The organism is Streptomyces sp. NPDC032822 (assembly GCF_055578825.1).
The window spans coordinates 338978-396648 of the sequence record NZ_JBVIOL010000007.1 but is presented as its reverse complement, the minus strand read 5'-3'; the positions used below and the strand labels follow the sequence as shown (position 1 = coordinate 396648).

Genomic DNA, 57671 nt, shown 5'->3' with positions numbered 1-57671 from the left:
TCCGGTGCGCCCCGACCGCGACCGTCCGGTGCCCGCGGCCCGCTCGACGGAGGGCTCCGCGGAAGGACAGCTCTCCGCTCTCCGGCGGGAGTTGCTCGCCCACGCCGACGGCCGCCGTACCGCCCGGGACCTCGCGTTCCGGACCGGGCGCGGGGTCTACACCGTCACCGTCGAGGTCGCCCGGATGCTCGCCGAGGGACTCCTGGAGCTGCCCGGGTCGCCGGGGCCGCTCCCGGTGCTGCGGCTGCCCCCGGACGGCCAGGGTGTCCGCCGGCGGCACCCGTCACCCGCCGAACCGGTCCCGGCCCCGCCGCAGGACCCGGCCGGTCTGCCCCGCCGCAAACCCGGCGGCTTCTTCCGGATGCGGAACGGAACCCCCAAATGACCGAACCCGAGAATCCGATCAGATGCGAACAGGAATAGGGGAGTTGGATACATGGATCACCAAGCCCTCGCGCTGGAAATGCGCGGCTTACGGGAACAGGTCACCGGAATCACCGACACGGCCGTCGCCGCCGCCGACGGGCTTCTGATAGCCGCCGACACCGCCGACACCATCGACCCGGAGGGCCTCGCCGCCCTCGCCGCGGCCGGCCTCGGCCTCGCCCGCCGGACCGCCGAGGCGACCGCCCGCGGCACCCTGCGCCGGACGGTGACCTACGGCAGCCACGGCTGCGCGGCCTTCTACGCGGTCGGCGACACCGCGCTGATGGTCGTCCTGGGCGACGAGGGGATCGACGTGGACCAGCTCCACCGGGCGACCCAGCCGACCCTGCGCCGTATCGACTCGATCCTCACCGGCACCGCACCTCACAAAGCGCATCGGAAAGCAGCTGAAGGAGTCTGAAGGGATGGCGACAAAGCGTATGACCTCCGGTTTCTCCGATCAGGTGATGGGCCTGGTCAAGTCCCTCCGCACCGATGCCCCCGACTGTGTCGCCTCCGGCGTGGTCGACATGGCCACCGGCATGCTGCTCTCCTACGAGACCGTCGAGAACCACCCGCCGGAGGTCCTCGACCTGCTGGCGGGCGCGACCCTCGACCTGTTCCAGGGCCGTACGGTCGTGATGATCGAGGACGTGTTCAAGGAACGCCGCGGGATCAGCAGCGACAACCACTTCTTCCAGGAGATCCTGGTCAACAGCGAGAACCTCACGCACCTGTTCGTGCGGATGACCGAGCAGCAGGACGTCGTGGCCGTGGTCGTCTGCCGCAAGTCCGTGAACGTCGGCATGCTGTTCGCGCAGGTCCGGCGGGTGATCCGGGAGTACAGCCTGTGAGACCGCAGCGGGCCCCTCCCACCGGAGGGGCCCGTCCTCGCTACTCGGTCCGCAGCCCGTCCGGCCGCATCAGCCGCAGCAGCGGCGGCAGGCTGAGCAGCGTCACCACCAGGACGACCGCGGCGCCGACGCCCGTCATGGACAGCACGCTCGGCCAGTCCACCCGTACGGTCGTGTCCGCCATCCGCAGCAGGACCGCGCCCAGCGTCAGCCCCACCGCCGAGGCCAGCAGCAGGCCCAGCGCGATCGGGATCGCCGTCTGCCACAGCACCGACAGACTCAGCGTGCGCCGCCGGGTACCGAAGGCGACCAGGGACGACAACAGCTTCTTGCGCTCGCGCAGTTGCTCCAGCTGCGACACCAGCAGACTCGCGCCGATCAGCGCCAGTACGGCCGCGGCGCCGGCGAACAGTCCGGTGCGGATGGCGGTGTACTTGTCCGCCCGCTGTTCCGACTGCCAGACCATGGGCTCGGTCAGCGGATCGATGGTCGCCGCCGTGTTGCGCACCCGGTCCCACACGTCCGGCACGGACTCGTCGAGCTTCAGGTAGATCTGGCCCTCCAGCGCCGGAGCGGCCGTGGCCGGGAGCGCCTGCGGGGTGATGAGGAAGCCGCCCCGCCGCGAACCGGTCGGGTCCAGGCGGCCCTTGGCCTGCTTCAGTCCCGCCGGCACCACCCAGGGGGTCTCCGCCTTCTTCGGTTCGCCCGCGAAGGACGGGTCGAAGAAGAGCGTCCGGCCGGCCTTCGCCATCCGCGGGGTCGCGTCGTCGGTGTCGTAGTCACCACCGGGCACGGCGAACACGTCCCCCGCCTCGCACGAGGGCAGTTCGGCCACCTCGCGCAGCGCCGCGCAGTCCCCGACGGTGACCTGGGCGCTGAGGAGCGGGTCGTTGTGCCGTTCGGCGACGTAGCCCTCGGAGTAGCCGTAGATCCGGCGCACGCCCTCGGTCCGCCGGAACTTCTCGGTGGCCTGTTCCAGCGGTGTCCCGTCGGGCACCGTCACCTGCATCTGGGCCAGGGCGACGTCGTAGCCGGTGTTCTTCGTGTAGTCGCTCTCCACCCCGGCGAACAGCATCTGCAGCGCGATGGCCCCGGCCACCGCCACCGCAATGCCGTTGACCATCCGGGCCGCCGTGCCGCTGCTCAACTGGAGCCTGCGCACGGCCAGTTGCCAGGCCACACCGCCTCCGCCGAGCCGTCCGACGACGGCCTCCACGATCCACGGGAGCAGCGCGGTCACCCCGACGAGCAGCAGGATGACACCGCCGATGACCAGGTACTGGTTGAAGTCGCCGCCGTCACGGCCCTGGCCGATCATCGGGGCGAGCATCCCGAGCCCGGCCAGCGGCAGCAGCAGCCGCCACCACAGCCGGCGCCGCGCGGGCTTCGCCGTACGCACCACGCCGAGCGGCTCGATCACCACCCCGCGCAGCGCGAACAGCGTGACCAGCACGGCGGCCGTCGGTACGGCGAGTCCCACCAACAGAGCCAGCGCGGGGGAGGGGTTGAGGTAGCTCGGGAACACGCTGACGTCGAACACCTCGACCGAGCCCGCCACCTGACGTCCGATCAGGAAGAAACCGGCGCCGAGGACCAGGCCGAGCACCGCGCCCGCGAGGGCCTCGCCGGCCGCGATCCGCCGGGCCGACCTGCTGTCGGCGCCGACCAGGCGGAGCGCCGCGAGCCGCCGGTCCCGCCGCTCGCCACCGAACCGTACGGCCGCGGCGATGAACACGGCGACCGGCATCAGCAGCACCACGAAGACGACCAGGATGAGCAGGAGCAGCACGGGGTCGGTCTGCTCCTCGGACGGGTCCGGATCCCCGAACGAGTCGATCCGGGTGATCCGGCCGGTGTCGATCGTCCGTTCCGCGAGCGTGTCGGAGCCCCGGTAGAAGGCGAGTTCGGCGGAGCCGATCAGTCCGCTCTCGCCGATCGTGCCGACGATCGGGTTCGGCAGCCGCTCCCGCAGCAGTTTCCCGCCGTCCGACTCCAGCAGCCTCTTCAGCGCGGGGGAGACGACCAGCTCGCCCGCCGCCGGGAACTTCGACACGCCGGGCGGCAGCGGTGCCTGTGCCCCCTCGGGCTGCAGATCCCGCCCCCGGACGTCCTTGTCGCGGAAGGTCGTACCCGTACTGGCGACCAGCAGTGTGTTGTCCGCCTTCGGCATGACCTTGCCGGTGTAGGTGAAGTCCGTGCGCGCGTTCTCCCGCTCGTGCCGGACCTCCAGCGCGTTCGGCAGCGCGGTCGTCAGCAGCAGCAACGCCACCCCGAGCCCGACCCCGACGGCCGTCAGCGAGGCCCGGATCCAGCCCTCACGCCCGCCCGCGAAGGCGAACCTGACCCCCATGGACAGGTCCCTGCCCCATTGCCGCAGGCTCATACGACCCGCTCCATGTCCCGGGACTTCCCGTCCCGGACGACGATCTCGCGGTCGGAGTAGGCGGCCACCCGCGCCTCGTGCGTGACCAGCACGACGGCCGCGTTGGTGGACCGGGCCGCCTCGGTGAGCAGCTCCATCACCCGCTCGCCGTTGAACGAGTCGAGCGCGCCGGTCGGTTCGTCGGCGAACAGCACACGCGGGTTGGTGACGAGGGACCGGGCGACGGCGACCCGCTGCCCCTGCCCGCCGGACACCTCACCGGGCCGCTTCCTGCGCAGGTCGTCGACCTCCAGCCGCTCCATCCACGTCAGGGCGGCCCGCTCGGCCTCCTTGCGGGAGGTGCCGTTCAGCCGCAGCGGCAGGGCGACGTTCTCCACGCAGGTCAACTCGGGCACCAACTGCCCGAACTGGAAGACGAACCCGAACTCGCTGCGCCGGAGCGCACTGCGCTGGGCGTCGTTCATGGTGGCCATCTCGTGCCCGTTGTAGAGGATCGACCCGGAGTCGGGCGTCACGATCCCGGCGAGACAGTGCAGCAGGGTCGACTTGCCGGACCCGGAGGGGCCCATCACGGCGACGACCTCACCGGGGTGGATGGAGAACTCGGCACCGTCGAGTGCGGCGGTCGGGCCGTAGACCTTGCGCAGGTCCTGGGCCGCGAGCAGGGAGCCGGCGGGGGCGTTCACTTGGCCACCACCTCGGCGAGTCGCCCCAGTCGCGCGGCCGTCAGCTCCAGCCAGCGCAGATCCGCCTCCAGATGGAACAGGGCGTGGTCGCAGATCAGCTGGTCGGCCAGATCGCCCTTGCGCTTGCGGTCGGTGAGGATCCGCATCATGCGCAGATGCTCGGCACGCTGGGTGTCGAGGATGTCGCCCGCGTCGCGCCCGGTGAGCAGCGCCAGGACGACCTTGGTGTACAGCGTCGACTGGAGGTACGGCTCCGGCTTCTCCGGCGTCGCGAGCCAGCGCTGCACGTCGGTGATGCCGGCCTCGGTGATGGCGTACCGCTTGCGCTCCGGGCCGCCGCCGGGTTCGATCCCGTCGACCTCGACGAGGCCGTGCTTGAGGAGGCGGGACATCGTCGAGTAGACCTGGCCGTAGTGCAGCGGCCGGTCGTGACCGAACTTCTCGTCGAAGGCCCGCTTCAGGTCGTAACCGTGTCGGGGGCCGGACTCCAGGAGTCCCAGGAGGGTGTGACCGATGGACATGCCAAGGAATGTACATGGGGTGTATACGCCGCATGTATACATGGAGTGTTTAGGTCATGGCGGGGCGTGTGAACGCGCAGGTCGGAGGCGATTGTCACGGTTCTGCGACGGGCCCGGAACCGCCGGGCGGACGCCCCCGCCGGGGCAGCGGCCCGGTCTCCTTGGGGAGCCGCCCGGCGTCGGCCAGGGCCTTGCGCAACAGGAACTCGATCTGCGCGTTGGCCGACCGCAGCTCGTCGCCCGCCCACCGGGCGAGCGCCTCGTACACCGACGGGTCCAGCCGCAGCAGCACCTGCTTGCGCTGCTGCGGCCGACGCTGAGGGGCCGGGCCCTCGGACGGGTCCGTCACTGGTAGAGCGTCCCCGTGTTGAGGACCGGCTGCGGTGCCCGGTCGCCGCACAGCACCACCATCAGGTTGGACACCATCGCCGCCTTGCGCTCCTCGTCCAGCTCCACGATGCCCTGCTCGGCGATCCGGGCGAGCGCCGCCTCGACCATGCCCACCGCTCCGTCGACGATCTCCCGCCGGGCCGCCACGACCGCCCCGGCCTGCTGCCGCTGGAGCATCGCCGAGGCGATCTCGGGCGCGTACGCGAGGTGCGTGAAGCGGGACTCGATGATGGAGACGCCGGCCGCCTCCACGCGCGCGTGCAGTTCGACGGCCAGCTTCTCGGTGATCTCCTCGGCGTTGCCGCGCAGCGAGAGACCGTCCTCCTCGTGGGCGTCGTAGGGGTACTCGATGGCGATGTGCCGTACGGCCGCCTCGGTCTGGGTGGAGACGAACTCCAGGAAGTCGTCCACCTCGAAGGTGGCCTGCGCGGTGTCCTCGACCCGCCACACCACGACCGCGGCGAGCTCGATCGGGTTGCCGTAGGCGTCGTTGACCTTGAGGACGGCGGTCTCGTGGTTGCGGACCCGGGTGGAGACCTTCTCGCGCGAGGTGAGCGGGTTCACCCAGCGCAGTCCGTCCTCGCGGATCGTCCCCCGGTAGCGCCCGAAGAGCTGGACCACCCGGGCCTCGCCCGGCGCGACCGTGTTCAGACCGCACATCGCGATGAAGGCGGCGAGGGCGATCACGATGCCGCCGATGATCAGGGCGGCCTTGGCGCCGGTCGCGGTGACCGTCGTGGCGGCGACGATCATCCCGATGCCGACCAGCAGGCCGATCAGCCCGAGAAGCAGCGCGAGGGCGCCGCCGATGCTGTGCGCGGGGAACTCCCGCACGCGTGGATCGGGCATGCGGGGCACGTCGGCGCCGGGGTCCTGGGTGGTGGGGTCGGGTGTGGAGTGTGCGGACATGGGGTCCCCCGGTTCTCGTACGGCCTGCTTCGTGCCTAGCGTCGTTCTAGCTAAGTGATATCACTTTACCCCGCTGTGGCAACCCTCAAGCCCTCTCGGCCGTCGTTCTTTGCGGCGGGTGCTGATTGTCACGTCCGCAAAAGACCGGATCGAAGGCCCTTTGTCACATAGAGCGGTGTTAGCTTTCTGAGCTGACCTGAGCCACGAACCTGTGTGACAGCCGAGAAGGAAGCGGAGCGAGCGGACTCATGGGACGAGCGGATGAGAGACGAGCGCGGCAGCGCGGTGGTCGCCGCGCGGCGCCCAAGAGCCGTCGTTCTTCGGCTGCGGGCGCGTCGGCCGCGGGTACGTCGGCCTCGAACGCGTCGGCCGCGGGCGGCAAGTCCGGGAAGGGCGTCATACGCAGGCTCTTCACCTGGAAGAAGGTCCTCGGCACGTTCTTCGGCCTCTGCCTCCTCGGCATCGGCGCGTTCATCGCGCTGTACATGATGGTGGACGTGCCCAAGGGCAACGCGGCCGCGCAGCAGCAGAGCAACGTCTACAAGTACAGCGACGGCAGCGTCCTGACCCGCGACGGCAAGACCAACCGCGAGATCGTGGGGCTCGACGAGGTCCCCAAGTCCGTCCAGTACACGTTCGTCGCCGCGGAGAACAAGAGCTTCTACACGGACGCCGGCGTCGACTTCAAGGGCACCGCCCGCGGTCTGCTCAACACGCTGGCCGGCAAGGGCAAGCAGGGTGGCTCGACGATCACCCAGCAGTACGTCAAGAACTACTACCTCAACCAGGACCAGACCGTCACGCGCAAGCTGAAGGAACTGGTCATCTCGTTGAAGGTGGACCGCACGACGTCCAAGGACGACATCCTCGCGGGTTACATCAACACCAGCTACTACGGCCGCAGCGCCTACGGCATCCAGGCCGCCGCCCAGGCCTACTACCACGTCGACGCTAAGAAGCTCACGGTCCAGCAGGGCGCCTACCTCGCCGCGCTGCTCCAGGCGCCGAGCCAGTACGACTGGGAGGTCGCCACCGAGACCGGCAAGAAGCTGGTGACGGCCCGCTGGAACTACGTCCTGGACAACATGGTCGAGGAGGGCTGGCTGAGCCAGGCCAAACGCGACGCCATGGAGTTCCCGAAGCCGAAGAAGCCCAAGGGCGCCCCCGGTCTGGACGGCCAGAAGGGCTACCTCGTCAACCTCGCCAACCAGCAGCTCGAACAGCAGCTGATGGACGAGCAGGGCATCTCGCAGTCCGAGGCCGAGGCCAAGGTCGTGGACCAGGGCTGGACCGTCACCCTGAACATCGACAAGAAGAAGCAGTCCCTGCTGGAGAAGTCCGTCAAGTCCCAGCTGACCAGCAAGCTGGACACCAAGAAGCGGTCGGTCGACAAGAACGTCCAGGCAGGTGCCGTCTCCGTCGACCCCGAGACGGGCAGGATCCTCGCCCTGTACGGCGGCGTCGACTACTACAAGCACTACCGCAGCAACGCGACCCGCACGGACTACCAGCCGGCGTCGACGTTCAAGCCGGTGATCCTCGCCGCCGCCCTGGAGGACAAGGCGGTGACGCAGAGCGACAAGGCGATCACCACCAACACGATCTACGACGGTACGAGCAAGCGCCCCGTCAAGGGCAGCGACATCGGCTTCGCGCCGGAGAACGAGGACGACCAGAACTACGGCGACGTCACCGTCCAGACCGCGATGAACAAGTCCATCAACTCCGTCTTCGCACAACTGGGCGTCGACGTCGGCATGGACAAGGTGCTGGAGACGGCGAACAAGCTCGGCATGGACACCGACGACATGAAGGCGCTGCCCGCCTACACCCTCGGCACGATGGGCGCGAGCCCGCTCCAGATGGCCGGGGTCTACGCCACCCTCGACAACCACGGCAAGAAGGTCACGCCGACCATCATCAAGACGGCCGAACACAACGGCACCGCGGTCGACATGCCCGACCCGATCGGCGAACAGGTCCTCACCCGCGAGGCCGCCGACACGGTGACCTCGGTGCTGACCGGCGTGGTCGACGACGGTACGGCCAAGACGTCCGTGCGGGACAACACCGCCCGCGACGGCCAGGCGGTCGCCGGCAAGACCGGTACCTCCGACGACAACAAGTCGGCCTGGTTCACCGGCTACACCCCGGACCTGGTCACCTCGGTCGGCCTGTTCGGCGAGGACGCCAAGACCTCCGCGCAGAGCAAGATGTACGGCACCGGCGGCCTCGACCGCGTCAACGGCGGCGGCTTCCCCGCGCAGATCTGGGCGGCGTACACCTTCGGCGTCTCGGCCTCGGACACCAAGTTCGACCTGGACACCGACCAGGGCGCCGCGGTCCGGCCGACGAAGACGGCGAGCCCGACCCCGACGCTGACCCGGAGCCCGACGCCGGACCCGACCACCGAGGCGCCGACGACGAAACCCCCGACGACGGAACCCGAGACGACGGAACCCGAGACGGACACCCCGACCACTCCGACCACGACGGCGCCCGAGACGACGGCGCCGACGACCACTCCACCGGCGGACGGCGACCCGGACGACCCGTTCGATCCGAGCGAGGACCAGTAGAGACAAGAAGAGGGGTGCCCGCAGCACACCGGGCACCCCACTCGACCGAGGGGCGCGGGGAACGGCGCGATCGGCCACGACGAACCCGCACCCGCCCCTTGCCTACATACGCGCGGCGATCCGGTCCCCGATTCCCTTGTCGATATTGCGCCAGTACTGCAACGCCCGTTCGAGCACCGCCGGCGAAACCCCCTGCTTCAAGTGCCCGCTGACGTTCTCGATCAGCCTCTGACGCGCCGCGTCGTCCAGCACCTGCCGCACCATCGTCCCGGCCTGCCCCCAGTCGTCGTCCTCACGATGCAGTGTGGCGGCCTCCCGGACCAGTTCCCCCGCGGTCTCCCACCCCGCGGGCTCCCCGAAGCGCCCGAAGTCCGCCGCGGGCCCTCCGTACGAGTTCGGCGCGTACGGCATCGCCGCGTTCGACGGCGTGTACCGCATCGGCCCGTCCTTGGCGTACGAGTTCACCGGTGCGTGCGGCCGGTTCGGCGGCAGCTGGGCGTAGTTGGGGCCGATCCGGTAGCGATGCGTGTCGGGGTACGAGAACAGCCGCCCCAGCAGCATCTTGTCCGGCGAGGGGCCGATCCCCGGCACCAGGTTGGACGGCTCGAACGCGGCCTGCTCGATATGGACGAAGTAGTCCTCGGGGTTCCGGTCCAGGACCATCCGGCCGACGTCGATCAGCGGATAGTCCCCGTGCGGCCAGACCTTCGTCAGGTCGAACGGGTTGAACCGGTAGTCCGCCGCGTCCTCGAACGGCATGATCTGGACCTTCAGGCTCCAGCTCGGCGCGTTCCCGGACTCGATCGACTCGTACAGGTCCCGGCGGTGCTTGTCCCCGTCCGAGCCGGCGAGCTCGTCGGCCTCCGCCTGGGTGAGGAAGTCGATGCCCTGGTCGGTCTTGAAGTGGTACTTCACCCAGAACCGCTCACCGGCGCCGTTGATCCACATATAGGTGTGGGAGCCGTAGCCGTTCATGTGGCGGTACGTCTTGGGGATACCGCGGTCGCCCATCAGCCAGGTCACCTGGTGGGCCGACTCGGGGGAGAGCGTCCAGAAGTCCCACTGCATGTCGTTGCTGCGCAGCCCGGTCCGGGGGTGCCGCTTCTGGGAGCGGATGAAGTCCTGGAACTTGATGGTGTCACGGACGAAGAAGACCGGGGTGTTGTTGCCCACCAGGTCGTAGTTGCCGTGCTCGGTGTAGAACTTGAGCGCGAAACCGCGCGGGTCGCGCCAGGTGTCCGGCGAGCCCTGTTCACCGGCGACGGTCGAGAAGCGCGCCAGCATCTCCGTGCGCTTCCCGGGCTGGAACAGATCCGCCTTGGTGAACTGGCTGACGTCGTTGGTGACTTCGAAGAATCCGTAGGCACCACTGCCCTTGGCGTGCACCACCCGCTCGGGGACCCGCTCCCGGTTGAACTGGGCCATCTTCTCGATGAGGTAGTGGTCCTGGAGCAGGATCGGGCCGTCGGCACCGACGGTGAGCGAGTGTTCGTCGCTCTCCACCGGAATTCCGACGTTGTTCGTGGTGTAAGGAGCCTTCTGGGGTGACTGCGTCACGAGCGTCCTCCCGTCGTGGAAGAGGGTCGTCAGGTCGCTTCGCTCACCCCAGCAGTCAACTCCGCCGACACCATGTCGGCAACATTTGGACGGGGTCCAAATCCAGTACGGTTCCGAACCGGCTGCTGAGGGGCGCGCCCCGCAGGGGTACCCCTCAGCTCCGGTTCAACTCGAACCAGACCACCTTTCCCGTGCTCAGACGGGTCGCGCCCCACCGCCGGGCCAGCCGGTTCACCAGGTAGAGCCCGCGCCCGCCCTCGTCGGTGGCCCGCGCCTGCCGCAGCCGGGGCAGCTGTGGCACGTCGTCCCCGACCTCGCAGCGCAGTACGTCGGTGCGCAGCAGCCGGAGCGTGATCGGCCGGGTGGCATACCGCACGGCGTTGGTCACGACCTCGCTGACCAGCAGTTCCACCGAGTCGGTGAGCTCCTCCATGTCCCAGCGGGCCAGCGCCCGGCGGGCCAGCCGACGGGCCCGGCCGGGGGCCGCGTCCTCCGGCTCCAGGAACCAGTACGCCACGTCACTCGGCGCGATCCCGTCGAAGCGGGCGGCGAGCAGGGCGATGTCGTCGTCCCGGTCGCCCGGGCCGAGCATGTCGAGCACCTCGTCGCACAGCGCCTCCAGGGGCGGCGGGTGATCGGGTCCGGTGAGCTGCGCGGTGGCGGCGAGCTTCTCGCGCAGCTGCTCTATCCCGGTCCACACATCCCGCAGACGCGACTCCACGAGCCCGTCCGTGTACAGCAGCAGGGTCGCCCCGGCCGGGGCGACCAGCTCCACGGCCTCGAAGTCGACACCGCCGACCCCGATGGGCGCGCCCGGCGGCACCCGCAGCACCTCGGCCCGGCCGCCCAGATGCAGCAGGACCGGCGGGGGATGGCCGGCGTTGGCGATGGTGATCCGGTGCGAGACCGGGTCGTAGACCGCGTACAGGCAGGTCGCCATGCGGTCGGTGCCCAGGCGCTGGGCCTGCTCGTCGAGGTGGTGCAGAACCTCCTGCGGAGGCAGGTCGAGCCCCGCGAGGGTCTGCGCGGTGGTCCGCAGCTGGCCCATGATCGCGGCCGACGTCATGGAGTGCCCCATGACGTCACCCACCACCAGCGCCACCCGGCTGCCCGGCAGCGGGATCGCGTCGTACCAGTCGCCGCCGACCCGGGCCGTCTCGGCGGCCGGCAGATAGCGGGACGCCAGCCGTACGCCCGTGGGCCGCGGCAGGGTCTCCGGCAGCATCGTGCGCTGCAGCTCGTCGGCGATGTAGGCCTCCCGGCCGTACAGCACCGCCTTGTCGATACCGAGCGCGCTGTGCGTGGCGAGCTGGGCGGCGACCAGCAGGTCGTCCGGCTCGAACGCGATGCGGTCGGGGCGGCGCAGGAACAGCGCCGCACCGATCACCCGGCGCCGGCCGCGCAGCGGGGCGAGAATCGCCCGCTGGCCGGCCGGTACGGCGAACTCGCCGCCCTCGCCGAGCAGTTCGGTCAGCGCGGCCCGCACGTCCGCGGTGTCCGTGAAGACGGGACGCACCCCGCGCAGCACCTCGGCGAGCGCGCTGCCGGGCCGTACCTCGCACAGTTCGGTGCCGAGGGTGTCGAGGCCCGTGGACTCCGACGGCTCCGGCTGGAGCACGCCCGAGAACCCGCCCTCGGTGTCCCGCTCCTGCGGGATCCGGTCGGTCCGGCGCAGCCGCAGCACCAACGGCCCGGTGGGCCGCTCGTCGCCGACCGGCAGCGGGTCGCGCAGATAGACGAGGATCGCGTCCGAGAAGGTCGGCACGGTCGCCCGGCACAGCCCCATCACGATCTCGTCGAGGTCGATGCCGCGGGCGATCCGCCGGGTCGCGGCGCCCACGAACCGCAGCCGGTCCCCGTCCCGCCGCATCGGCGTGGGCCGCCCCGGCACCGCGGCCCCGCCGCTACGGCGGTCCTGGCTGCCCGGCTGGGAACGGTCCTGGTCGGCGCCCGGCTGGGCCGGGATCCCCTCGGGGACGGGCCGCGGCCGATGGGTGTCGGGCTCGGCGGCCGCGGGCTGGGAGTGCTCGGGGTCGGTACCTACGGCTCTGGTGTCCTTACCGCTCGATGTCGTCGTGCCGGGACCGGCGGGCGGCGTCTCGCCGGCCCGCGCCTGTGCCGGTAAGGCGCCCGTGCCGGGCGCGTGCGACGGCGTCGAGGCGTGCAGGAGCGCCCCGCGGGGATCCACGGGGTCCACGCCCGCCTGGGGGCGTTCGAAGGAGGTCGGCTGCTCCGTCACGCGTGTCGAATCCGTCCGTCCGAGGTCGCACGCCCAGCGTGCGGTTGGTCCCGCCGAAGTCCCGATACCCGGAATACATGTCCCAGGAACGGATTTCCCGCGTGGTCAGAGGCTGTTTCTGTGTCACCGGCGCGAGCTCGGCCGCCCGCACCGGTGTTGCCCTCGTACCCCTCGCTCACGTCCTGCCGCCCCTCGGTGACGTTCGGTCAAGCCCAGCGCGTGCTCCGGTAGTTACCACTGCGCGCCCTTGCGGAGGACGATCCTACGTTTCTCGCCCGGGGGCGCATCAAGGGTCTCATGACGACATGTGCGCGGGCGTACGATCCCAGTCCTCGGGCAGGGCCGGGACACTCCAGGACGGATCGGGACGCCAGTGCTGCCAGCCGTCCGAGAACGGCGGCCCCCAGGCCCGGATCACCTCCACCGCGGACCGCCCCGCCTCCCGTACGCTCTGCGCCAGTTGATCGTCCATCAGTCCGTCCCGCCGAGCCTGTGCGAACTCGTCCTCGTCCCGCCAGTGCCAACTCTGGTCCGGATGAACGGAGATGTCGAGGAAGTGATCCTCGGAATCCACCCCGCCGTCCCAACGCGTCAGCGGCTCCTCCAGGTTCACGTACCAGTTCTTGAACTGCCAGCCCGGATCCCAGAACAGCCACACCGACCACGGCTCACCCGGCCGCGCGAGCTTGAGCACACCCGTCCCGAACCAGCGGTCCCGCCGGACCCCGCGCGGCTTGGTGTAGCGGGTCTCCAACGGCTCGACATGCACGGGCGTGCCGTCGGCCAGTACCGGCCTCACGCACTCCGTACCCGGAGCCATCCACACCGCGAGCAGTTCGTCGTCGTCCCGGACGACGGTGACGGGACGGGCGATGTGCAAGCGCGCGCCGCCGTTCTCCCGGTAGCGCCACAGGATCTGACTCCCGGGCACCCAGAACACCGCCGCCCCGCCCGCGTCCGCTTCGGCTCTCACCGCTCCACCGTCTGCCATGCACAGATATTAGGTGCCACAGGCATACGACGCTGCGGCGCGTGTCACGGTTCACGCGCGGGGCGCGATGGGTTCGCGACCGGTTACGGGCGCGTCATCCGCAGGACATCCAGGGCCTCGTCGAGCTGCTCGACGGTGAGGTCGCCGCGCTCGACGTACCCGCTCTCCAGCACGACCTGGCGGATGGTCTTCCGCTCCGCCAGGGCCTTCTTGGCGACCTTCGCGGCCTCCTCGTACCCGATGTACTTGTTGAGCGGCGTCACCACGGAGGGTGAGGACTCGGCGTACTCCCGGGCCCGCTCGCGGTGGGCGACGACCCCGTCGACGGTCCGGTCGGCGAGCAGCCGGGACACGTTGGCGAGCAGCCGGATCGACTCCAGCACGTTCTTCGCGATGACCGGCAGCATCACGTTGAGTTCGAAGTTGCCGGCCGCGCCCGCCGTGGCGACCGTCGCGTCATTGCCCATGACCTGCGCGGACACCATGAGCACGGCCTCCGGGATGACCGGGTTGACCTTGCCCGGCATGATCGACGAGCCCGGCTGGAGGTCCGGCAGGGAGATCTCGGCGAGCCCGGTACGCGGCCCGGAGGCCATCCACCGCAGGTCGTTGGCGATCTTCGTCAGCCCGACGGCGATGGTCCGCAGCTGCCCGCTGGTCTCGACGACGCCGTCCCGCGCCCCCTGCGCCTCGAAGTGGTCGCGGGCCTCGGTGAGCGGCAGCCCGGTGGCGCGGGCGACCTCCTCGATGACGGCGGCGGAGAAGCCGGGAGGCGTGTTGATGCCGGTGCCGACCGCGGTGCCGCCCAGCGGCAGCTCGGCGAGCCGGGGCAGGGAGGCCTGGAGCCGCTCGACGCCGTACCGCACCTGCGCCGCGTATCCGCCGAACTCCTGCCCCAGGGTCACCGGTGTGGCGTCCATGAGGTGGGTCCGCCCCGACTTCACGACGTCGGCGAACTCCTCGGCCTTGCGCTCCAGCGAGCCGGCCAGGTGCTCCAGCGCGGGGATCAGATCGCGGGTGACGGCGGCGGTGGCGGCGATGTGGATGGAGGACGGGAAGACGTCGTTGGACGACTGGGAGGCGTTGACGTGGTCGTTGGGATGCACATCCCGCCCCAGGCGCTCGGTGGCGAGCGTGGCGAGGACCTCGTTGGTGTTCATGTTGGACGAGGTCCCCGACCCGGTCTGGAACACGTCGACGGGGAAGTGCTCGTCCCACCGCCCCTCGGCGACCTCGCCCGCCGCCTCCTGGATCGCCTCCGCGATGTCCTTGTCGAGCACACCGAGACGCGCGTTCACCCTGGCGGCGGCGCCCTTGATCCGGGCGAGCGCCTCGATGTGGGCACGCTCGATGCGCTGCCCGGAGACCGGGAAGTTCTCCACGGCCCGCTGCGTCTGCGCCCGCCACTTGGCGTCCGCCGGGACGCGTACCTCGCCCATGGAGTCGTGCTCGATGCGGTATTCGCTCATGCCCTGTACAGCGAACGGGACGCCGGGGATGTTCCGGGCTCTCACCCGCCCGGGTGCCGTTTTCTGTGTGACCCAGCTCTCATGTCGGCCGTGCAGCAGACGAAGGGGTGTCCGCGTCGAGGAGGGGTGACAGGAAGGGAGGGAGCGTGTGGAGACGGACTTCGAGTCGGGCTTCGACGGTTTCGTGGCCGCCCGGTCGGCCGCGCTGTTCCGGGGCGCACTCGTCCTGACGGGCAGCCGCGACGCGGCCGAGGACCTGGTCCAGGAGACCCTGGAGCGGGCCTGTCGGAAGTGGCGCACGATCGCGGCCAAGGACGCCCCGGACGCCTATGTACGGCGGATCATGGTGAACCTGGCCAACGACCGCTGGCGCCGCTTCCGCCGCATGGCTCCACAGTCGGACGGCCCCGACCGGGCCGCCCCCGGCGACGAGTACGGACAGGTCGACAGCAGGGACCAGTTGGTGCGCGCCCTGCAGCAACTGCCCATGCGGATGCGGACGGTCGTGGTGCTGCGGTACTTCCACGACCTCTCCGACACCGAGATCGCGGCCGACCTGGACATCTCGGCGAGCACGGTGCGCTCCCAGCTCGCCCGGGGGATCGAGAAGCTCAGAAGCCAGTTCCCCGCACTCTCCGCCCCTTCACCACGGCAGCACACGGAAGGAATCCGATGACCTCGTACGGCGACGCACGGCCTTCCGCCTGCTCACCCTTCGAAGAGGAACTCATGAACGCCATGAACCGCTACGCGAACTCCGCCGAGGCCCCCGACTTCGACGCCCCCCAGATCGAGCGCCGCACCCGCCGCCGCCGGACCGTCGGCATCGCCGCCGTCGCCGCCGCCCTCATCGCGGCGGGCGGAGGCACGGCCCTGGCCACCTCGGTCGCGAGCAACGACGCGACCCCGGCGGCGACCGCCACGGTCGCCGGGAACGACGACGCCACCACCCTGCTCTACCGCTTCAGCGACGGCGAGACCGTACGGATCCCTCTCGCGGGCCTCAGCCTGGACATGGCCACGCCGCTGCTCGACAAGACGCAGACGAAGCTCGGCACCGTCACCAAGAAGGCCACCAAGGGCTGCAAGCCGAACGCGGTGCTGGAGGTGACCCCGCACGCCCCGAAGACCATCAAGCCGGGCGACACGGTCAACTTCACCATCTGCGCCCCCTGACCCAGAAGGCCGCCCGCCCCTGCACCAACCAGGGGCGGGCACCCACTACAGCATCACACCGACCCCGCCCCCTCTTCAGCCCGTCCGGCAGCACCTGAGACACGCCCCCCTCCAGCCCGTCCGGCGTTTGAGGACGAGGCCCCTTCAGGGCCGAAGCGGGGCCTGGGGCGGCAGCCCCAGCGGGGTACGGGGCGGAGCCCCGCGAGGGGTACGGGGCGGAGCCCCGCGAGGGGTGCAGGGGACGAAGTCCCCGCCGGGGTCCAGGGGCGGAGCCCCTGGAAGGGGGGCGAAGGGGCGCAGCCCCTGGGGACGGGACGGGAAGGGGCGGCGGGGGCGAAAACCATCCCCGCCGCACACCCCCCTACGCCAGCCCGGGCCCCCGCACAGGAATCGACGTGAACGTCGGCGCAGGCGCCGGATCCTGGAAGAAGTCGTTGCCCTTGTCGTCGACGACGATGAACGCCGGGAAGTCCTCGACCTCGATCTTCCACACGGCCTCCATGCCGAGCTCCTCGTACTCGACGACCTCGACCTTCTTGATGCAGTCCTGCGCGAGCCGAGCGGCGGGCCCACCGATGGACCCCAGATAGAAGCCGCCGTGCGCATCACACGCGTCGGTGACCTGCTTGCTCCGGTTCCCCTTGGCCAGCATCACCTTGGACCCGCCCGCGGCCTGGAACTGCTCGACGTAGGAGTCCATCCGACCGGCCGTGGTCGGACCGAAGGAGCCGGACGCGTACCCCTCGGGCGTCTTCGCCGGACCGGCGTAGTACACCGGGTGGTCCTTCAGGTACTGCGGCATCTCCTCACCCGCGTCAAGACGCTCCTTGATCTTGGCGTGCGCGATGTCACGGGCCACGACCAGCGGCCCGGACAGCGAGAGCCGCGTCTTCACCGGGTACTTCGTCAGCTCGGCGAGAATGTCGTCCATCGGCTGGTTGAGGTCGATCCGCACGACGTCACCCGCCTCGTCGAGGTGCTCGTCCGTGGTCTCCGGCAGGAACCGCGCGGGATCCCGCTCCAACTGCTCCAGGAACACGCCCTCGGCGGTGATCTTCGCGACGGCCTGCCGGTCGGCCGAGCAGGACACGGCGATGGCGACGGGGCAGGACGCGCCGTGCCGCGGCAGCCGCACCACACGCACGTCGTGGCAGAAGTACTTGCCCCCGAACTGCGCCCCGATGCCGATCTTCTGCGTCAGCTCGAAGACCTTCTCCTCCAGCTCCTTGTCCCGGAAGCCGTGCCCGAGCGGCGAGCCCTCGGCGGGAACCTCGTCCAGGTAGTGCGCGGAGGCGTACTTGGCGGTCTTGAGCGCGTATTCGGCGCTGGTGCCGCCCACCACGATCGCCAGGTGGTACGGCGGGCACGCGGCCGTACCCAGCGAACGGATCTTCTCCTCCAGGAACTTCATCATGGAGGCCTCGTTCAGAACGGCCTTCGTCTCCTGGTAGAGGAAGCTCTTGTTCGCGGACCCGCCGCCCTTGGCCATGAACAGGAACTTGTACGCGCCCCCGTCCGTGGCGTACAGCTCGATCTGCGCCGGCAGGTTCGACCCGGTGTTCTTCTCCTCCCACATGGTGAGAGGAGCCATCTGCGAGTAGCGCAGGTTCAGGTTCAGGTACGCGTCGTAGATGCCCCGGGAGAGGGCCGCCTCGTCGCCGCCCTCCGTGAGCACGTTCTGCCCGCGCTTGCCCATGACGATCGCCGTGCCGGTGTCCTGGCACATGGGCAGCACGCCCGCGGCCGCGATGTTCGCGTTCTTCAGGAGGTCCAGCGCGACGAACTTGTCGTTGCCGGACGCCTCCGGGTCGTCGATGATCCGGCGCAGCTGGGCCAGGTGGGCGGGCCGCAGATAGTGCTGGATGTCATGGATCGCCTCCTCGGAGAGCTTGCGCAGCGCCTCCGGCTCGACCTTGAGGAACGTCCGCCCGTCGGCCTCGAAGGTGGAGACACCCTCGGAGGTCACCAGCCGGTACGGGGTGGTGTCCTCTCCCATCGGGAGCAGATCGGTGTACTCGAACTCAGGCATCTCGCCCATTCCTCACTCGACAGTCGGCCGCTGGCCTCCATTGGCAGCGTCCACCAGCGTAGAACCTGGCACCGACAGCACTCCGGTGAGGTAATCCTCAGTTGACCGGTTCAAGGTTTGTCCACACCCCTGGTCGCGATCTATCGCGTTTGGGTACGCTGCTGTCGTGGACCTTCAGAAGCACACCGAACCGCGCACGCCCGCCACCGAACTGCGCGCCTCGGACGCGGACCGCGACCGGATCGCCGACATCCTGCGCGAGGCCCTGGCCGAGGGGCGCCTCACCGCCGACGAGCACGCCGAGCGCGTCGAGGGGGTGCTGGCCGCCAAGACGGTGGGCGAGCTGGAGGTCTTCATACGGGACCTGCCGGCCGCGCACGAGCGCCGGGCCACCCCGCTCTACAGCGCGGCGCCCAACCGCCCCAGCGAGGCGATCCCGCACGACCCCGACGACAACGTGGTCGCGGTCTTCAGCAGCGCCGTCCGCAAGGGCCGCTGGCGAGCGGGCCGGCGTATCCACGCGTACGCCGTCTTCGGCACCGTCGAGATCGACCTCAGCGAGGCGATCTTCGAATACCGGCAGGTCGTCATCAAGGCGGTCTCGGTCTTCGGGAACGTCGAGGTCCGCGTCCCGGAGAACATTTCGCTGCGCGGCACCGGCGGCGGCGTCCTCGGCAACTTCGAGGTGGACACCCTGGATTCGACGGAACCGGACGCTCCGGTCGTCTACCTGGACGGCTGGGCGGTGCTCGGCAACATCGAGGGCAAGCCCAAGCGCGGCAAGCTCGTCGCGGACATCCTCGACCGGGTGCAGCGCAAGGTCGACAAGGGTTTGCGCAAGCACCTGGATCATTGACGGTTGTGAATCCGGCGGCTTCGTGGCGCGGCGGGATCAGGGCCGGCCGGGCCCGGGAGCGCGCACGGGGCCTCGGAATCCAGCGGTTCGGAACTCAGTGCATAGGCGCGCGCACAGCGGGTAGGCCTTGCTGCATCGTCTCTCGCTCGCGAAGCCGTCGTCAGGAGTAGACCGTGCTGCAACCGCCGCATTCGTCCCTGCAGGTAGCTGCCGTACCGGCCCAGCGGGTGCCAGTGCGGGACAGGGACCAAGACGCACCCTGGCACACCGAAGCGGTGTGCCGGCGCGACGAGGCCGGCCTGTTCTTCGCGCCGTCCAAGGAACCCACCGCCGCCCGGCTCTCCCGCGAGCAGGCCGCGAAGCGCGTCTGTGCGGGCTGCCCCGTCATGGTCGAGTGTCGCGAGCACGCGCTCCTGCAACCGGAACCGTACGGCGTCTGGGGCGGCCTGACCGCCGCGGAACGCCGGGTGGTCCTGGCCAGGCGCCGCCGCCGGGATCTGGAACTGAAGAAGGCGGTCAGGTCGCCGGACCGCATAGCGGCCGCCGGCTGACACACGCAGGAAGAGAGGCGCCCCCACCGCACCGGGGACGCCTCTCCTCTTCCAGCCGTTCTCCGGTCCCTCCGCCGTTCCCTGGAGAGCCTGCTCCCGGACCGGCTGGTGGACCCGCCTGCTCGTGGACCTGCTTCCGGTCCTACTTCGCCCGGTCGAAGTCGACCGCGCTGTAGGCCCGCAGCTTGCTCAGCCGGTGCTCCGAATCGATCCTGCGCACCGTGCCCGACTTCGAGCGCATCACGATCGAGTCGGTGGTCGCGGTCTCGGACCGGTACCGCACACCCCGCAGCAGCTCGCCGTCGGTGATGCCGGTCGCCACGAAGAACACGTTCTCCCCGGACACCAGGTCGTCGGTCGTCAGCACCCGGTCGAGGTCGTGCCCCGCGTCGATCGCCCGCTGCCGCTCCTCGTCGTCCTTCGGCCACAGCTTGCCCTGGATGGTGCCGCCCAGACACTTCACGGCACAGGCCGAGATGATGCCCTCCGGCGTACCGCCGATGCCGAGCAGCAGGTCGACGCCGGTGCTCGCGCGCAGCGCCAGGATCGAGCCCGCCACGTCGCCGTCGGAGATCAGCCTGATGCGCGCGCCGGTCTCCCTGACCTCCTCGATGAGGCCCGCGTGCCGCGGCCGGTCCAGGATGACGACGGTGACGTCCTCGGGCGTGGACCGCTTGGCCTTGGCGACCCGGCGGATGTTCACGGACACGGGCGCGTTGATGTCGACGAAGTCGGCGGCCTCGGGCCCGGTGACCAGCTTGTCCATGTAGAACACGGCGGACGGGTCGAACATCGACCCGCGGTCGGCGGCGGCCAGCACCGCGATCGCGTTGGTCATGCCCTTGGCGGTCAGCGTGGTCCCGTCGATCGGGTCGACGGCGATGTCGCACTCCGGCCCGGTCCCGTCACCGACGCGCTCGCCGTTGAAGAGCATCGGGGCCTCGTCCTTCTCGCCCTCGCCGATGACGACCACGCCGTTCATCGACACGGTGGAGACGAGGGTCCGCATGGCGCGCACCGCGGCACCGTCGGCGCCGTTCTTGTCGCCGCGTCCGACCCAGCGGCCCGCGGCCATCGCCGCGGCTTCGGTGACCCGGACCAGCTCCAGGGCGAGGTTGCGGTCGGGAGCCTCGGAGGGAACTTCGAGTTCGGACGGCAGATGATGATGCTCGGTCATCGGAGCGCACCTTTCTGATACGACGACGGCCGGATGAGGGTATGGGCCGACTCTATCGTCAGGCAGACAAAATGAGCAGGGGGCCCCACGGATGAGCGGACCGGGGCACCTGCGACGATAGGGGCGTGGCAGGTTCGAACGGTAAGCAGAAGACGGTCCGGGACATGATCCTCTCCCTGGGTCTGATCGGGCTCATGGCGGGAGTCATCTACCTCTTCATCCCGCACGACGACTCCCCTCAGGAGATCAAGAAGGTCGACTACCGCGTCGAGCTGCTCACGGCACGACGTGCGGCGCCCTACCCGGTGGCCGCCCCCGAGGGCCTCTCCGCCGACTGGAAGGCGACCTCCGTCCGCTACCAGGGCGACGACTTCGACACCTGGCATCTGGGCTTCCACGCTCCCGACGGTGAATACGTCCAGGTCGAGCAGTCGACTCAGAAGCCGTCGACGTTCATCGACGAGGCCAGTCAGGGCGGCAAGGCGACGAAGTCCACCCAGGAGATCGACGGCCGCACCTGGACGCGGTACACGGGCGGCCGCTACGACGCGCTCGTGCACCGGGGCGACGGGGCGACGACGGTGATCGCGGGCACGGGCTCCTTCGGCCTGCTGACGGAGATGGCCGGGGCACTGAAGACGGCGTGAGCCGCGCGCACATGGCGACGTGAGGGCATGCCCACCCGAGGACATGACCACGTGAGGAGGGCCCCGGCATGGTCGCCGGGGCCCTCCTCACGTGCGTGAACCGCTCAGACGGTGGTGACGACCTCGTCGTACGCCAGGCGCGGGGAGCGCGGGTACCAGGCGTCGTCGCCGGGCTTGCCGATGTTGACGACCATCAGCGGGGTGTGGTCGTCGTCCAGGAACTCCTTGCGGACGCCCTCGAAGTCCACACCGGTCATCGGGCCGGCGGCCAGACCGGCGGCGCGGACGCCGACGATGAAGTACGCGGCCTGGAGGGCGGCGTTCAGCGCGGCGGCACCCTCACGGGCCGGACGCTCGCTGAAGAACAGGTCCTTGGCCTGCGGGAAGGCCGGGAAGAGGGCCGGCAGTTCCTGGTGGAACTCGTTGTCCGCGGAGAGGATCGCGACCAGCGGGGCGGTGGCGGTCTTGGGCTGGTTGCCCTCGGCCATGTGCTGGACCAGGCGCTCACGGGCCTCGGGGGAGCGGACCAGGGTGATGCGCAGCGGGGTCTGGTTGAAGGCGGTCGGGCCGTACTTGACCAGGTCGTAGATCGCCTGCACCTGCTCGTCGGTCACCGGCTCGTCGGTGAACGTGTTCGCGGTACGGGCCTCGCGGAACAGGAGGTCCTGGGCGGCGGGGTCAAGGACGAGAGACATACGTGAACCTTCTCGGGATGGACGTCGGTTCCGGCGCACCGGAGCGGCTGACGTCACCGACGGTACGCGAATGAAGTTCAACCTTCAACAAAAACTGGAGCGCGGTGATCCGCCTCACAGGTCCTGAATGCCGCCGCCCAGCCCCTAAGCGTCCTCGTCCCGCCCCTCCTCGGTCTTCTCCTCCTCCGCGAGTGCCGCGTCCAGCCGCGCCCGCGCCCCCTCCAGCCAGCGCCGGCACACCTTCGCCAGCTCCTCGCCCCGCTCCCACAGGGCGAGGGACTCCTCCAGCGTCGTACCGCCCGCCTCCAGCCGCCGCACCACGTCGATCAGCTCGTCCCGCGCCTGCTCGTACCCGAGCGCCTCATCCACCTTGCTGCTCATGCGCCCACCTTATGTATCGACATGTACCGACCCCCACGCACCGACCCCCACGCATCGACTGCACGCACCGACCCCGTGCACCGACTCCACGTACCGCCCCTCACGCGTCGACGCGCACGACGAACTCGCCCTCGGCGACCCGCGCCCGCAGCACCTCGTCCCCCGTGACCTCGCCGGGATCGCGGACCACATGGCCGTCGGACTTCTGCAGCACCGCGTACCCCCGCCGGAGAGTGGCGGCGGGGGAGAGGGCCACTACGCGCGCGTGCGTGTGCGTCAACTCGGAGTCGGCGCGGTCCAGATGGTGGCCGAGGGTGCGCCGGCCGCGGTCGAGGAGGGACGCGACCTGGTCGGCCCGTTCGTCGATCATGCGGTGCGGATCCTCCATCACCGGCCGGGCCAGCGCATGGGCGAGCCCGCGCTCCTCCCGGTCCACGACGGCCCCCACGCACCGCCTGGCCCGGTCCCGCAACTGCCGTACGCGCTCGTACTCCTCACCGACGTCCGGTACGACCTTCTTGGCGGCGTCGGTCGGGGTGGAGGCGCGCAGGTCGGCGACATAGTCGAGGAGCGGGGTGTCGGGCTCGTGCCCGATGGCGGACACGACCGGTGTACGGCATTCCGCGACCGTCCTGATGAGCTGCTCGTCGGAGAACGGCAGCAGGTCCTCCACGCTGCCGCCGCCGCGCGCGACGACGATCACGTCCACCGCGTCGTTCGCGTCGAGCTCCTTCACGGCCTGCACGACCTGCGGCACGGCGTGCACCCCCTGCACCGCCACGTTGCGCACCTCGAAGCGGACGGCGGGCCAGCGGTGCCGGGCGTTCTCCAGCACGTCCCGCTCGGCGGCGGAGGCGCGCCCGCAGACCAGCCCGACGAGCTGGGGCAGGAAGGGCAGCGGCTTCTTCCGCTCCGGCGCGAACAGCCCCTCGGCGGCCAGGGCCTTCTTCAACTGTTCGAGCCGGGCGAGCAGTTCACCGACGCCGACGGGCCTTATCTCGGTGGCCCGCAACGAGAGCTGCCCCCGCGGGGCGTACCACTCGGGCTTCGCCAGGACGACGACCCGCGCGCCCTCGCTGACGACGTCCGCCACGGCGTCGAAGACCTGCCGGTAGCAGGTGACGCTGACGGAGATGTCGTGCGACGGATCCCGCAGCGTCAGGAACACGACACCCGCACCGGGCCGCCGCGACAACTGGGTGATCTGACCCTCGACCCACACCGCGCCCAGCCGGTCGATCCACCCGCCGATGAGCCGGGAGACCTCGCCGACGGGCAGCGGGGTTTCCGGAGACGTATTCGCAGCCATGCGGCGAGACTAACGGCCGGGTACGACAACACCCGGTCATGCTCCTTCAGCCCGTCCTTTCAGCCCGTCCGGCGTTCGAGGACAAGGCCCTTTCGGGGCCGACAAGGGGGGCTGGGGCGCAGCCCCCAGGGACGGGACGGGAAGGGGCGGTGGGGCGAAAAAACACGGCCCCACCCCCACCCCACCGTCACACGCCAACCTCACCCTGCCCCCGCCCGCGTCCCCGCTGCCCCACCAGCACCAGCATCCCCACCACGAACCACACGGCCCCCACCACCTGCGCGGCCCCCGACGCCTCCACGATCACCGCGATCGTGATCGCCGCCCCCACCACCGGCACCAGCACATGCCGCCACCAACTGACCTTCCCGCCCCGCCGCCGCACCGCGAACCACCCCACCACGCTCGCGTGCAGCAGCGTGAACGCGGTGAGCGCCCCGATGTCGACCACGGACACCAGATGATCCATCCCGTCGTCCCGTCGGGCCGCCCACACCGCCGCCACCAGCGTGATCACCGCCGCGCACAGCAGGGCGACCCGCGGCACCCCGCCCTCCGTCCGCGCCAGCACCCGCGGCAACCGCCGGTCCCGCCCCATCGCGAAGAGCAGCCGCCCCGCCGCCGCCTGTCCGGCCAGCGCGGCGAACGCCGCCCCGATCGCCTTGCTGGCGGCCACCAGATCGTGCAGCCAGGTCCCCACCGACGTGTCCACGGCGTCGTAGAACGCCGACCCCTGCCGGCCGGGGTCGGCCGCGAGTCGAGCCGAGGACAGCGGCTCCAGCAGCGCCACCAGATACGTCTGCGTGACGAACAGCACACCCGCCACCGCCAGACAGAACAGCACCGCCCGGGCCACCTTCTCCGACCCGCCCGTGACCTCCTCCGCGAACGAGGCGATCGCGTCGAAGCCGAGATACGACAGGACGGCGATCGAGACCGCCCCGAGGACCGCGGACAGCGCGAACGCGCCCTGCGTGCCGTCCCCGGTCAGCGGCGACAGCCAGCCGCGCTGCGCCCCGTCCCGGGCCAGCACGACCACGGCCGACACCACGAACACGAGCAGGACCACGATCTCCATCGCCAGCACCAGAAAGCCGACGCGCGCGGCGGCCCGTACGCCCCACAGGTTCAGCAGGGTCGTCACGACCACCGCGAGCGCCGTCCACACCCACCGCGAGACCTCGGGCACCAGCGCGTTCATCGCGATCCCGGAGAACAGATAGGCGACCGCCGGGATCAGCAGATAGTCGAGCATCGCCATCCAGCCCGCGACGAAGCCGGCCTCCCTGCCGAGCGCCACGCGCGCGTAGGCGAACACCGACCCCGCCCGGGGGACGACCCGCACCATCTGCGCGTAGCTGAAAGCGGTGAACGCCATCGCGACGGTGGCGACGAGGTAGACGAGCGCGACCGCCCCGTGCGACTTCGCGTCGAGCGTGCCGTAGACGCCGACCGGGGCCATCGGGGCGATGAACAACAGCCCGTAGACGACGAGATCCCGGAAGCCGAGGCTGCGCCGCAGGCCGCCGTCCTCTTTGTCAGTCGTACGGTCCGCCGTCCCGGTCCCGGACATCGTGCCTCCGCGGTGGTTCGCCCGTGTCTCGTTCGTCCCTGTCCCACCCCGCAGTCCCCTGCCCACCGACAGTCTCCCCACCCACCCCACACCCACGCGATCTTTGACCCGCCGAACGCGGCCTTACGATGGGGTGCATGACTGCTTCGCCTGGCCGCCGTGTCCTGCTCGCCGCCCCCCGTGGCTACTGCGCGGGTGTGGACCGCGCCGTGATCGCCGTCGAGAAAGCCCTGGAGCAGTACGGCGCTCCGGTGTACGTCCGGCACGAGATCGTCCACAACAAGTACGTCGTCCAGACGCTGGAGAAGAAGGGCGCCATCTTCGTCGACCGTACGGAGGAGGTGCCGCCGGGCAACATCGTGATGTTCTCGGCCCACGGCGTCGCACCGACCGTCCACGAAGAGGCCAAGCAGGGCCGCCTCGCCACCATCGACGCGACCTGCCCCCTGGTCACCAAGGTCCACAAGGAAGCCGTCCGCTTCGCGGGCGAGGACTACGACATCCTGCTGATCGGGCACGAGGGCCACGAGGAGGTCATCGGCACCTCCGGAGAGGCCCCCGACCACATCCAGCTCGTCGACGGCCCCGCCGACGTCGCCAAGGTCGAGGTCCGCGACGAGTCGAGGGTCGTCTGGCTCTCCCAGACCACCCTCTCCGTCGACGAGACCATGGAGACCGTCGACGCCCTGAAGGAGAAGTTCCCGCAGCTCATCTCCCCGCCCAGCGACGACATCTGCTACGCCACGCAGAACCGCCAGCTCGCGGTGAAGCAGATGGGCGCCCAGGCCGAGCTGGTGATCGTGGTCGGCTCCCGCAACTCCTCGAACTCCGTGCGGCTGGTCGAGGTCGCCAAGCAGGCGGGCTCGCGGCAGGCGTACCTCGTGGACTACGCGGACGAGATCGAGGAGGCATGGCTGGAGGGCGTGACCACGGTCGGCGTCACCTCCGGTGCCTCCGTGCCGGAGATCCTCGTCGAGCAGGTCCTGGAGTGGCTCACGCAGCACGGCTTCGAGGACGTCGAGCTGGTCAAGGCCGCCGAGGAGTCGATCACCTTCTCGCTGCCGAAGGAACTCCGCCGCGACCTGCGCGAGGAGGCGGCGACGATGATGGAGCAGCGCGGCGGATCCGGTACGGGCGGCGCGTGACGAACGAGTGGGACGCACCGCTGTGACGGACGGCTGTGACGGACGCCTCGGCGAGGGGCGAGAAGCGGCCGAGAGGTACCTCGGCCGAGTGACTGTCAGTCGTCCGTCGTAACGTAGAGCCATGCAGATCTTTGGCGTGGACATCGGCGGATCCGGGATCAAGGGCGCCCCTGTGGATTTGGACAAGGGCGACCTGGCGGAAGAGCGTCACAAGGTGCTGACCCCGCACCCGGCGACCCCGGAAGGAGTGGCCGACGGCGTCAAGGAAGTCGTCGACCACTTCGGCTGGACCGGACCGGTCGGTCTCACCTTCCCGGGCGTGGTCACCGGCGGCACCACGATCCGTACGGCGGCCAACGTCGACAAGAGCTGGATCGACACCGACGCGGGCGCGCTGTTCAGCGCCCGCCTGGGCGGTCTGTCGGCGACGGTGGTCAACGACGCGGACGCGGCGGGGGTCGCCGAGATGCACTTCGGTGCCGGCCGGGACCGCAAGGGCACCGTCATCCTCCTCACCTTCGGCACCGGCATCGGCAGCGCCCTGTTCGTCGACGGCACCCTCATCCCCAACACCGAGCTGGGCCACCTCGAACTGCACGGCCATGACGCGGAGAAGCGCGCCTCCAGCAAGGCCAAGGAGGACGGCGAGCTGACCTGGGAGCACTGGGCGCGCCGTGTCCAGAAGTACCTCGCCCATGTCGAGATGCTCTTCTCGCCCGAGCTGTTCATCATCGGCGGCGGCGTCAGCCGCAAGTCGGAGAAGTTCCTGCACCACATCGAGGACATCAAGGCGGAGATCGTCCCGGCGCAGCTGCAGAACAACGCGGGGATCGTGGGAGCGGCGATGCACGCGGCGCAGGGGTAGCGCCCCGGCGGGGCAGCGGGGCGGCGCCGTCCCGAGCGGGGGTCACACCGGCGGGCGGTTCCTGGCGGCGCGGCGGCTCATCAGGAGGATCCTGCGCACCAGGGCGATCAGCCCGGCGACGAGGGTGCCGCCGTACAGCCACCCGGCCTGGGTGGCGAGGGCGGTGAAAAGCCCCATCAGCCGCCCGCCGACCCCGCCGCCGCCCGTCTCGGCCACCGGGAGGAGACCCGTGGCGAAGGCGATCGGCACCACGATGGGCGCGGTCAGGAGATCCCCCCGCCGGATCCAGCCGGCGGTCACCGCGCACACCGGCAGGAACAGCACGCCGTACACCGTGAGCGACGCCCCGAACAGCAACTGGTCGAGGCAGCCGACCGCGAACATCAGCGCCCCGCAGAACAGCCCGCCGCCGAGCCCGGTGAGCCGGGGGTTGGGCAGCCGCCGTACGGCCTGGACGATCGGCGGTCCGGACGGCCGTGCCGCGGCGGGGCGTCGCGGCACGGCACCACGTGCCGCCGCCGAACCGTTTCGGCCGGACTTCGCGCCCCGCGCAGCCTGCGGAGGCAGCGGCGGCTGCGCGCCGCGTCGTTGACCGTAGTGTGAGGGTCGTGTCCTGTGTTGCTCCACCGGACCAACTTAGGTCGTTTTATGTGTCGAATCGCTCCTCAGACACGCCGTCGACCGGACCTTGGCCAAGCGTTCGATACGCCGCCGGTACGGGGCCGGGCACGCCGTAGACTGGTGGATCGGCCCCCAGGGGCCCGCCGCGGGCCCGTCCCCGGTCCTCTCACCCCAGCCCTCTCACTCCGGGAAGTCGCACCGTGTCGCTCACGATCGGAATCGTCGGACTGCCGAATGTCGGCAAGTCGACCCTGTTCAACGCCCTGACCAAGAACGACGTGCTGGCGGCCAACTACCCGTTCGCCACGATCGAGCCGAACGTCGGCGTGGTCGGCGTCCCCGACGCGCGCCTGACGAAGCTGGCCGAGATCTTCTCCTCCCAGAAGATCCTCCCGGCGACGGTCGACTTCGTGGACATCGCGGGCATCGTGAAGGGCGCCTCCGAGGGCGAGGGCCTGGGCAACAAGTTCCTGGCGAACATCCGTGAGTCCGACGCGATCTGCCAGGTCATCCGCGCCTTCAAGGACGAGAACGTCGTCCATGTCGACGGCAAGGTCTCGCCCAAGGACGACATCGAGACGATCAACACCGAGCTGATCCTCGCGGACCTCCAGACCATCGAGAAGGTCCTGCCGCGCCTCCAGAAGGAGTCGCGCATCAAGAAGGACATCGCTCCGAAGGTGAAGGCCGTCGAGGAGGCCAAGGAGATCCTGGAGAGGGGCGACACGCTGTTCTCGGCGGGCATCGTCCAGGGCTCCGGCAACGAGGAACTGCTGCACGACCTGCACCTCCTCACCACCAAGCCCTTCCTGTACGTCTTCAACGTCGACGAGGACGAACTGGTCGACGACGACTTCAAGGCCGAGCAGCGCGCCCTGGTCGCCCCCGCCGAGGCGATCTTCCTCAACGCCAAGCTGGAGCAGGACCTCGCCGAGCTCGACGAGGCGGACGCGATGGAACTCCTCGAATCCGTCGGTGCCGAAGAGCCCGGCCTCACCACCCTCGCCCGCGTCGGCTTCAACACCCTCGGCCTCCAGACCTACCTCACCGCCGGCCCGAAGGAATCCCGGGCCTGGACCATCAAGAAGGGCGCCACGGCCCCCGAAGCCGCGGGAGTCATCCACACCGACTTCCAGAAGGGCTTCATCAAGGCCGAGGTCATCTCCTTCGAGGACCTGGTGGAGACCGGCTCGGTGGCGGAGTCCCGCGCCAAGGGGAAGGCGCGGATGGAGGGCAAGGAGTATGTGATGCAGGACGGGGATGTGGTGGAGTTCAGGTTCAACGTGTGAGCGGATGACACGACACCACGTGGGCGACCTTGCAGACACGCAGGTCAGAAGGGGTCGGACTCGACGGAGTCCGGCCCCTTCGGCGTGATCGTGCTGGATCCGCACTGGATCCGTGCGGGATGAGACCGTCTGGGCGACACCGACGTGAAGGAGCGCGGGCTGGTCGATCCGGATGACGGGGATCGGCAGGCCCGAGCCGCGCGAGTACCACTTCGCGGGCGTGTTGTCAGTGCCGGGTGCGAGCATGGTTCGGGTAGGGGAGGGCGGCTCGCGAGGGGTGTCATGGCGGAGGTCGAGGGGGCGGGGTCCGTGACGGGCCGTGAGGGGGCGTCGTACGGCGTGCCCGTGGGCCGTCGGGTTCGGGAGCTGCACGCGCAGGGTGTGCGGCTGTACGACGCCGCTCGTGTGCTGCGTGCCGATCACGCCCGCGCCCTGGAGGCGGTCCGTTCGGCGCTGAAGCCGCTCCGGGGCGAACTCGTGGGCAAGGAGCTGGAGTCCATCCCGGTCTCCAGGCTGAAGGACGTCACCGAGGGGCGGCTGCGGCTGGCGGCATTGGAGGCGGCGGGCCTCGGGTCGGTGCGCGCGGTGTTCGAGGCGAGCCGGTTCGAGCTGCGGCAGATCCCCGGAGTCGGCGCCCAGACCGCCGACCAGGCGATCGCCGCGGCACGGCAGATCGCGCGGGCCGTCGAGGAGACCGTCTCGGTGCGGATCGACGTGGAGCGGCCCGAGCCCCGGACCGCGGCCCTGGTCCTCGCGCTGTACCGGCTCGTCGAGGCCGGCCCCGAGTTGCGGCGCGCACTCGACACCGCCGAGCGGCTGCACGGCAGGCTCGGCGAGCTGCTGCCCGCGGCCCGTCCCGCCGGCGGCCGGCTGCGGCTGGCGCTCACCGGCCGGCGCCGCCGGGAGGCCGCGCTCGCGGCGGTCGTGGAACTCCGCGCGCTGACGGCCGAGGCGGCCGCCACGGACGTACGGCTGCGGCTGGCGCAGGCCTCGGCCGACCTGCTGCGTGAACCGGCCTCCGAGATCGAGGCCTGGGTCGACTTCGAGCTGCGCTCCGCCGAGTACTACAGCCAGCTCGCCGAGGTCTCCGAGCACCGCACGGACGTCGCCGCCGCCGAGGGGTTCGTGCCCTCCGAGGTGGCCGAGCGGGTGCACGCCCAGCCGCTCGACGACACCCACCGCCGGGTCTCGCTGCGCGGGTACCAGTCCTTCGGGGCCCGTTTCGCGCTCGCCCAGCGCCGGGTCGTGCTGGGCGACGAGATGGGACTGGGCAAGACCGTCCAGGCCGTCGCCGTTCTCGCCCATCTCGCGGCCGGGGGGCACAGCCACTTCCTGGTGGTGTGCCCGGCCAGCGTGCTGATCAACTGGACCCGGGAGATCGGCTCGCGCAGCACCCTCAGGGCGGTGCCGGTGCACGGCCCGGACCGGACCGACGCGTACGCGCAGTGGTGCGAGCGCGGGGGAGTCGCCGTCACCACCTTCGACGTGCTGCACACCCTGCCCGTGCCGGACGGCGACGGTGAGCGGGCCCGCGACGGCACGAAGTCCCGTGTCGGCACCAAGCCCCGTGTCGGCACGGAGTCCTCTGACGGTACGAAGTCCGGCGGCCTCACGAAGTCCGGCGGTCTCACGAGGCCCGGTCTGCTCGTCGTCGACGAGGCGCACTACGTCAAGAACCCGGACACCCGCCGCGCCAAGGCGGTCGCGGGGTGGGCCGACCGCTGCGACCGGGTCCTGTTCCTCACGGGCACTCCGATGGAGAACCGCGTCGAGGAGTTCCGCACCCTGGTCCGCTACCTGCAGCCCGATCTGGTCCCCGTGATCCGGGACAGCGACGCCGTCGCCGGCCCGCACACCTTCCGCAAGGCGGTCGCGCCCGCGTACCTGCGCCGCAACCAGCAGGACGTCCTCACCGAACTGCCCGCACTGCTGCGGACCGACGAGTGGGAGGAGTTCAGCGCCGCCGACGAGGACGCGTACCGGGCGGCGGTCGCCGCGGGGAACTTCATGGCGATGCGCCGCGCCGGATACGCCGACCCGGAGAAGTCCGCGAAGCTCCAGCGCCTGCTGGAACTGGTCGGGGAGGCCGCGGAGAACGGCCTGAAGGTGGTCGTGTTCTCGTACTTCAGAGACGTCCTCGAAAAAGTGCGGGGCGCCCTGGGGGACCGCGTGTTCGGGCCCGTCGCCGGAGGTGTCCCCGCCGCCCGCCGGCAGCGCATGGTCGACGACTTCACCGGCGTCGACGGGCACGCGGTGCTGCTCTGCCAGATCCAGGCCGGCGGGGTGGGCCTCAATCTCCAGGCCGCCTCCGTGGTCGTCCTGTGCGAGCCGCAGGTCAAGCCGACCCTGGAGCACCAGGCCGTGGCCCGCGCCCACCGGATGGGGCAGGTCCGCCCGGTCCAGGTGCACCGCCTCCTGGCCACCGACAGCGTCGACGACCGGCTGCTGCACATCCTGGAGAGCAAGAGCCGCCTGTTCGACGCGTACGCCCGCCGCAGCGACACCGCCGAGGCGACCCCGGACGCGATCGACGTCTCGGACGACGGGCTGGCCCGCCGCATCGTGGAGGAGGAACAGCGCAGACTGGCCGAACCGGCCTGACGACGAGTCGGATCCGGTCGCCCTCACCAGTCGTGGTCTCCGGTCGTCCCCGCGATACGGCTCCGGAACCCTCGCACCCGCCCACCTCGCGGTCGGCGCGGTCGCCGCCCGGATCGTCGGCAGCGTGACCGGCATTCCGCCGCCATGCGCCCCACGCATACGATGCGCTGTCGTACGCCAGTTCTGTACGGCCGCAGTCTCCGCACGGCCTGCGTCTTCGTACGCCCTTCGTCCCGGCCCCGCCGCCCGAACCAGGAAGCACGGTACTCGTGTCCATACCTCCGCCCCCTGGGCCCTACCAGCCTCAGGAACCCCAAGGGCCGTACCCGCAGGGCCAGTACCCGCCGCCGCCTCCGCCCGCCCCGCAGGGACCCTACGGAGGTGTCCCCAGCCCCTACGCGCCGCCTCCCTATCCGGTCTGGGGCCAGGGCTACACGCCGTACAACCAGCCGGCGCCGGTCAACGGGCTCGCCATCGCCTCCCTGGTCCTCGGCATCCTGTGCTGCCTGCCCGCCCTGGGACTGGTCCTCGGTGTGATCGCGCTGGTGCAGATCAAGAAGCGGGGCGAGCGCGGCCAGGTCATGGCGATCATCGGGTCCGTGCTGTCCTCCTTCGGGCTCGCCCTGTGGGCGGTGACGCTGACCACGAACGGCATGTCGGAGTTCTGGGACGGGTTCAAGGACGCGGCGAGCGCCGGTTCGCCGGCCAAGGGCGAGTGCTTCGACTCGCCGACCGGCCTGCAGGGTTCGACGTACGACCTCGACGAGGTGTCCTGCGGGGGCGCGCACGACGGCGAGGTGTTCGCGGTCATCACACTGCCGGGCGACGACTTCCCCGGTGACGGCGAGGTCACCGCCACCGCCGAGGACAGGTGCTACACGCTGCGGACCGCCTACGCCATGGACACCTGGGCCGTACCGACCGACGTGGACGTGTACTACGTCGTGCCGTCCCAGGAGAGCTGGGACCTGGGTGACCGTGAGATCACCTGCGCGTTCGGCAACACCGACGAGAACGCGGCCCTGGACGGCGGCTCCCTGCGCAACGACGAGACGACGCTCGACGCGGACCAGCTCGCCTACCTGAAGGCGGTCAACATCGCGAACGCGGCCATGGAGTCGGTGCCGGAGGACCTCCCCGAGGACGACCTGAAGGCCAACAAGGAGTGGGCCGCGCGCCTCGTGTCCGCGCTGGAGGACGAGGCCGGGACGCTGCGCGGCCACACCTGGCCCGCCGACGCGCGGAAGCCGGTCGAGGCCGTCGCCAAGGAGGCGCAGACCCTGCAGGGGCCGTGGGGGAAGGCGGCCCTGGCCGGCGACGTGGACACCTTCTACCTGCACTACGGCGAGGCCCTGGAGCTGGAGGACACCGCCGTGTCGGTCACCGCACGCAAGGCTCTGGGGCTGGCCACCACCCCGCCGGCCGAGGACGAGGGCGGGGACACCGGGGGCACCGGGGGAACAGGTGGCGACCTGGAGGTGTGACGGCGCCTATAGCGGGGAGAAAGTGCCTGCGTAAAGGGCTACCCCGGAACATGTCATCACATCGAGTGATTCTCTGGCCTTTGCTTGCATGGCACAACCCACGGTCGCCAGGCTGTTGCTGTCTGTACAACCTGATGGGAGCGGCCAGTGACATTCGGTGAGCAGCCGGCGTACCTGCGTGTCGCGGGTGATCTCCGCAAGAAGATCGTCAACGGAGCGCTGCCACCGCACACCCGCCTCCCGTCCCAGGCCAGAATCCGCGAGGAGTACGGCGTCTCGGACACGGTCGCGCTGGAGGCCCGCAAGGTGCTGATGGCCGAGGGGCTGGTCGAGGGCCGCTCCGGCTCGGGGACGTATGTGCGCGAGCTTCCCGTGCCCCGGCTCATCGCCCGCTCCGGCTACCGCCCGGCCGGTGGGGCCACACCGTTCCGGCAGGAGCAGGCCGACGCCGAGGCGCGCGGCACCTGGGAGTCGCACAGCGAGCAGGCCGAGGCGAGCGGCGCCGTCGCCGAGCGGCTCGGCATCCGGCCCGGCGACCGCGTGATGTGCACGAAGTACGTCTTCAGGGACGCCGGCGAGGCGATGATGCTCTCCACCTCCTGGGAGCCGCTCGCCGTCACCGGCCGTACGCCGGTGATGCTGCCCGAGGAGGGCCCGTTGGGCGGCATGGGCGTCGTCGAGCGGATGGCCGCCATCGACGTCGTCGTGGACAACGTCACCGAGGAGGTCGGCGCCCGCCCGGGTCTCGCCGAGGAACTCCTCGCGCTCGGCGGGGTGCCCGGTCATGTCGTCCTCGTCGTTCAGCGCACCTACTACGCCTCGGGGCGCCCGGTGGAGACGGCGGACGTGGTGATCCCGGCGGACCGGTACCGGGTCGCCTACCACCTTCCGGTGAAATAGCCCGCGAAGAAAGGGCATGCGGAGAAAAGGCGTATAGGCGAAGAGCGCATAGGCGGAGAGCGTGTAGAGCAACAGCTCATAGCGGGGCGGCGCAAAGGAAAAAGGCGTGTGTACCGGCCGATTCGGCGTCCGCCCGAAGTGCCTTCACCCATGGTGGATGTGAAGTGGCGCACGCCCTCCTGGCAGTTGCCTCAGGCGAACGCTCAACCGGCGCCGATTCGCACGGCGTTCGAATTCGGCCGTTCTCGCAGGTGGGCGTGGATGCCGAGGGCGTCGCGCTGACCGGATGAATCGACGTGCGCAGGGGGCGCGTTCGATGCTGTACGCCCCCGGGTGCGCCGCTCCGTCCTGGCTGGTTGCGTACCTCTTTGTGAAAAGCCGTGTTCGCTGCGTGAAGGTTGGGCGTAGGCTCGGGCATATGCGGATTGCGGTTTCCTTACCGGGTGGGGCACGGCGCAGGCCGTGGGCGGGAAGTGGAGGGGCGCGATGAACGACGGCACGATCACTCTCCCCTGGCTCGTCATACGGCAGGACGACAACGGCAATCGCTACCGAGTGGGCAGGTACGCGACCCGCGCCGAGGCCCAGAAGATCGCGGAGAGCCTCGACGGCCGCGGCCACAAGCAGCTCTACTGGGTCGAGCGGATAGGGCAGAACGGAACCAGCTCGGCCGACTGAGCCCACCCGTCCCGCCGGCCCCCGCGCTCCCGTAGGCTCCGGCGCATGACGGAACGGATCGTGGTGGTGGGCGCCGCCCTGATCGAGGGCGGCCGCCTGCTCGCGGCGCGCCGCAGTGCGCCCCCCGAACTCGCCGGGCGCTGGGAACTGCCCGGCGGCAAGGTCGAGGCGGGCGAGACGCCCGAGGCGGCGCTCGTGCGCGAACTGCGGGAGGAACTCGGCGTCGACGCCGAGCCCGTCGAACGGATCCCCGGCGAATGGCCCCTGCGGTCGCCGTACGTCCTCCAGGTGTGGACGGTCCGCCTCCGGCCCGGCTCCGCCCGCCCCCGGCCGCTCCAGGATCACGACGAACTGCGCCTGCTCGCCCCCGCCGAGCTCTGGGACGTGCCCTGGCTGGACCAGGACGTGGCCGCGGTGCGCGAGGCGGCCCCGCGGCTGGGGGATCCCACGGAGATCCACCGCTAGGGCTCGGGAGCCGGAGTGCGCTGATCACTCCGTACGCCGTTCGTGCCACAGTGCGCCGCCCGGCGCGGTACTGGCCGCTCGATATCGGGTATGTGCCCATTAACCCCATGAAACCGGACATGGGTGTGCTGGCCGGCCCGGGATGTGATCGGCGTGATCGACACCGAAGGCGACCGCGGGGAGTGGACCTTCCCCGCGGACCCGGGCGCTGTGCGCGGCGCCCGTGCCGTGGTCCGGGGGCAGTTGCGGGAGTGGGGCCTGGAGAGCCTCTCCGATCTGACGGCTCTGCTGGTCAGCGAACTGGTGACCAACTCCCTGCGGCACGCCACCGGTCCCATCGGTGTGCGGCTGGTGCGCCCCGCGGACGTCGACGGCGTCCTGCTGGTGGAGGTCTCCGACCCGCTCCCCGACCCGCCCCGCGAGCGCGTCGCCCACCTGGAGGACGAGAGCGGCCGGGGCCTGCAACTGGTCGCCCACTCCGCGCGCCGCTGGGGTACTCGCCCCGGCGACCAGGGCAAGACGGTGTGGTTCGAACTCGCCGTACCGGGATGAGCGGTGGGTGTACGGCCGCTTCCGCTCTGTCGAGCGGCTGGTTCAGGCCAGTGGCGGTTGTCGACAGGTGGGATTCGACGGCGTGTCCGCTGGTTAGAAGACTGTAGGTGTTGTCGAAGTCCGGACCGAAAACCGTCGGGACCGTGCTGTGATCGTGAACACCGTGTTGTGCGGCGCCGTAGTGCTGGATACTGCGGGCAGCCGCCCCCGGTGACCGGTGCCGGACGCGGTGAGCTGGAGGGGACGGTTCGCGTGAGCGAGATACCAGCGAAGGCCACGGAGTCGGAGGACCCGTCGGGCGGCGCGAGGGCGGAAGCCGCGGGTGGTGCCGCGGCGGAGATCCGTCCGGGAGACGTGCTGCCCTCCGACGCCATGTGGCAGAGCAGTCCGCCCGGCTCGATCTACGACTACATCAAGGTCGCGTCCTTCTCCATAGGCCCGGACGGGCTGGTCGACCAGTGGAGCCTGCGCGCCGAGCAGCTCCTGGGCATCACCGCCGAGGCGGCCGTGGGCATGGATCCCATCGCCGCGTTCGTCGACCCCGACCTGCGCGAGCGGGGCCAGCGGAAGATGGCCGAGATCCTGGACGGACGGGAGTGGACCGGCGTGGTCCCCTTCCGGGTCCCGGACGAGCAGTCGGGCGCCCGCGGCAGGCAGGGACTCGCCGAGGTGTACGTCATGCCGACGCGGACCGAGGACGGCCAGAAGGCCGCCGTCTGCATCGTCGTGGACGTGCGCACGTTGCGCACCATCGAGACCGACCTCGCCGCCTCGCAGGCGATTTTCGGTCAATCTCCCTTCGGTTTCGTGCTGATCGACCCCGACCTGCGGGTCCGGCGCGCCAACCAGCGGTTCGCCTCCGTCTTCGGCGGCAGCCCCGACGACCACCGCGGCAAGGGCGTCCACGACTATCTGCCGCGCTCCGAGGCCGAGCGGGTCGCCGCGACCCTGCGCCGGGTCCTCGAATCCGGCAACTCCATCACGGACATGCACGTCACGGGCTTCGTGCCGGGGTCGGACGAGCGCCGCCACTGGTCCGTCAACCTCTACCGCGTGCACAGCGGCTCCGGCCGGCCCATCGGCATCGCCTGGCTGGGAACCGACATCACCGCCCGCCGAGCCGCCGCCCGCGAGGCCGCCTCCGCCCGGCGCAATCTCGCCCTGCTGAACGAGGCGGGCGCCCGCATAGGCAACTCCCTCGACCTGGAGACCACGTCCCGCGAACTCCTCGACGTCGTCGTCCCCGGCTTCTGCGACCTCGCGACGGTCGACCTCTACCAAGGGCTGCTGGCCGGTGACGAGACGCCGCCCGGCCTCGCCGACGGCAGTGCGGAACTCCGCCGTGTCGCCTTCGCCAGCGCCGTCTCCGACGCCCCCTTCGCCGGCTCGGGAAAGCCGGTCGCGGTCGGCGCGGTCCACCACTACCCGTTCAACTCGCCCTGCGCGGACGCCCTGCGCACCGCCCGGCCGCAGCTGGTGCCCGGCGAGGAGGGCGGGCTCGTGCAGTCCACGCTCGCCGTGCCGATGGTCGCCCACGACACGGTCGTCGGCATCGTCCAGTTCGCCCGCACCAAGGGCAGCGAACCGTTCGGCGACCGGGACCGCGACCTGGCCGTGGAACTGGCGGCCCGCGCCGCCGTCTGTATCGACAACGCCCGCCTGTACCGGCGCGAGCACGAACGCGCGTTGATACTGCAGCGGTCCCTGCTGCCCCCCGGCGACCCGGTCGCCTCCGGCCTCGACATCGCCTGCCGCTACCTGCCCGGCAACTCCTCCTCCGACCGGCCCAGCGAGGTCGGCGGCGACTGGTTCGACGTCATCGAACTGCCGGGGCACCGCACGGCGTTGGTGGTCGGGGACGTGATGGGCCGGGGCCTGCGCGCGGCCGTGGCCATGGGCGAACTCCGTTCCGCGGTCCGCACCCTGGCCCTGCTGGACCTCGAACCGGCGGAGGTCCTCTCCGCGTTGGACGAGATCGCGCGCGGACTCGGCGCGCCCGGCGGAGTCCAGCAGGCCACCCGAGCCGCCCGCCGCCCCCGCGAGGCGGACCTCTCCGAGGTGTACCTCGCGACCTGCGTGTACGCGGTCTACGACTCGGTGACCCGCCGGTGCACCTTCGCCAACGCCGGCCATCTGCCGCCGGTGCTGGTCGAACCCGGCGAGGCGGCACTGATGCTGGACGTGCCGCCGGGCATGCCGCTCGGCGTCGGGGGCGAGCCCTTCGAGGAGGTGGAGGTCGAACTACCCGAAGGCGCCCTGTTGGCGCTCTACACGGATGGACTGGTCGAATCGCGCGACCACCCCCTCGACGAGGGCCTCCAGGCCTTCGTGGGAGCCCTCACGGACCCCTCCAGCCCCCTGGAGGACGTCTGCGACCACGTCCTCAACACCCTCGACAGCCACCACGGCGAGGACGACATCGCCCTGCTGATGGCCCGTGTCCAGGGCCTGCCCGCCGACTCGGTCGGCGACTGGACCCTGCCGCGCGAGCCGCGCAGCGTGGGCAAGGCCCGCGAGTACGCCCGCAACCAGCTGATCAGCTGGAACATGGAACCCCTGGTCGACACCACGGAGTTGCTGGTCAGCGAGCTGGTCACGAACGCGCTGCGGTACGGCGAGGGCGAGATCCGGCTGCGCCTGCTCCTCGACCGGACCCTGGTCTGCGAGGTCTGGGACTCCGGCCTGGTGCAGCCCCGCCGCCGCCGCGCCCGCGACACCGACGAGGGCGGACGCGGACTGCAACTGGTGGGCCTGCTCAGCGCGGCCTGGGGCTCCCGGCGTACCCCACGCGGCAAGACCGTCTGGTTCGAACTGCCGCTGCCGGACGGGGAGAACGGCATGGTGGATCCGGCGGAGGCGTTGCTGAGCCTGTTCTGAGCGCACCAGGGCGTCACCACATGCCTGGCCGGGTCTCACCCGGGCTCCGGCCCGGGCGGCGGGCCGTCGGTGTCCCCGTGCGGGTTCCCGTGGACGCGTACGTCCTGCTCGGCGAGATCCCGTGCCTGGCGGGCCAGCGTGTCGGCGTGCAGCAGGCCGGTCAGCGAGGCGTCCGTCGACGCGGCGTCCCGGGCCGCCGCCAGCAGGGTGCGGGCCTCGGCGGCCACCACACCGCGGTGCGTCGCGACGAACCCGTCCGCCGCGTCGACCGCGCTGTCCGCCGTGAGCCGGGCGGCGGCCGGGAGGACCCCGGTGCGGCCGGCGGCCAGCGGGGCGACCGCCTCGACGATCCGGCGGAGGAGACCGAGGGAATCGTAGGCCCGACCGGAGGTCAGGGTGTGGCGTACCGAGGCCAGGGTGGTGTCGGCGTGCCGGAGCCGGGACCGTGACGCGCCCGGCGGCAGACCCGGCCGGGCGGCGTCGGCCCGTACTCCGGCGAGTTCCGCCTCCGCGCCCGTGAGGGTGGCCGGGAGCAGGGCCCGGGCCGTGTCCAGGTCCGCCGCCAGTCGCCGCACCGCGTCGAGCAGGACGTGGGCCTGCGCGGTGGCGCTCTCCGCGATCCGCAGGTCGCGGGCCGTGCGGACGGGGTCGCCCGAGTCGACGGCCTGGCGGGACCGGTTGAGATGGGTGGTGGCCAGCACCAGGCGGTCCTTGGCCTGTTCGACATAGCCGGTGACGGGGGCCGCGGCGGCGGGGCCGGAGCGCTCGGTGAGGCCGGCGAGGGTGGCTTCGGTGGCCGCCGTGCGGGCGGCGAGTTGCCGGAACCTGGTCTCCGTGACGGCCAGGGCCTCGGCGGAGTCCCGGTCCAGGGCGCGCAGTCGGTCGAGACGTTCGCTCTCCTCGTCCAGGCGCCGGCCCGCCTCCTGGCAGCGGCCCACGATCCCGGCGAGCGCGTGCCGCCGGGACGGCTCGTCGGACGGGACGCCGGTGTCGTAGCGCCGGCGTATGCGGAAGGCGGCCGACAGTTCCGCCTCCGCGTCCCGTACGGCCCGGGTGAACGGGACGACGGCCGCCGGTCCGGAGCGGGCCTCGACGAAGGCCAGTTCCTCACGGTGCGCGCGGATCCGGTCGTCGGCCTCGGCGAGCAGGGTGCGGGACCGCTGGTCGAGATCGGTCAGCGGCGGATCGGGTGGCACGTGGTGGGGGGCGGGGGTGGTGCGGGTGCGGGCCCGGCGGGTCCGGCGTACGCAGCCGTATCCGGCCAGCGCGCCCACCGCTCCGACCACCACCAGCGGCAGGACCAGGTCCGCGGCCGAGGACTCCTCGGCCTCCGGCGCGGCGGAGCCGGGGGCGTCGGCGGCGGTGATCGCAACCGGAACGTCCCTGCCGATCGTCATCGCAGGCAACACCAGCCAGACGAGCCCGGCCGCACCGCCCACCACGGCATGCGCCACCCGCACGGATATGTGCGAGCGGCCGCGCCGCGCCCGGCCCCGGATCAAGGATGACGTCACGTTTCGGAGCGTATGAGCAGGAATGCGGCCGCGCGACCGGGGTGGGGTGGGGTGGGGTACGGGGTGCGCCGACGGGGAGGGAAATGCTGTGGTGGAAGGTTCCGGGGGTACGGACACGGACACGGAGCACGAGAGAGGCGCCGACGGAGCGGGGGCTCTGGACGAGCCGAGACCCGGGCGGCGGCCCTGGGTCCGCCGGCTCCGGCGCACCGCCCTCGCCCTCGTCCTGATCGTCGTCCTGCCGCTGCTCGGCGGCGAGATCGCCCTCCGGGTGAACTACACCGGTGATCCGGCGGACGGTACGTACACCCGGGACAAGGACGCGATCTGGCTCGGCCACGCCTGGGTCGACGGGCGGAAGAAGGACGCCGACGTCACCGCGCTGGCCCGGCGGCTGGAGACCACCGGGATCCGGGACCTCTACGTCCACTCCGGACCCCTGGAGCACGACGGCACGCTTCCCGAGTCGGCCTACCCCAGGGCCCGTTGGTTCATCGACGCGATCCACACCGCGGCGCCCCGCATCCGCGTCCAGGCCTGGCTGGGTGACGTGCTCGCCAGTGAGAGCCCGGACGGGATGCGGCTGGAGCGGCCCCGGACGCGGGCAGCCGTCGTCGCGTCCACCCGGCAGATCCTGGACGTCGGCTTCGACGGCGTGCACTTCGACCTGGAGCCGCTGCACTCCGGCGACCGGAACTACCTCACCCTCCTCGACGCGCTGCACGGCGTCACCCGCGCCCGGGACGCGCAGCTGTCGGTCGCCGCGCACCAGATCGACCCGGTGCCGGCGTTCCACTCCTTCTGGGGCATCCTGACCGGGCACCCCAAGTGGTGGTCGCAGGAGTACTTCGGGCAGGTCGCGCGCCGGGTCGACCAGATCGCGATGATGTCGTACGACACGATCCAGCCGTTGGAGAGCACCTACGGCGGCTATGTCGCCCAGCAGACCGCGCTGGCCCTGGAGGCCACCCCGCAGTCCACCGACCTCCTCATGGGGCTGCCGTTCTTCCACGAGAACCGGTTCGGGCACTGGAACCACGCCGAGACCGTCTCCGCCGCGGTCCGGGGCGTACGGCTGGGGCTGTCCCGCACGGACGCGGACCGCGCGAACTTCGGGGTCGCCGCCTATGTGGACTTCGCGGCCACCCAGGAGGACTGGACGGCGTACCGGGAGGGCTGGGTGCGCTGAAAACCGGCTGCCGCGGGCTCCCACGGGGTGCGAGCATCCTCCGATGACCTCCACCCGCAGGCCCCTCACCCGCGACGACCTCACCCCGCTCGCCCGCGCGGCGGCAGCAAGAAGGGCGTCTACCGGCTGACCCTCGACGACGGCACGACGGCCGTCGCCTACGTCTGGTCGGCCGACGAGGACTACTGGGACGCCGGACCCTCCGACCTCCGCGACCCCTTCTCGCACGGGTCCGGCCTCGACCTGTTCACCGCGGCGCACGACCGGCTGGCCGCCGTCGGGGTGCGCACCCCGCGCCTGCTGTACGCCGACGGCACGCACACGCTTCTCCCGGCCGACGCGGCGGTCGTCGAGGACGTCACGGGCGGGAGCCTGGAGGCGGCACTGGAGCGGGACCCGGTCGCCGGGCGCGCCGCCCTGGAACGGCTGGCCGGACGCCTGGCGACCCTGCACGCGCACCAGGGGCCGGCCTTCGGGAAGGTCGCGCTCGTCGACAACGGCGGTACGTCGTCGGCGCATTCCTGCGAACACCGCGTCACCGAGGGCGCCCTGCGCGACATCGCCGAGACCGCACCGCGGGACGCCCGGATCGCCGCCGCGAGAGGCGAACTGGAGGCGGCGATAGGGGAGTTGGCGGCGGCCGTCCGCCCGCGTTCCCGGTACTCCCTCATCCACGGCGAACTCGGCCCGGACCACGTCCTGTTGGACGCGGGCGGCGATCCGGCCCTGATCGACATCGAAGGCCTGATGTACTTCGACGCCGAGTGGGAGCACGTCTTCCTGGAGCTGCGCTTCCACGAGGCGTACGACGCCCTGCGCGCCCCCGGCCTCGACGAGGACCGCCTGCGCCTCTACCGCCTGGCCATCAGGCTGTCCCTGGTGGCCGGTCCGCTCCGGCTCCTCGACGGCGACTTCCCGGACCCGGAGCCGATGCGGGCCATCGCCGAACACAACCTCCGCAGGGCCCTGGAACTGATCGGACACCGGGGCACGACGACGTGAGGCTCCCGTGGCCCAGACCTCAGGCTCCCGTTGCCCGCACAGGTGCCCGCGTCGGTGGTGAGCGACCTGTGGGCGCCCTGCGGTCCACCGATACGAGCGCTACTCACCAGCAAGGCGGCCCGGCGCGTGCTGCGCCCGGTCGCCGGTATCCGCGGGCCTCCGGCCGACCGGTCGCGGCCCCAGGGGCCTCAGCCCGACGAGGTGCGCCTCCGGATCCGGCTCCCGAGCCACACCAACGGGTCGTACTTGCGGTCGACGGCCCGTTCCTTCAGCGGGATCAGCGCGTTGTCGGTGATCTTGATGCCCTCGGGGCAGACCTCCGAACAGCACTTGGTGATGTTGCAGTAGCCGAGGCCGTGCTCCTCCTGGGCGGTCTTCTTGCGGTCCAGGCCGGTGTCGTCGGCCGCGTCCAGCGGGTGCATGTCCAGCTCCGCGACCCGCATCAGGAAGCGCGGCCCGGCGAACGCCGGCTTGTTCTCCTCGTGGTCGCGGACCACATGGCAGGTGTCCTGGCACAGGAAGCACTCGATGCACTTGCGGAACTCCTGCGAGCGGTCCACGTCCTCCTGCATCATCCGGTACTCGCCGGGACCGAGGTCGGCGGGCGGCACGAAGGCCGGGACCTCGCGCGCCTTCGTGTAGTTGAAGCCGACGTCGGTCACCAGATCCCGTATGACAGGGAAGGCCCGCAGCGGGGTGACGGTGATCGTCTCCTCGCGGGTGAACACCGACATGCGGGTCATGCACAGCAGCCGGGGGCGCCCGTTGATCTCCGCCGAGCACGAACCGCACTTGCCCGCCTTGCAGTTCCAGCGGACGGCCAGGTCGGGGGCCTGGGTGGCCTGGATGCGGTGGACGATGTCGAGGACCACCTCGCCCTCGTTCACCTCGACCTCGAAGTCCTTCAGGCCGCCGCCCTCGACGTCACCCCGCCACACCTTGAAGTGGGCCGTGTAGCCGCTCATTCGTACAGCTCCTCTTCGGCGAGGTACTTGACCAGCTCCTCCTTGTCGAAGAGGGCGAGCAGGTCGGGGCGGATGGGTTCGGTGGTCTCACGGGTGAGGTCGATCTGGCCGCGCTCCGGGTCGGTGGCCGCCAACCCGCCGGTGGGATCCGTGAGTTGGCACATCAGGTTGACGCGACGCCAGGTGCGTTCCATCGTCGGGTGGTCCTCGCGGGTGTGGCCGCCGCGCGACTCCGTCCGCTCCAGCGCGGACCGGGCCACGCACTCGCTGACCAGGAGCATGTTGCGCAGGTCCAGGGCGAGATGCCAGCCCGGGTTGAACTGGCGGTGGCCCTCCACGCCGGCCCGCCGGGCCCGTACCCGCAGATCGGCCAGCTTCTCCAACGCCTCCCGCATCTCCGCCTCGCGACGGATGATGCCCACCAGGTCGTTCATGGTCTGCTGGAGTTCCTGGTGGAGGGTGTACGGGTTCTCCGGTGGCCGGACCCCGGGGGTCTGGGCGCTGTCCTGCGGACGGTCAGGGTCCTCGCCCGGCGCCGGGCCCTCGGCGGAGAACGGGCGCAGCGCCTCCGCCGCCGCCGTGTCGACCTGGGTCTCGTCCACGGGCGGGCGGTCCGCGGCGAGCCCGGCCGCGTACTCGGCCGCGTGCCATCCCGCGCGCCGGCCGAACACCAGCAGGTCGGAGAGGGAGTTGCCGCCGAGCCGGTTGGAGCCGTGCATACCGCCCGCGACCTCACCGGACGCGAACAGTCCCGGCACCCCGCGCGCCGCCGCGGTGTCGGACTCGACGGCGATGCCGCCCATCACGTAGTGACAGGTGGGCCCGACCTCCATCGGCTCCGCGGTGATGTCGACGTCGGCCAGTTCCTTGAACTGGTGGTACATGGACGGCAGTCGGCGCCGGATGACCTCGGCGGGCATCCGCGTCGACACGTCGAGGAACACCCCGCCGTGCGGGGAGCCGCGGCCCGCCTTGACCTCGGAGTTGATCGCGCGGGCCACCTCGTCACGGGGGAGGAGTTCCGGCGGGCGCCGGTTGTGGTCCGGGTCCTCGTACCAGCGGTCGCCCTCCTCCTCGGACTGGGCGTACTTCTCCTTGAAGACGTCCGGGATGTAGTCGAACATGAACCGCTTGCCGTCGGAGTTCCTGAGCACCCCGCCGTCGCCGCGCACCGACTCGGTGACGAGGATGCCCTTGACCGACGGCGGCCAGACCATGCCGGTCGGGTGGAACTGCACGAACTCCATGTTCAGCAGGGGCGCCCCGGCGAGCAGGGCCAGCGCGTGGCCGTCGCCGGTGTACTCCCACGAGTTCGACGTCACCTTGAACGACTTGCCGATGCCGCCGGTCGCGATCACCACGGCCGGGGCTTCGAGGACGAAGAAACGGCCGGTCTCGCGGTCGTAGGCGAAGACACCGGAGACCCGGCCGCCCGCGGCGGAGCCGCTGTCGGGCACGGTCTTCAGGACCCGGGTGACCGTGCACTCCTGGTACACCTTCAACCGGGACTCGTAGTCGCCGGTCTCCTTGAAGTCCTCCTGCTGCAACGACACGATCTTCTGCTGGAGGGTGCGGATCAGCTCCAGGCCCGTGCGGTCGCCGACGTGCGCGAGGCGGGGGTACTCGTGGCCGCCGAAGTTGCGCTGCGAGATCCGGCCGTCCTTCGTACGGTCGAAGAGGGCGCCCCAGGTCTCCAGTTCCCACACCCGCTGCGGGGCCTCCCGCGCGTGCAGCTCGGCCATCCGCCACTGGTTGAGGAACTTGCCGCCGCGCAGGGTGTCGCGGAAGTGGACCTGCCAGTTGTCACCGGAGTTGACGTTGCCCATCGCGGCGGCGATGCCGCCCTCGGCCATCACCGTGTGCGCCTTGCCGAACAGCGACTTGCAGATCACGGCCGTTCGCGCACCACGTTCGCGGGCCTCGATGGCGGCACGGAGGCCCGCGCCACCGGCGCCGACCACGACGACGTCCCACTCCTGCCGGTCGACCACGGACATCAGAAGCACCTTTTTGTCTGCTAGAAGAGGGTCGGATCATCGAAAGCACCGGAAGCGACCAGGTACACGTAGAAGTCGGCGAGCGCCACGCTCACCAACGACGCCCAGGCCAGCTGCATGTGACGGGCGTTCAGCTTCCCGACCAGCTGCCACGCCCGGTAGCGCACGGGGTGCTTGGAGAAGTGCTTGAGCTTGCCGCCGACGATGTGCCGGCAGGAGTGGCAGGAGAGGGTGTACGCCCAGATCAGCCCGATGTTGACCAGGAAGACCAGGGTGCCCAGGCCCATGTGGCCCCACGCGTAGTGCTCGTCGCGGAAGGAGAGCACGGTGTCGTAGGTCAGGATCCCGGCGACGACGAGCGCGGCGTAGAAGAAGTACCGGTGGATGTTCTGCAGCACCAGCGGGAACCGGGTCTCGCCCGAGTACTTCTTGTGCGGCTCGGCCACCGCGCAGGCCGGCGGGGACGCCCAGAAGCCCCGGTAGTAGGCCTTGCGGTAGTAGTAGCAGGTCAGCCGGAAGCCGAGCGGGAAGATCAGGATGATGATCGCGGGGGAGATGCCCCACCAGCCGCCGAACAGCTCGGCGTTGGGGCCGTTGCGCATCGGCTCGCAGTTCTCCGCCAGACACGGGGAGTAGAAGGGCGAGACGTACGGGGCCGCGTAGTAGTCGGTGTTCGCGAACGCCCGCCAGGTCGAGTAGACGATGAACGCGAACAGACCGGCTGCCGTGGCGGCAGGGGCCAGCCACCAGCGGTCGGTGCGCAGGTGCGGAGCGTCGATCGCGGCGCGCGTACCGGTGCGTACGCCGCCGCGCGGGGGATGGGGGTCTTCGGTTGCTGGAGGTTCCGTACCAGTGGCCAATTCATGACTCCGGTCGGGTCGGGACTCCGGACGGGGGCTGTCCGGCGGACAGAGACCCCCTAGGGAGCGCGGCGGTCCCGGGCGCCGAGTCCCTCGTCGTCCGAGTCCGTCCACAGGCTGTTGTCGTACGGGGTGTCGGGGATGGGCACGAGGTCGGGGCGCCGGGGTTTGGCCGGCCCGGGAGAGGCGTCCCGCAGCAGCGCGACACTCTCGCGCAGCCGGTCGGCGTCTGCCCGGACGCGGCGCATCTCCAGGCCACCGCTGCCGAGCTGCTGTTCCAGGCGTTTCACGGACCGGGACAGTTCGTCGAGGCTGCGCTGGACTGACGTCAGTTCGTCGTTCACGGACATGACGTGACCTCACTTCCGCGGGCGGCGTCGCCCTGGACGGGAACGGTCATGCGCCTGCGAGTGTTGCGTGTCACACCTGCCCCTGGGAAGGGACGTGCATGGATTGGCGGATCGCGAGCCTCCGTGCGCGCCCCCCACGCGCCGGAAGCTGCCGCCCCCTGGGTCGGCCGTTGCGCCGCACGGGTGGCCTTGGCGCCGCCCACCGCCGTGTCGCCGTCCCCTGCCGAACCCTTTCCTCTTCAGTGGCCGCATACATCTGATCAGCTCCATATACCGCCAAACGTGATCCAAACCGGCGGTTCACCCCGGAGGTAGACGGCATGTCCCACGACGGTGTTCCCAGGCCTCGGCGTGGCGCGGTCATGCGCTCGGTCGCCTTCCTCTCCGCGGGTGCGCTCGCGGTCCCCCTGCTCGCCGGGTGCAGCTCCGAGGACCAGGCGGGCAAGCCCCTCGCGGGTCAGGACATCGCGCCGGCCGGGCGGGCCCTGGTCGCCGACGGCGGGACGCTGCGCTGGGCGGTGGACTCCGTACCCGAGACGCTGAACACCTTCCAGGCCGACGCCGACGCGGCGACCGGCCGGGTCGCGCAGGCCGTACTGCCCTCGATGTACCGGCTGGACGGGAACGGGCGGCCCGAGCGCAACGCCGACTACCTGGAGTCCGCCAAGGTCGTCGAGACCGAGCCGAAGCAGGTCGTGCTGTACAAGCTGAACCAGCAGGCCGTGTGGAGCGACGGCCGGGAGATCGGCGCCGCCGACTTCGCCGCCCAGTGGCGTGCCCTGTCCGGCAAGGACACCGCGTACTGGACCGCGCGCAACGCCGGGTACGAGCGCATCGAGAAGATCGAGCGCGGGGCGAACGACCTGGAGGTGCGGGTCACCTTCGGGCGGCCCTACGCCGACTGGCAGTCGCTGTTCTCGCCGCTGTACCCGAAGGACGTCATGGGCACCCCGGACTCCTTCAACGACGGGCCGCGCCGCAAGCTCAGGGTCACCGCCGGGCCGTTCGCCCTGAAGAAGGTCGACCGCAAGGACGAGGAGGTCACCCTCGTCCGCAACCCGCGCTGGTGGGGACGGCCCGCCAAGCTCTCCGAGATCGTGCTGCGGGCCGTACCGCGGGACGAGCGGGCCACCGCGCTGGCCGCCGGGAGACTCGACCTCGCCGAGATCGACCCCGACTCCGCCGGACGCGTCACGCTCGCGGGGCGCGCCGGAGGCAAGGGGACGGCCACCGCGCCCCAGGGCTCGGGCGACGTCCGCAGGACCAGGACCGCCGACGAGGGGGACGCGTCCGGCACCGACGAGAAGTCGGGCAGGACGGCAGGCAAGGCCAAGGCATCAGGCAAGAAGGCGAGCGGGAACTCGGCCTCGAAGACCGCCGAGAAGAAGCGTCGGCAGCAGGCGCTGCTCGGCTTCGAGGTGCGCAAGTCCCTGGAGCCCGCCTACACCCAGCTCGCCCTGAACGGGTCCGACGGCCCGCTCGCCGACGAGCGGGTCCGCCGGGCCGTGGCCCGCGCCCTCGACCGTCAGGCGCTGGCGAAGGCCGTCCTCCGGCCGCTCGGGCTGCCCGCCGAGCCGGTCGGCAGCCACCTCGCGCTGTCCGGGCAGGCCGCCTACGCCGACAACAGCGGCGCCCTCGGCGGGCAGGACACCGCGGAGGCGCGGGCGCTCCTCGCGGACGCCGGGTGGGTGCTCGGCGGTCCGGTGAAGGAGAAGAAGGGCGAGAAGGCGGCCGGCGCGGAGGCCGAGAAGGCCGGCAAGCCGGAGAAGACCGGGGAGTCCGATGAGGCCGCGGCCGAGTCGGCGGGCGGCGACGAGGGGACGTACATCGTCGGGGAGGACGACAAGGCTCCCGGCGAGGCCGACCGGGAGAAGAGGAAGCACCCTCAGAGCAAGGCGCACCGTCACTCCCAGAAGAGCGAGGAGGGCGGCAAGCACCTCGCGCAGGACGGCAAGCAGTACGCGAACAAGCTGAAGCAGGGCGGTGCGCCCGGCGCGTACGCCCCCATGGGCACCGCCGCCCCGGCGAGCGCCGAGTCCGCGCGGCTCGCCAAGAACGGCAAGCCGCTCACCCTGCGCTTCGTGCTCCCCTCCGGCCCCGGCTCCCAGAACCTGCGGACCGTCGCCGACCGGATCAGCCGCATGCTGGAGAAGGTCGGCATCCGCACCGAGATCTCCAAGGTCGCCGACGAGAGCTACTTCAAGGACCACATCGCGTCCGGCCAGTACGACCTCGCCCTGTACTCCTGGCCCGCCTCCGCCTTCCCCGCGACCGACGCCCGCCCGATCTTCGCCAAGCCGGTGCCGGCCGCCGACGGCTCCCTGAACGTCGAGCAGAACTACACCCGGGTGGGCACCGACCAGGTCGACCAGCTCTTCGACCAGGCCGTCGCCACCCTCGACAAGGACGAGAGCCACGGCCTCCTGCGCAAGGCCGACTCCCGCATCTGGGCGGCGGCCGGCTCCATCCCCCTCTACCAGCGCCCCCAGCTCACGGCGGCCCGCAAGAACCTGGCCAACGCCGGTGCCTTCGGCTTCCGGACACCGGTCTACGAGGACATGGGCTTCCTGAAGAAGGGTGCGAAGCCGTCCCCGAGTCCCTCCCAGGACTAGAGGGAGACACGACCTCGCACACGAGCGGCCGGCCGCCGTCCCGCACCGCGCGGGGCGGCGGCCGACGCATGGGGGAGACACTCGCCAAGGCGTGCCGTCCGGCTCCGGAACCCACCCCGACGCCACCCCCGGAACGGCCGGTTCCGGGGCCGCCGGCAGGCTCTGCCCGGCTGGTTCCGTCGCCTCCTGACCGGTCTGAGCTGCACGAATGCCGCCGGACCCGTCCGCACCGGCACAGCCCGGCGCGCCTGCACCCTGGCGGCCCCGTACCATGGGGTGAGGCCGTGGCGTGTCCAGCCCGGCAGGGTCCGCGCGACACAGATGTCAGCGCAGGCCGTCCTCACACTCCGGGAGAAGCGCCTCACTATGGCTGTGACCGCAACGCGTCACGACATTCGCAACGTCGCCATCGTCGCCCACGTCGACCATGGCAAGACCACACTGGTCGACGCCATGCTCAAGCAGGCCGGTGCCTTCGCCGCGCACGCCGCCGAGTCGCTCGACGACCGCATGATGGACTCGAACGACCTGGAGCGTGAGAAGGGCATCACGATCCTGGCCAAGAACACGGCCGTGAAGTACCACCCGAAGGATGGCGGCGACGTCATCACGATCAACATCATCGACACCCCGGGCCACGCCGACTTCGGCGGCGAGGTCGAGCGCGGTCTGTCGATGGTCGACGCGGTCGTGCTGCTCGTCGACGCGTCCGAGGGCCCGCTGCCCCAGACCCGCTTCGTGCTGCGCAAGGCGCTCCAGCAGCGTCTGCCGGTCATCCTGTGCATCAACAAGACCGACCGCCCGGACTCCCGGATCGACGAGGTCGTCAACGAGACCTACGACCTCTTCCTGGACCTGGAGGCGGACGAGGAGCAGATCGAGTTCCCCATCGTCTACGCGTGTGCACGCGACGGTGTGGCCTCGCTGACCAAGCCGGAGGACGGCACCGTCCCGGCCGACAGCGACAGCCTGGAGCCGTTCTTCTCCACGATCCTGTCCCACGTCCCGGCTCCGCAGTTCGACACCGAGGCCCCGCTCCAGGCGCACGTCACCAACCTGGACGCCGACAACTTCCTCGGCCGTATCGCGCTGCTCCGCGTCGAGCAGGGCGAGCTGCGCAAGGGCCAGACCGTCACGTGGATCAAGCGTGACGGCACGATGTCCAACGTGCGCATCACCGAGCTGCTGATGACCGAGGCGCTCACCCGCAAGCCCGCCGAGATGGCAGGCCCCGGTGACATCTGTGCCGTCGCCGGTATCCCGGACATCATGATCGGTGAGACCCTCGCCGACCCCGAGAACCCGATCGCGCTGCCGCTCATCACGGTCGACGAGCCGGCGATCTCCATGACCATCGGCACCAACACCTCGCCGCTGGTCGGCCGTGGCGGCACCGGCAAGGGCGCCTCCGCGAAGGCCGCCGTCAAGGACCGCAAGGTCACCGCCCGTCAGGTCAAGGACCGCCTGGACCGCGAGCTGATCGGTAACGTCTCGCTGCGGGTCCTGGACACCGAGCGTCCCGACGCCTGGGAGGTCCAGGGCCGTGGTGAGCTGGCGCTCGCCATCCTGGTCGAGCAGATGCGCCGCGAGGGCTTCGAGCTGACCATCGGCAAGCCCCAGGTGGTCACCCAGGAGATCGACGGCAAGGTCCACGAGCCCGTCGAGCGCATGACGATCGACGTACCCGAGGAGCACATGGGCGCGGTCACGCAGCTCATGGGTGTCCGCAAGGGCCGGATGGACAACATGTCCAACCACGGTTCGGGCTGGGTGCGTCTGGAGTTCGTGGTGCCCTCCCGCGGTCTCATCGGGTTCCGGACCGAGTTCCTCACCGGCACCCGCGGCACCGGCATCGCGCACTCGATCCACGAGGGCCACGAGCCCTGGTTCGGCGTGCTGACGACCCGTAACAACGGCTCCCTGGTCGCCGACCGCGCCGGCGCCGTCACCGCGTTCGCGATGACGAATCTCCAGGAGCGCGGCGTGCTGTTCACCGACCCCGGCACCGAGGTGTACGAGGGCATGATCGTCGGCGAGAACTCGCGCTCCGACGACATGGACGTGAACATCACCAAGGAGAAGAAGCTCACCAACATGCGGTCGGCCGCGGCCGACTCGTTCGAGGCGATCGTCCCGCCGCGCAAGCTCTCGCTGGAGCAGTCGCTGGAGTTCTGCCGCGACGACGAGTGCGTGGAGGTGACCCCGGAGGCCGTTCGCATCCGCAAGGTCGTCCTCGACCAGAAGGAGCGCGGTCGCTCCGCGAGCCGCGCCAAGCACGGCTGACGCCCAGCCGGCACACAGCCTGAGCCCGGTCGCCCCCAAGGTGGGGGCGGCCGGGCTTTTCGCAACCGGTTTTGGCCTGGTTCCGCGGTGACCGGCGGGTGGCCGACACCCACCGCTGTCCGAAATGCGGAGATCCTCGCCCGGTAGCCATGTAACACGTCCGTTTCGCACCCATCTCGTGCCGAACAGTTTGTCCATGTTTTGGAAGATGTACGCGTCAGCTGTGACTGAATTGAGATTTAAAGACGGTGGTCGGTAGTTGGCTCATGGCAGATAGTTAGCCGCGTAGCGCTCGGGTCAATGGGTCTCGCGCCGTGGGGACGGCGCCGACTCAACGAGCACCAGGGGGTGTCTGACTCTCCGTCAGGGGTGTCGGAGGACAGACATGTGCCCCCTCCTGTTGGTGAACACGTGGAGTCATGAGGAGGAGTCCCATGCGCGGTGTCACAAGCGCCAGGTGGGTCACGGTGTCCGTAGCAGTCAACTGTCCACACCTGTACGGCGATTGCCTCTGAGCGCAGGCGGCCGGTCGATCGGCGCGCCCTTGCGCCTACGCGCGTCCGGCTGCGGGTTTGCCGCCTTTTCCGGGGCGCCCTGACGCTTCTTCATGATTCGGTCCGCGATCACGCACGCCTGCGTCGATCGCCGGCTCGGCACACCCACATCTGTGAAATGGGCGAACTGTGACAAGTCCTATCGACATTGAGGACGGCGGGACGTCGGTCGTCGTCGACGGCGACCTGGCGCCGAAGAAGGAACCCGAGGACAAACAGCTGGTGGGCCGTTCCCCCGGCCAGCTGATGTGGATCCGCTTCAAGCGGGACCGCACGGGTGTGACCTCGGCCTGCGTGGTCATCTTCTTCTTCGCGATCGGACTGCTCGCCCCGCTGATCTCCAAGCTGTACGGCAAGGACCCGTACACGGTGTACGCCGACGAGCGCCCCGAACTCTTCGACAGCGCGGGTGTCCCGGTCCAGCCCAACGGCGGCATCAGCGGCGAGTTCTGGTTCGGCCTGGAGCCCGGCAACGGCTACGACGTCTTCACCAAGCTCCTCTACGGCATCCGGACCTCGCTGATGATCTCCGTCGCGGTGACCCTCGCGACCGTGGTCACCGGCATCATCCTCGGGGTCACGGCCGGCTACCTCGGCGGCCGGACCGACTACTTCATCAGCCGGGTCATCGACTTCCTCCTGGCCTTCCCGGCGCAGCTGTTCTTCATCGCCAGCATGCCCGTCGTGGTCTCGCTGTTCGTCAGCCCGACCGACGAGACGCCGGTCTACGTCCGGGTGGTCGCCCTCATCGCCGTGCAGTGGGTGCTGGGCTGGATGAGCCTCGGGCGCATCCTGCGGGGCACCACACTCGCCCTGCGGGAAAGGGAGTTCATCGAGGCGGCCAAGGTCAGCGGGGCCCCGCCCCGGCGGATCATCCGCAGGGAGATCCTGCCGAACGTGGTCACACCGATCCTCGTGCAGGGCACCTACATGCTGCCCAACTTCGTGACCGCGGAGGCCGGTCTGTCCTTCCTCGGCGTGGGCATCGTCGAACCGACGCCGGACTGGGGGCAGATGTTCTCCAAGGCGTCGACCGAACTCGTGATGCAGAACGACATCACCTACATGTTCTTCCCCGGCATCTCGATGATCATCTTCATCGTGGCCTTCAACCTGCTCGGGGACTCGGTCAGGGACGCCTTCGATCCCAAGACGGCGCGCTGACCGGCGGGTTGTTCCGTTGGTACCAGCTCTGGCACTTCCTTCAGCACTTGCTTCGCAGGGCACTTCCTTCGAACCGGTGACACACAGATAGGTGGAAACTGAGTGATGAGTAGGGGCGGACGTCATGTCTACGCCGCGATCTCGGTGCTTGCGGCCGGAGCACTCGTGCTCACCGGTTGCAGCGAGGGCGGCAGTGGATCGAGCGACAACGACAAGCAGGACCAGGAGAACGCCCAGCGTCAGCAGGCGTCCATCAAGTTCGGTGACGCCGCGGCCTCCACGGGGCCGGCGGCCGAGGTACCGGGCGCCAAGAGCGGCGGCACCATCGAGGTGCTGGCCCGCGACAGCTACGCCCACCTCGACCCGGCCCAGATCTACGTCCAGGACGAGATGGCCGTCTCCCAGCTGTTCCACCGAGGGCTGACCGGCTACAAGGCGACCAGCAACGACGGCGGCAAGCACGAACTCGTCGGCGACCTCGCCACCGACTCCGGTACCACCACGGACGGCGGCAAGACCTGGAAGTACACCCTCAAGGACGGCCTCAAGTTCGAGGACGGGTCGGCGATCACGTCCGCGGACATCCGGCACACCTTCGAGCGGCAGTTCGCGGCCTTCGTCAACCAGGGCCCGCCGTACATCCAGCAGTGGCTGGCCGACACCCCCGGTGCCGACTACCGCAAGCTCCTGCCGGACGGCCCGTACAAGGGCAAGCACCTGCCGGACACCGTGCTGGAGACGCCGGACGAGAAGACCGTCGTCTTCCACTTCAAGACGGCCCACGCCGACCTGCCGTACGCCCTGGCCATGGCGGGCTACTCCGTCGTGTCCGAGAAGGGTGACACCAAGGAGAAGTACGACAAGGACCCGGTGGTGTCGGGCCCGTACAAGATCCAGTCCTTCAAGTCCGGCAAGTCGATGGTGCTCGTCAAGAACACCAACTGGGACGCGAAGACCGACCCGCTGCGCCACCAGTACGTGGACGGGTTCAACATCACCTTCAACAACCAGTACGAGGACTCCACCAAGGCGCTCCTCGCCGACACCGGCAAGGACCAGACCGGCGTCAGCTTCAGCAACGCGGTCGACGCGGGCAACCTGTCCAAGGTCCTGAAGGACCCGAAGCTCAAGTCCCGTACGGTCGGCGGCTACCAGCCCTACGTCGGCCAGATGAACATCAACCTGAGCCACCCGGCCCTGAAGGACATCAAGATCCGCCAGGCCATCGCCTACGGCCTGCCGGTCACCCCGTTCGTGCGGGCCTACGGCGGCACCGACGCGATGGAGGCCGCCGGCGGCATCCTCAGCCCGACCGTCACCGGCTACAACGCCGCGTTCGACCCGTGGGGCAAGCGGAAGAACCCCGCGGGTGACCCGGCCAAGGCCAAGAAGCTTCTGGAGGAGGCCGGCAAGGTCGGCATGAAGCTGACCTTCGGCTACATCAACACCCCCGAGGGCCAGCAGTACTCCACCGCCATGGCGGCGGGCCTGGAGAAGGCCGGCTTCGACGTCCAGCGCCAGGAGATCCCGGCCGAGACCTACTACGACCAGGTCAGCAAGCTGGACAACAAGTACGACATCTTCCACACCGCGTGGGGTGCCGACTGGCCGTCCCCCTCGACCGTGATCCCGCCGCTGTACGACGGCCGCGGCATCGCCGAGGGCGCGCAGAACTACTCGCAGATCAACGACCCGAAGGTCAACAGCGAGATCGACCGGATCAACAAGATCACCGACCCGGCCAAGGCCTCGGTCGAGTGGGGCAAGCTCAACGAGTACATCGTGAAGGACGTCGTGAACGTCGTCCCGACCGCGTACTACAAGCAGACCCAGATCGCCGGCACCAAGATCGGCGGCCTCGCCTACGACGACGTCATCTCCGGCGTCGACCCGCGTCGCCTCTTCATCAAGTAACCCGGCCCACCCGGTACCCGGTGCGTGCGCCCACCCCGGCGGCGCACCGGGTACCGGCCGGCCCCCGCTGACGCCTGAGAGCTGCCTCTGTCATGCTGCGCTTCCTCGTACGCCGGTCGCTCGGCGCCGTCGTCATCCTCTTCCTGCTGAGTATCGTCACGTTCCTGCTGTTCTTCGGAATGCCGCGTGACCCGGCGCTCCTGATGTGCGGCAAGACGTGCACTCCGGCCAACCTCGAGAACCTCCACCAGGTGCTCGGGCTCGACAAGTCGATCCCCGAGCAGTACTGGATCTTCCTGCACAACCTGGTCGTGGGCAGCAGCGACTTCGCCCAAGGCCCTTGCCCGGCACCGTGTTTCGGGTACTCGTACCACACCAACGAGCCGGTCTGGAGCACCCTGATCGACCGGCTGCCCACCACCCTCTCGCTCACCCTGGGCGGGGCGGTGTGCTTCCTGGTCATCGGGCTCGGCACCGGTCTGATCGCCGCCTGGAAACGCGGCACGCTGGTCGACAAGACCTTCACCGCCGGGGCGATGGTGATCAGCTCGATGCAGATCTACTTCCTGGGCCCGCTCGCCCTGGCCATCCTCGTCTACCAGACCCACCTCTTCGAGAAGCCCGCCTACAACGAGTTCACCGGCAACCCGGCCGCCTGGTTCGCCGGGCTGATCATCCCGTGGGTCGTGCTGTCGACGATCTTCGCCTCGCAGTACACCCGTATGGCGCGCTCGTCGATGATCGAGCAGCTCCAGGAGGAACACGTCCGCACCGCCAAGGCCAAGGGCATGTCGCGGCAGTACGTCTTCTTCCGCTACGCCTGGCGCGGCTCGCTGATCCCGATCGTCACCATCTTCGGCATCGACCTCGGGTCCCTGCTGGGCGGCGCCATCATCACCGAGTACACCTTCGGCCTCCCGGGCCTCGGGCGGCTCGCGGTGGAGTCGGTGTTCTTCAGCGACCTCCCGCTGCTGCTCGGCGTGATGCTGTTCTCGGCCACCATGATCCTGCTGTGCAACATCGTCGTCGACGCCGCGTACGCCTTCATCGACCCGCGCGTGCGGCTGGCCTAGGAGCACATCGTCGTGACCACTCTGACCAAGGAAGCCGGCCGCCCCGGACCCGCCGACGAGGGGGCCTTTCTCTCGGTGCGGGACCTGCATGTCAGTTTCCGCACTGAGGACGGGATCGTGCGGGCCGTCGACGGGCTCTCCTTCGACGTCGCCAAGGGCCAGACGCTCGGCATCGTCGGTGAGTCGGGCTCCGGCAAGTCCGTCACCAACCTGACCATCCTCGGGCTGCACAACCCGAAGTTCACCACCGTCGAGGGCGAGATCCTGCTGGACGGACAGGAGTTGACCACCGCCCGGGAGTCCGACCTGGAGAAGGTGCGCGGCAACAAGGCCGCCATGATCTTCCAGGACCCGCTCACCGCGCTCTCCCCCTACTACACGGTCGGCCGGCAGATCGCCGAGCCCTTCATGAAGCACACCGGAGCCTCCAAGAAGGCGGCCATGGACCGCGCGGTGGAGATGCTCGGCAAGGTCGGCATCCCCCACCCGAAGCAGCGCGCCAAGGACTACCCCCACCAGTTCTCCGGCGGTATGCGCCAGCGCGCGATGATCGCGATGGCCCTGGTCTGCGACCCCGACCTGCTGATCGCCGACGAACCGACCACCGCCCTCGACGTGACCGTCCAGGCCCAGATCCTCGACCTCCTCAAGGACCTCCAGCAGGAGTTCGGCTCGGCGATCGTCTTCATCACCCACGACCTCGGCGTCATCGCCGACATGGCCGACGACATCATGGTGATGTACGCGGGCGGCGCGGTCGAACGCGGCACGGTCGACCAGGTGCTGCGCTCGCCCCAGCATCCCTACACCTGGGGCCTGTTGAACTCGATGCCCCGTCTCGACTCCGACTTCGACACCCCGCTCTCGCCGATCCCCGGCTCGCCCCCGTCGCTGCTCACACCGCCGTCCGGCTGCCGCTTCCATCCCCGCTGCACCTTCCAGGACCGGGTCGGGGGCTCCCGCTGTGTGACCGAACGCCCGCTGCTGGGACCGGACCGCGACGGGGCCTGCCATCTCACCGCGGACCAGAAGCGGACCATCTTCGTGGAGGAGATCAGGCCCCGGCTGGGCTAGTCCCCGGCTGGACCGGGCCACGGCATCATGAGGAGAACGTCATGGAAGAGGAGTCATGAAAGAGGACCTCGTCCTCCCCGCCCCGCGGGAGGCCGGCACCGACGGTGCCGGGGAACCGCTGCTCGTGGTGGAGGGGCTGACCAAGCACTTCCCGGTCAAGGGCGGCTTCCCGATCCGGCGCACGGTCGGGGCCGTACAGGCCGTCGACGGCATCGACCTGACCGTGCACGTCGGCGAGAGCTTCG

49 protein-coding genes (2 of these 49 running past the window's edge) are annotated in these 57671 nt (G+C 70.4%); 28 read left to right on the top strand and 21 right to left on the bottom strand.

Annotated features, from left to right (window positions below):
* The 3 genes in view from ACZ5VD_RS22320 to ACZ5VD_RS22310 are tightly spaced (at most 51 nt apart) and all read left to right on the top strand, a layout consistent with a single transcriptional unit that may run on beyond the window.
* A protein-coding gene (locus ACZ5VD_RS22320) for a MarR family transcriptional regulator (RefSeq protein WP_468547324.1) crosses the window boundary here: on the top strand, positions 1-385 show its 3' end. Its footprint begins 461 nt before the window's first position; 385 of the gene's 846 nt are visible here — the last part of the coding sequence; its start codon lies off the left edge, out of view; its stop codon occupies positions 383-385.
* Between the two features lie 51 nt (positions 386-436).
* Positions 437-847 carry a roadblock/LC7 domain-containing protein gene (locus ACZ5VD_RS22315; RefSeq protein WP_468547323.1) on the top strand — a complete coding sequence of 137 codons (411 nt, stop codon included), beginning with the start codon at positions 437-439 and terminating at the stop codon, positions 845-847.
* A 4-nt stretch (positions 848-851) separates the two neighbouring features.
* Positions 852-1280: a hypothetical protein gene (locus ACZ5VD_RS22310; RefSeq protein WP_468547322.1), complete on the top strand. Its 429-nt coding sequence runs from the start codon at positions 852-854 to the stop codon at positions 1278-1280.
* A gap of 40 nt (positions 1281-1320) precedes the next feature.
* Here the strand turns inward: ACZ5VD_RS22310 and ACZ5VD_RS22305 are convergent, their stop codons facing one another.
* The 5 genes from ACZ5VD_RS22305 to ACZ5VD_RS22285 all read right to left on the bottom strand — a co-directional run bounded on the left by ACZ5VD_RS22305 (position 1321) and on the right by ACZ5VD_RS22285 (position 6169).
* Complete coding sequence (locus ACZ5VD_RS22305) at positions 1321-3663, bottom strand: ABC transporter permease (protein ID WP_468547321.1); 2343 nt, start codon at positions 3661-3663, stop codon at positions 1321-1323.
* Complete coding sequence (locus tag ACZ5VD_RS22300; RefSeq protein ID WP_468547320.1) at positions 3660-4349, bottom strand: ABC transporter ATP-binding protein; 690 nt, start codon at positions 4347-4349, stop codon at positions 3660-3662. The genes ACZ5VD_RS22305 and ACZ5VD_RS22300 overlap by 4 nt, the downstream gene beginning before the upstream one ends.
* Positions 4346-4870 carry a PadR family transcriptional regulator gene (locus tag ACZ5VD_RS22295; protein WP_468547319.1) on the bottom strand — a complete coding sequence of 175 codons (525 nt, stop codon included), beginning with the start codon at positions 4868-4870 and terminating at the stop codon, positions 4346-4348. The genes ACZ5VD_RS22300 and ACZ5VD_RS22295 overlap by 4 nt, the downstream gene beginning before the upstream one ends.
* A 94-nt stretch (positions 4871-4964) precedes the next feature.
* The gene (locus tag ACZ5VD_RS22290; RefSeq protein ID WP_468547318.1) at positions 4965-5219 is read right to left on the bottom strand and encodes a type II toxin-antitoxin system antitoxin; all 255 of its coding nucleotides are present in this window, start codon (positions 5217-5219) and stop codon (positions 4965-4967) included.
* On the bottom strand, positions 5216-6169 hold the full coding sequence (locus tag ACZ5VD_RS22285; protein WP_468547317.1) for an SPFH domain-containing protein: 954 nt from the start codon (positions 6167-6169) through the stop codon (positions 5216-5218). The genes ACZ5VD_RS22290 and ACZ5VD_RS22285 overlap by 4 nt, the downstream gene beginning before the upstream one ends.
* 248 nt (positions 6170-6417) lie before the next feature.
* On the opposite strand from ACZ5VD_RS22285, the gene ACZ5VD_RS22280 reads away from it, so the two are divergent.
* The gene (locus ACZ5VD_RS22280) at positions 6418-8748 is read left to right on the top strand and encodes a transglycosylase domain-containing protein (protein ID WP_468547316.1); all 2331 of its coding nucleotides are present in this window, start codon (positions 6418-6420) and stop codon (positions 8746-8748) included.
* Positions 8749-8850: 102 nt separating this feature from the next.
* On the opposite strand, the gene ACZ5VD_RS22275 is transcribed toward ACZ5VD_RS22280, so the two are convergent.
* From ACZ5VD_RS22275 to ACZ5VD_RS22260, 4 genes are all read right to left on the bottom strand, one after another.
* Positions 8851-10305 (bottom strand): catalase, encoded by a 1455-nt coding sequence (locus ACZ5VD_RS22275; RefSeq protein WP_468683006.1) that lies wholly within the window; start codon positions 10303-10305, stop codon positions 8851-8853.
* Positions 10306-10459: 154 nt separating this feature from the next.
* Positions 10460-12544, bottom strand: coding sequence for a SpoIIE family protein phosphatase (locus ACZ5VD_RS22270; protein WP_468683003.1), 2085 nt, complete (start codon positions 12542-12544; stop codon positions 10460-10462).
* A gap of 295 nt (positions 12545-12839) precedes the next feature.
* Positions 12840-13535: a cytidylyl-2-hydroxypropylphosphonate hydrolase gene (gene fomD / locus ACZ5VD_RS22265; protein ID WP_468683001.1), complete on the bottom strand. Its 696-nt coding sequence runs from the start codon at positions 13533-13535 to the stop codon at positions 12840-12842.
* 83 nt (positions 13536-13618) lie between these two features.
* Complete coding sequence (locus ACZ5VD_RS22260) at positions 13619-15004, bottom strand: class II fumarate hydratase (RefSeq protein ID WP_468547312.1); 1386 nt, start codon at positions 15002-15004, stop codon at positions 13619-13621.
* 148 nt (positions 15005-15152) lie between these two features.
* On the opposite strand from ACZ5VD_RS22260, the gene ACZ5VD_RS22255 reads away from it, so the two are divergent.
* Both ACZ5VD_RS22255 and ACZ5VD_RS22250 read left to right on the top strand, forming a co-directional pair.
* Positions 15153-15680 (top strand): SigE family RNA polymerase sigma factor, encoded by a 528-nt coding sequence (locus tag ACZ5VD_RS22255; protein ID WP_468547311.1) that lies wholly within the window; start codon positions 15153-15155, stop codon positions 15678-15680.
* A gap of 53 nt (positions 15681-15733) precedes the next feature.
* Positions 15734-16180, top strand: coding sequence for a hypothetical protein (locus tag ACZ5VD_RS22250; RefSeq protein ID WP_468683000.1), 447 nt, complete (start codon positions 15734-15736; stop codon positions 16178-16180).
* Between the two features lie 361 nt (positions 16181-16541).
* On the opposite strand, the gene ACZ5VD_RS22245 is transcribed toward ACZ5VD_RS22250, so the two are convergent.
* Entirely contained in the window at positions 16542-18209 is a 1668-nt protein-coding gene (locus tag ACZ5VD_RS22245) for a fumarate hydratase (RefSeq protein ID WP_468547309.1), read from the bottom strand.
* A gap of 166 nt (positions 18210-18375) precedes the next feature.
* On the opposite strand from ACZ5VD_RS22245, the gene ACZ5VD_RS22240 reads away from it, so the two are divergent.
* Together ACZ5VD_RS22240 and ACZ5VD_RS22235 are read left to right on the top strand one after the other, a co-directional pair.
* Positions 18376-19065: a DUF1707 SHOCT-like domain-containing protein gene (locus ACZ5VD_RS22240; protein WP_468547308.1), complete on the top strand. Its 690-nt coding sequence runs from the start codon at positions 18376-18378 to the stop codon at positions 19063-19065.
* Between the two features lie 173 nt (positions 19066-19238).
* Positions 19239-19616, top strand: a complete 378-nt coding sequence (locus ACZ5VD_RS22235; protein WP_468547307.1) for a WhiB family transcriptional regulator — start codon at positions 19239-19241, stop codon at positions 19614-19616.
* 142 nt (positions 19617-19758) lie between these two features.
* Here the strand turns inward: ACZ5VD_RS22235 and glpX are convergent, their stop codons facing one another.
* Entirely contained in the window at positions 19759-20793 is a 1035-nt protein-coding gene (gene glpX, locus ACZ5VD_RS22230; protein ID WP_468547306.1) for a class II fructose-bisphosphatase, read from the bottom strand.
* A 125-nt stretch (positions 20794-20918) separates the two neighbouring features.
* Here glpX and ACZ5VD_RS22225 point away from each other — a divergent pair, with 125 nt between their 5' ends.
* Entirely contained in the window at positions 20919-21440 is a 522-nt protein-coding gene (locus tag ACZ5VD_RS22225) for a DUF4245 domain-containing protein (RefSeq protein ID WP_468682999.1), read from the top strand.
* 104 nt (positions 21441-21544) lie between these two features.
* Here the strand turns inward: ACZ5VD_RS22225 and ACZ5VD_RS22220 are convergent, their stop codons facing one another.
* From ACZ5VD_RS22220 to ACZ5VD_RS22205, 4 genes are all read right to left on the bottom strand, one after another.
* Entirely contained in the window at positions 21545-22135 is a 591-nt protein-coding gene (locus ACZ5VD_RS22220) for a malonic semialdehyde reductase (protein ID WP_468682997.1), read from the bottom strand.
* A gap of 144 nt (positions 22136-22279) precedes the next feature.
* Positions 22280-22516 carry an exodeoxyribonuclease VII small subunit gene (locus ACZ5VD_RS22215; RefSeq protein WP_468547303.1) on the bottom strand — a complete coding sequence of 79 codons (237 nt, stop codon included), beginning with the start codon at positions 22514-22516 and terminating at the stop codon, positions 22280-22282.
* Positions 22517-22616: 100 nt separating this feature from the next.
* Positions 22617-23825 (bottom strand): exodeoxyribonuclease VII large subunit, encoded by a 1209-nt coding sequence (gene xseA, locus ACZ5VD_RS22210; RefSeq protein ID WP_468682996.1) that lies wholly within the window; start codon positions 23823-23825, stop codon positions 22617-22619.
* A gap of 187 nt (positions 23826-24012) precedes the next feature.
* Entirely contained in the window at positions 24013-25398 is a 1386-nt protein-coding gene (locus tag ACZ5VD_RS22205) for an APC family permease (RefSeq protein ID WP_468547301.1), read from the bottom strand.
* Between the two features lie 128 nt (positions 25399-25526).
* On the opposite strand from ACZ5VD_RS22205, the gene ACZ5VD_RS22200 reads away from it, so the two are divergent.
* Together ACZ5VD_RS22200 and ppgK are read left to right on the top strand one after the other, a co-directional pair.
* On the top strand, positions 25527-26543 hold the full coding sequence (locus ACZ5VD_RS22200; protein WP_468547300.1) for a 4-hydroxy-3-methylbut-2-enyl diphosphate reductase: 1017 nt from the start codon (positions 25527-25529) through the stop codon (positions 26541-26543).
* A 121-nt stretch (positions 26544-26664) separates the two neighbouring features.
* Positions 26665-27408: a polyphosphate--glucose phosphotransferase gene (ppgK, locus tag ACZ5VD_RS22195; protein ID WP_468682995.1), complete on the top strand. Its 744-nt coding sequence runs from the start codon at positions 26665-26667 to the stop codon at positions 27406-27408.
* A 42-nt stretch (positions 27409-27450) separates the two neighbouring features.
* Here ppgK and ACZ5VD_RS22190 read toward each other — a convergent pair whose 3' ends face one another.
* On the bottom strand, positions 27451-28035 hold the full coding sequence (locus ACZ5VD_RS22190) for a DUF6542 domain-containing protein (RefSeq protein WP_468547298.1): 585 nt from the start codon (positions 28033-28035) through the stop codon (positions 27451-27453).
* Positions 28036-28229: 194 nt separating this feature from the next.
* Between ACZ5VD_RS22190 and ychF the strand changes: the two genes are divergently transcribed.
* From ychF to ACZ5VD_RS22150, 8 genes are all read left to right on the top strand, one after another.
* Positions 28230-29318, top strand: coding sequence for a redox-regulated ATPase YchF (gene ychF, locus ACZ5VD_RS22185; RefSeq protein WP_468547297.1), 1089 nt, complete (start codon positions 28230-28232; stop codon positions 29316-29318).
* Between the two features lie 282 nt (positions 29319-29600).
* Positions 29601-31919 carry a DEAD/DEAH box helicase gene (locus ACZ5VD_RS22180; RefSeq protein WP_468682994.1) on the top strand — a complete coding sequence of 773 codons (2319 nt, stop codon included), beginning with the start codon at positions 29601-29603 and terminating at the stop codon, positions 31917-31919.
* Between the two features lie 269 nt (positions 31920-32188).
* Positions 32189-33403, top strand: coding sequence for a DUF4190 domain-containing protein (locus tag ACZ5VD_RS22175; protein ID WP_468547295.1), 1215 nt, complete (start codon positions 32189-32191; stop codon positions 33401-33403).
* 147 nt (positions 33404-33550) lie between these two features.
* Positions 33551-34303 carry a GntR family transcriptional regulator gene (locus tag ACZ5VD_RS22170; RefSeq protein ID WP_468547294.1) on the top strand — a complete coding sequence of 251 codons (753 nt, stop codon included), beginning with the start codon at positions 33551-33553 and terminating at the stop codon, positions 34301-34303.
* Between the two features lie 486 nt (positions 34304-34789).
* Positions 34790-34981, top strand: a complete 192-nt coding sequence (locus ACZ5VD_RS22165; RefSeq protein ID WP_468547293.1) for an SPOR domain-containing protein — start codon at positions 34790-34792, stop codon at positions 34979-34981.
* A 45-nt stretch (positions 34982-35026) separates the two neighbouring features.
* A complete protein-coding gene (locus tag ACZ5VD_RS22160; protein WP_468547292.1) occupies positions 35027-35446 on the top strand; it encodes a (deoxy)nucleoside triphosphate pyrophosphohydrolase in 420 nt (139 codons plus the stop codon).
* A 144-nt stretch (positions 35447-35590) separates the two neighbouring features.
* Positions 35591-35998 carry an ATP-binding protein gene (locus ACZ5VD_RS22155; RefSeq protein ID WP_468547820.1) on the top strand — a complete coding sequence of 136 codons (408 nt, stop codon included), beginning with the start codon at positions 35591-35593 and terminating at the stop codon, positions 35996-35998.
* Between the two features lie 252 nt (positions 35999-36250).
* Positions 36251-38875, top strand: coding sequence for a SpoIIE family protein phosphatase (locus tag ACZ5VD_RS22150; RefSeq protein WP_468547291.1), 2625 nt, complete (start codon positions 36251-36253; stop codon positions 38873-38875).
* 35 nt (positions 38876-38910) lie between these two features.
* On the opposite strand, the gene ACZ5VD_RS22145 is transcribed toward ACZ5VD_RS22150, so the two are convergent.
* Positions 38911-40389 (bottom strand): hypothetical protein, encoded by a 1479-nt coding sequence (locus tag ACZ5VD_RS22145; protein ID WP_468682993.1) that lies wholly within the window; start codon positions 40387-40389, stop codon positions 38911-38913.
* 22 nt (positions 40390-40411) lie between these two features.
* Between ACZ5VD_RS22145 and ACZ5VD_RS22140 the strand changes: the two genes are divergently transcribed.
* Both ACZ5VD_RS22140 and ACZ5VD_RS22135 read left to right on the top strand, forming a co-directional pair.
* Complete coding sequence (locus ACZ5VD_RS22140; protein ID WP_468682992.1) at positions 40412-41578, top strand: glycoside hydrolase family 18 protein; 1167 nt, start codon at positions 40412-40414, stop codon at positions 41576-41578.
* Between the two features lie 27 nt (positions 41579-41605).
* Positions 41606-42580: a phosphotransferase family protein gene (locus ACZ5VD_RS22135; RefSeq protein ID WP_468682991.1), complete on the top strand. Its 975-nt coding sequence runs from the start codon at positions 41606-41608 to the stop codon at positions 42578-42580.
* 188 nt (positions 42581-42768) lie between these two features.
* On the opposite strand, the gene ACZ5VD_RS22130 is transcribed toward ACZ5VD_RS22135, so the two are convergent.
* Genes ACZ5VD_RS22130 through ACZ5VD_RS22115 form a run of 4 tightly spaced genes read right to left on the bottom strand, consistent with a single transcriptional unit; the run spans position 42769 to position 46752 of the window.
* On the bottom strand, positions 42769-43545 hold the full coding sequence (locus tag ACZ5VD_RS22130) for a succinate dehydrogenase/fumarate reductase iron-sulfur subunit (protein WP_468547287.1): 777 nt from the start codon (positions 43543-43545) through the stop codon (positions 42769-42771).
* Positions 43542-45542, bottom strand: a complete 2001-nt coding sequence (locus ACZ5VD_RS22125) for a fumarate reductase/succinate dehydrogenase flavoprotein subunit (protein WP_468682990.1) — start codon at positions 45540-45542, stop codon at positions 43542-43544. The genes ACZ5VD_RS22130 and ACZ5VD_RS22125 overlap by 4 nt, the downstream gene beginning before the upstream one ends.
* A 20-nt stretch (positions 45543-45562) precedes the next feature.
* On the bottom strand, positions 45563-46402 hold the full coding sequence (locus ACZ5VD_RS22120; protein WP_468547285.1) for a hypothetical protein: 840 nt from the start codon (positions 46400-46402) through the stop codon (positions 45563-45565).
* A 59-nt stretch (positions 46403-46461) separates the two neighbouring features.
* On the bottom strand, positions 46462-46752 hold the full coding sequence (locus ACZ5VD_RS22115) for a hypothetical protein (RefSeq protein ID WP_468547284.1): 291 nt from the start codon (positions 46750-46752) through the stop codon (positions 46462-46464).
* Between the two features lie 320 nt (positions 46753-47072).
* On the opposite strand from ACZ5VD_RS22115, the gene ACZ5VD_RS22110 reads away from it, so the two are divergent.
* The 7 genes from ACZ5VD_RS22110 to ACZ5VD_RS22080 form a co-directional block, all read left to right on the top strand.
* Complete coding sequence (locus ACZ5VD_RS22110) at positions 47073-49364, top strand: ABC transporter family substrate-binding protein (protein ID WP_468682989.1); 2292 nt, start codon at positions 47073-47075, stop codon at positions 49362-49364.
* 366 nt (positions 49365-49730) lie between these two features.
* Positions 49731-51647, top strand: coding sequence for a translational GTPase TypA (typA, locus tag ACZ5VD_RS22105; protein ID WP_468547282.1), 1917 nt, complete (start codon positions 49731-49733; stop codon positions 51645-51647).
* Positions 51648-52330: 683 nt separating this feature from the next.
* On the top strand, positions 52331-53365 hold the full coding sequence (locus tag ACZ5VD_RS22100; RefSeq protein WP_468547281.1) for an ABC transporter permease: 1035 nt from the start codon (positions 52331-52333) through the stop codon (positions 53363-53365).
* A gap of 105 nt (positions 53366-53470) precedes the next feature.
* Positions 53471-55279 (top strand): ABC transporter substrate-binding protein, encoded by a 1809-nt coding sequence (locus ACZ5VD_RS22095; protein ID WP_468547280.1) that lies wholly within the window; start codon positions 53471-53473, stop codon positions 55277-55279.
* Positions 55280-55371: 92 nt separating this feature from the next.
* A complete protein-coding gene (locus tag ACZ5VD_RS22090) occupies positions 55372-56352 on the top strand; it encodes an ABC transporter permease (RefSeq protein WP_468547279.1) in 981 nt (326 codons plus the stop codon).
* Positions 56353-56364: 12 nt separating this feature from the next.
* Positions 56365-57426: an ABC transporter ATP-binding protein gene (locus ACZ5VD_RS22085; RefSeq protein WP_468547278.1), complete on the top strand. Its 1062-nt coding sequence runs from the start codon at positions 56365-56367 to the stop codon at positions 57424-57426.
* A gap of 55 nt (positions 57427-57481) precedes the next feature.
* Positions 57482-57671: the start of an ABC transporter ATP-binding protein gene (locus tag ACZ5VD_RS22080; RefSeq protein ID WP_468682988.1), read on the top strand. It continues 935 nt past the right edge of the window; 190 of the gene's 1125 nt are visible here — the first part of the coding sequence; it begins with the start codon at positions 57482-57484; its stop codon lies off the right edge, out of view.

Coding starts and splice junctions, on each gene's coding strand:
- ACZ5VD_RS22315 (WP_468547323.1), top strand. CDS start 437: ATGGATCACCAAGCCCTCGCGCTGGAAATGCGCGGCTTACGGGAACAG.
- ACZ5VD_RS22310 (WP_468547322.1), top strand. CDS start 852: ATGGCGACAAAGCGTATGACCTCCGGTTTCTCCGATCAGGTGATGGGC.
- ACZ5VD_RS22305 (WP_468547321.1), bottom strand. CDS start 3,663: ATGAGCCTGCGGCAATGGGGCAGGGACCTGTCCATGGGGGTCAGGTTC.
- ACZ5VD_RS22295 (WP_468547319.1), bottom strand. CDS start 4,870: ATGTCCATCGGTCACACCCTCCTGGGACTCCTGGAGTCCGGCCCCCGA.
- ACZ5VD_RS22285 (WP_468547317.1), bottom strand. CDS start 6,169: ATGTCCGCACACTCCACACCCGACCCCACCACCCAGGACCCCGGCGCC.
- ACZ5VD_RS22280 (WP_468547316.1), top strand. CDS start 6,418: ATGGGACGAGCGGATGAGAGACGAGCGCGGCAGCGCGGTGGTCGCCGC.
- fomD (WP_468683001.1), bottom strand. CDS start 13,535: ATGGCAGACGGTGGAGCGGTGAGAGCCGAAGCGGACGCGGGCGGGGCG.
- ACZ5VD_RS22260 (WP_468547312.1), bottom strand. CDS start 15,004: ATGAGCGAATACCGCATCGAGCACGACTCCATGGGCGAGGTACGCGTC.
- ACZ5VD_RS22250 (WP_468683000.1), top strand. CDS start 15,734: ATGAACGCCATGAACCGCTACGCGAACTCCGCCGAGGCCCCCGACTTC.
- ACZ5VD_RS22245 (WP_468547309.1), bottom strand. CDS start 18,209: ATGCCTGAGTTCGAGTACACCGATCTGCTCCCGATGGGAGAGGACACC.
- glpX (WP_468547306.1), bottom strand. CDS start 20,793: ATGACCGAGCATCATCATCTGCCGTCCGAACTCGAAGTTCCCTCCGAG.
- ACZ5VD_RS22220 (WP_468682997.1), bottom strand. CDS start 22,135: ATGTCTCTCGTCCTTGACCCCGCCGCCCAGGACCTCCTGTTCCGCGAG.
- ACZ5VD_RS22215 (WP_468547303.1), bottom strand. CDS start 22,516: ATGAGCAGCAAGGTGGATGAGGCGCTCGGGTACGAGCAGGCGCGGGAC.
- xseA (WP_468682996.1), bottom strand. CDS start 23,825: ATGGCTGCGAATACGTCTCCGGAAACCCCGCTGCCCGTCGGCGAGGTC.
- ACZ5VD_RS22205 (WP_468547301.1), bottom strand. CDS start 25,398: ATGTCCGGGACCGGGACGGCGGACCGTACGACTGACAAAGAGGACGGC.
- ACZ5VD_RS22200 (WP_468547300.1), top strand. CDS start 25,527: ATGGGGTGCATGACTGCTTCGCCTGGCCGCCGTGTCCTGCTCGCCGCC.
- ppgK (WP_468682995.1), top strand. CDS start 26,665: ATGCAGATCTTTGGCGTGGACATCGGCGGATCCGGGATCAAGGGCGCC.
- ACZ5VD_RS22180 (WP_468682994.1), top strand. CDS start 29,601: ATGGCGGAGGTCGAGGGGGCGGGGTCCGTGACGGGCCGTGAGGGGGCG.
- ACZ5VD_RS22165 (WP_468547293.1), top strand. CDS start 34,790: ATGAACGACGGCACGATCACTCTCCCCTGGCTCGTCATACGGCAGGAC.
- ACZ5VD_RS22160 (WP_468547292.1), top strand. CDS start 35,027: ATGACGGAACGGATCGTGGTGGTGGGCGCCGCCCTGATCGAGGGCGGC.
- ACZ5VD_RS22140 (WP_468682992.1), top strand. CDS start 40,412: ATGCGGCCGCGCGACCGGGGTGGGGTGGGGTGGGGTACGGGGTGCGCC.
- ACZ5VD_RS22130 (WP_468547287.1), bottom strand. CDS start 43,545: ATGAGCGGCTACACGGCCCACTTCAAGGTGTGGCGGGGTGACGTCGAG.
- ACZ5VD_RS22125 (WP_468682990.1), bottom strand. CDS start 45,542: ATGTCCGTGGTCGACCGGCAGGAGTGGGACGTCGTCGTGGTCGGCGCC.
- ACZ5VD_RS22115 (WP_468547284.1), bottom strand. CDS start 46,752: ATGTCCGTGAACGACGAACTGACGTCAGTCCAGCGCAGCCTCGACGAA.
- ACZ5VD_RS22110 (WP_468682989.1), top strand. CDS start 47,073: ATGTCCCACGACGGTGTTCCCAGGCCTCGGCGTGGCGCGGTCATGCGC.
- typA (WP_468547282.1), top strand. CDS start 49,731: ATGGCTGTGACCGCAACGCGTCACGACATTCGCAACGTCGCCATCGTC.
- ACZ5VD_RS22095 (WP_468547280.1), top strand. CDS start 53,471: ATGAGTAGGGGCGGACGTCATGTCTACGCCGCGATCTCGGTGCTTGCG.
- ACZ5VD_RS22090 (WP_468547279.1), top strand. CDS start 55,372: ATGCTGCGCTTCCTCGTACGCCGGTCGCTCGGCGCCGTCGTCATCCTC.